Below are 44833 nucleotides of genomic sequence, written 5' to 3' on the forward strand. Positions count from 1 at the left end.
CAGTTTGGATTTTCATAGATCAAATGCTGGAATTCATCTACAGCCACACCATATGGCAGGAATTGTAGTGTATCAGCTAAATGGGAATATCTATATTTATCCGCATCTTCTTTAAAGAAAAGCTCCATCCAGGGCCACGTGAAAAATTCCATGCTCATCGAATGGATTTCTGCGGCTTCACTTGTTGGAAAGCGATATTCAGGGACAGCTATATCTCGGCTGGAATAGAACTGGAATGCGTGACCTGCTTCATGTGTGAGCACATCGATGTCGCCTGAAGTCCCATTAAAATTAGAAAAGATAAAAGGTGATTGGTAATCTTCAATGAATGTACAATACCCACCAGATTCTTTCCCTTTTTTGGCTTCCAAATCCATTAGATTACGATCCAGCATGTAGTGGAAGAACGCATCCGTTTCGGCTGATAGTTCGCTGTACATTTTTGTGCCATTTTCAACAATCCATCCGGGTGGACCTTTTGGTGTCGCATTACCAGACTTAAATGTGAAACCTTCATCATAAAACTTTAAGGCATCAACACCAATTCGTTCCGCTTGTTTCTCATATAACTTTGTGACTAGCGGAACAACATAATCCCGTACTTGTTTACGGAAAACATGAACCATTTCTGCGTCATAATCAATCCGCTGCATCCGTTTATAGCCGAGTTCAACGAAGTTTTTATAGCCTAATGTTGTCGCTATTTCATGACGCGTTTTTACAAGCTGATCGTAGATATCATCGAACTTCGCTACGTGTCCCTCATAGAATCCAAAACTTGCCTCTACAGCTTTTTTTCGTGTGGAGCGATCCTTATTTTGGGAGAATGGTGTAAGCTGTGCAATAGTATAGGTTTCTCCTTGGAATTCCACTTCTGCTGAAGCCACTAGTTTAGCGTATTCTGATGATAGTCTGTTTTCTTTTTGCAGTAAATGAATCACTTCTGGCGAAAAAGACTGAATCTCGAGATCTGCAATAGAAAAAAATTGTGATCCCCATTGCGCCTCTAATTGTTCGCGATAGGAAGATTTCACTAACGCTTTATAAAATTCCGTACTGAGTGCTTGCAGTTCAGGTTCGAGTTCATCAAAGAAATCCCGTTCTTTTTGATAAAATGCATCATTTGTATTAATTGTAGCTCTGATATATACCAATTCAGAAAGGGTGGACAAACGATTGCGAAAGGTATTAATTTCCTCCATTGCCTTGGTAGCTTTATTGAATGAGTCAGCAGCTTTAAAGTCCTGTAGTAATCCGCTGAACTTGTCCTTCTCTTCCTGTAAATTCGGCCGTTCATACGTATAATCTTCAAAAGTTATCATGATATTTCCCCCTCATCTATACTAATTATTCAACATGACGTGAAAAAAATCCTCTTTTTTGTCTCTGATTTTACGGTTTTTTTGCACCTGTGATATACTAAATCTAATCGTTCAGCGCTAAAGGAGCATAAAATGAAACCAAAGTTTGAATTGACCAAGCAACAAAAAGATGAATTGACTGGATTAATTCAGGATTATTTTGCAAAAGAAAGGGAAGAGGATATTGGCAATTTGGCTGCCATGCTCATCTTGGATTTTTTTGTAGAGGAACTTGCGCCCGTGTTCTATAATAAAGGGGTAGAAGATAGTCATGTCTTTATGATCGAAAAAATTGACGATTTATATGGCATCCAGAAATAAGATCCGAAGAAAGGGGCATCATAGAAATGACAGTGGATGGTAGGTATCGTGATCAGGTTTATCCAGGTTTAGAAGTTGATATTGTGTTAAAGAAAGACCAACGAACAGGAAAGACAACAGCGGGGATTGTAAAGGATTTATTAACGAATTCCAAGTTTCATCCGCATGGTATTAAAGTTCGCTTGGAGGATGGGCAAGTAGGAAGAATTCATTCGAGATAAATTTGTCAAAATTCAGCTGGCCTCAGACAAGAGCTGATTGACTTTATAACTGTTCAACTGTAAACTATAGTCAGTGATATATTTATATTAACGAGGTGAAATCATGATTCAATCCGTCTTTACAATCGGTATTATTTTAGTTATCGTGGCAGTTGCGTTGAGTGTCATTTTATTAAAAGCAACACCAAATGAAAAGTTTACCGGCTATTATCCAAACTTTATTCTCATGGCAGCTGGACTAATTCTTCTATTAATCGCTACATATAATAAGATAGAAGTAATGGGTGCTGGTCTTGGTGGTTGGGGCATCGCCTGTTTATTTGCTGGTGCAATTGGCGCTGTCATTGCATCTATCGTGGATTCATACGCAAACGCAAATGCATAATGTACGAAAAGCCGCGGAATTATCTAGTTGATTCCGCGGCTTTTTAATTTACTATAATAAATACGTGTTTCCCTCACGTTGCTCTACTTTTCCTTGTTTCATCAATCTACCAAGCGCACGTTTGAATGCTGCCTTACTCATATTAAAGGTACCACGGATATCTTCCGGATCACTTTTATCGTTAAACGGAATCATTCCGTCATTGGCTTGTAAATGGTTCGTGATAGCATCTGCGTCTTCATCTAAACTATCTTGTTTAAGTGGACGTAGTGAAACATTTAGCGTGCCGTCTTCCTTTACCTCAATGACACGTCCTTGAACAAGCTCTCCAAGACGCGGTTCTTCTTTGCGTTCGGTATGATGGATAAATCCACGATAGTCGTCTGTCGTGATGATGGCAGTTCCTTCTCTACTTGTGAAATAAACCCAGCCGCTGATCGGCTTGTTCAGCAGATCCTCTGGTGCCAATTCAATCTCTCTTGCTATGACACCTTCTGTTGCTGGAATGGCAAGCAGCCGTCCATTCTGATCTTTACCTAATGTAACAAGAAGCTTGTCGCCGGCTTTCGGCCAAACATCTTCATATAAAGGCAGATCATCAACAGATACGAGCATTTCTTTCGCGATACCAATATGAACAAAGACACCTAATTTGGGAATGACTTCTACGACCTCTGCCCAGTCATATGCATCCATTTGAACGGATGGCAGTGCAGTTGTCGCTGTTACATTTCCTTTTTTGTCATTGTATAAAAATACATCGACAGTTTCGTTTTCTTCCAGTTCATTTTCTGCTTCATTAAGATGTAAGAGCGCTTCGTCCATCTCTTTTTGCAACACATATCCAGTATCAATTTTACGTAGTACGGTCATGGTTTGAATCGTTCCTAATGGTAATGTCATGATATAAAAACCTTCTCTCGTTTATTTTTGTTATGTATTGGAAAAGGGGCACCCTTCTATTAAGAGTACCCCTTTGATTCTAAAGTAACGCATAAGTTTCATTTTATTTTTATCCCGATTGTTTCGGGTGGGAAATTCTTCTCAGTGTGCTTTTTAATTACGGTGCTAATTGCCGCAAAAGCATTCGATTTTATTATTGACTTCTTTATTCGAACCTGGTGATACCCAGATTGTTTAAAAGAATTTCACTTTAACCGCGGTACATGTTCCACTGGGTGTTCTCTAACTTAAGCAACGTAAGCCCTACCTGCTCTTACGTCCTTGCGACCCCTTAGTCGCGCCAGTGTGAATAAGCTTCTTCAAAAACATTACGTAGAATGCCAGAATAACTTATTTGTTACTTCATATTTTTCAACTTTACTATAATCTCATATATACGGGAGTTTGTCAAGTTCTTACAAATCCCGCTTTGAAAATATTATCTCCACCAACTTCATTCATGGATATATAAAATAAAGCGAAAGCAACAATAATGGAATATTTTCAGCTAAGAGTACATGGATGCCTGTAGTAAACGGAAATGGTAAGACGTTAACGTTAATATCACACCAGTCGTAGGGGTAATTGTTGGAGAATGTGCCTTGCTATTTGGGAAGGATGTATTTTTGTGATACATTTATTGTTAGGAAATATAAATAATGGAGGAACGAAACAATGACTACAGAAATTACTTTACGTGTGTTGGAAAAAGAAGACTTGGCGTTTATTCATAAGTTGAATAACAATCCTGATATTATGTCGTTTTGGTTCGAGGAGGCCCATCAATCCATGGCTGGTTTACAGCGGGCTTATGATAAACAAATGGATAACGAACATCAAAGGGACTTTATAATGGAAGAGAATGGTAAAAGGCTTGGCCTCGTTCAATTGGCTTTCATTGATCTTATTCATCGGAAAGCTGAATTTACGATTATGATCGACCCATCACAGCAGGGGAATGGCTATGCAAGTAAGGCAACGCGGCTTGCAATGGATTATGCCTTTCAGATGTTAAATTTACATAAACTCTACTTATTTGTAGATGAAGCGAATGAAAAAGCGATTCATATTTATAAAAAAGTTGGTTTTAGCGTGGATGCAACATTAAAAGATGAATTTTTCATCAATGGAACCTATCGTAATGCGGTAATTATGAGTATATTTCAGAAAGACTATCAGGCGCTTTATCAATAAGATATGTATACGCACAACAAAAGGCTATGTTTACCCTGTGTGAAAGGATGGATGATATGTTACGGATCATATTAATGATCTTAGGAGCTATCGTTTTAATTGGTTGGATTATTACGATACTTTAAATTTAATAGGGGGGAGTGAATACAAATGGATCTTCAGTTAAAAGGAAAGTCGGTTATCGTTACTGCCGCAAGTAAAGGACTTGGAAAAGCTGTTGCCATGGCCTTCGCGCATGAAGGCGCACATGTGTTAATCGGTAGCCGGAATGAAGCAACACTGCAATCCGCTGTTACAGACATCAAACAGGAAACCGGCAATGAACAGGTGGACTATGTGGTATGTGATATGAAAAACCCAAAGGACATTAGTGGACTTGTAGAAAAGGCGGTATCCTGGAACGGCACGGTTGATGTACTAATCAACAATGCGGGAGGACCGCCAGCAGGGAAATTCATGGACATGGGTGATGATGATTGGTATCATGCTTTTGAATTAAATTTACTCAGTTTTATTCGAGCAACTCGGGCAGTTGTTCCGCATATGAAAAAACAGCAAAAAGGACACATTGTTAATTTAGCTTCCTCATCAATTAAACAAACTCTGAATAATTTGGTTCTTTCCAATACAATGCGACCAGGTATTGTTGGTTTAGCTAAATCCTTATCGCAGGAATTAGGCGGAGACAATATTCTTATTAATACAGTTGGACCAGGAACCATTGAAACCGATCGGATCGCAGAACTTAATCAAGTGCAAGCCGAACAGCAGGGAACTACAGTTGAGGCAATTAAATGGGATGCCCAGCAGCTTGTACCGATGAAGCGATATGGAAAGCCGGAAGAATTCGCCAAGGCCATTTTATTTTTAGCAAGCGGTGCGAATACGTATATAACAGGTCAGTCTCTTATTGTTGATGGTGGACTTGTAAAATCATTATAAAGTGAAACTTCATTCAGTAGGTGTTTTACTGCCCGTCAAACTGCGATAAATGTAAACTTCCACATATAAAAATAGGATGAGGCTTATGTTAAAACCAATCCTCATCCTATTTTCACATGAAATTAGATATACCAAGTCCGATCAATAACAACGGAGGCAAAAATGTTAAGCGCTGAAGCAGTTTATTCTTGGATAACAGCACCCCGATTTTTATCCCGCAAAGTAGAAATAGACCACTCATACATGCTACTAAACCGGCTGTGAGTAATGGCGAATAACCAAGCATGGAGGCGCCAAACCCAGCTCCAAATGCATCTAGAGCAAGTGCGATTCCAAGTAGTAATGCTTCACTGCTGGATATCGCACCAGACTGGTCTAAGTCCGCGTTATGAGGCGTTACCAATACTTCCTTAAGGTCATCAAGCCGATGCTTTACCGCCCCATCATTTCGATTAGTCTTTTCAGGGCGGAGGATATTATATAAGGAGAAGAGACCTAATAGGATTAAGATCACGCCTCCAAACATGCCTGCAATATCAGGTGAAATGAATGACCGAAGTACCGTACCAAGGGTCATGGACGCCAACACGACGATACCGGAACAGAACATTATAATAATCAAAGCATGTATAGGAACCCGCACTTGACGCATCCCATATGTCATGCCAACACCAAATCCATCTAAGCTAACTGCAATTACTAAAAAAAGTAACCCCATATAAAACAGCAATATGATCAATCCTTCTTTATCTTCGTGGCGTTACTAAATCTCCCGCCTCTTAAAGGCAGGTGATAAGTGCCACTAAGCTCCGAAATAAGTGTGACTTAGGCATCCGCTATTAGAGACCAGATGAATGCCAAGTTTTCTAATGAATCTAGACTATTGTATGGAATGCGTTAGATATATGATTGGGCTTATTGCATAAGGAAGTGTTGACAATTCTTCCATGTAGGTTCTTATTTATGGTAAAATAAGATAAGAAGTATACATATAGAGAGGATTTTATTATTGAGTAAAACAGTTGTATTAGCAGAAAAACCCTCTGTTGGCCGTGATATTGCCCGTGTCTTGAACTGCACGAAAAAAGGCAACGGCTATTTAGAAGGCTCTAAATATATTGTGACATGGGCGCTTGGGCATCTGGTTACATTAGCAGATCCTGAAGCGTATGATGAAAAATATAAAACATGGAAGTTGGATGAATTGCCAATGCTTCCAGACCATTTAAAGCTTGTCGTTATCAAGAAAACCGGTAAACAATTCAGTGCTGTGAAAACCCAATTGAATCGAAAAGATGTCAGTGAAATTGTGATCGCAACAGATGCAGGAAGAGAAGGAGAGCTTGTAGCACGTTGGATTTTAGAAAAAGCGCGGGTGAACAAACCTGTGAAACGACTCTGGATATCATCTGTGACAGATAAAGCAATTCGTGATGGCTTTAAGCAGCTAAAACCCGGGGCGAAATACGTGAATCTGTATGACTCGGCAGTCGCCCGTTCAGAAGCGGATTGGTATGTTGGTTTAAATGCAACACGTGCACTAACGACGAAGTTTAATGCACAGTTATCAAGTGGCCGTGTTCAAACACCGACACTTGCGATGATCGCTGCTCGCGAAGCAGAGATTAATCATTTTAAACCACGGAAATTTTATGGCATCGAAGCAAAGGCAAAGACCGGATTTACGCTTACCTGGCAGGACGCGAAAAACAATAGCCGTATGTTTTCCAAAGAAAAAGCGGATGCGTTATTTGCTGATCTGAAAAATAAACCAGCAAAAGTGGTTGATATTGATAAATCTTATAAAAAGAAAATGGCGCCACAGCTTTATGATTTAACCGAACTGCAGCGGGATGCCAACCGGATTTTTAATTTCTCTGGAAAGCAGACACTCTCGATCATGCAGAAGCTTTATGAACAGCATAAAGTATTAACATATCCACGTACAGATTCCCGGGTTATCTCCACGGACATTGTTCCGACTTTAAAAGATCGGGTGAAAGCGTGTGGTGTGGATCAATACGCAAAAGCCGCTGGAAAAATATCGCGAAAAGAGCTGAAGTTGCCTAAATCAGTGGTTGATAATACAAAGGTTTCCGATCACCATGCGATTATTCCAACGGAGGAGCCAGTGGTTTTATTTGATTTAGACGAAAAAGAGCGTAAAATATATGACCTCGTTGTGAAACGATTCCTGGCGGTGTTGTCTGATCCTTATGAGTATGAGCAGACAACAGTAATAGCTAAAATTGCAGATCAACAATTTACTGCCAAAGGAAGAATTGTAAAGAAACAGGGTTGGAAGGAAATATATGACAACCGGTTTGACGAGGATGATAATGGTAAACAACAGCAATTACCGGCTGTAGAGGTTGGAAATGAATTTCCTGATGTTCGTATTACCTTGACACAGGGAGAAACAAAACCGCCGGAACGATTTACAGAAGGTGCTTTGCTGCAGGCGATGGAAAATCCGGCACGCTTTATGGCCACAGATGAGAAGCATCTGGCTGGTACAATTCATCAGGTAGGCGGGCTTGGCACTGTTGCTACAAGGGCAGATATTATTGAGAAGCTGTTCCACATCGCTTATATGGAGATGAAAGGAAAGCATATTTACTTAACCTCTAAAGGTCGTCAGTTACTGGATTTAGTTCCAGCAGATTTAAGGTCACCGGCATTGACTGCAGAATGGGAGCAGAAGCTAGGGCTTATTGCGGATGGAAAGCTGAAAAAGCAACAGTTTATCACGGAAATGAAAAGTTATTCCCGTGAGATTGTCCAAGAAATAAAAGCAAGTGATGCCAACTTTAAACATGATAATATGACAGGGACAAAATGTCCTGATTGTGGCAAACTTATGTTGGAAATTAAGAATCGAAACGGACGTATGCTTGTTTGTCAGGACCGCTCTTGTGGACATCGGAAAAACATTGCGAAAAATACGAATGCCCGCTGTCCAAATTGCCATAAACGTCTTGAACTACGTGGTGAAGGGGAAGGGCAAATGTTTATCTGTAAATGTGGACATCGGGAAAAATTGTCTACTTTCAATGAGCGAAAACAACGAGAGAAGAAACATAAGGTTTCTAAACAAGATGTAAATAAATATTTAAAAAAACAAGATGACGAATTTAAAAATAATGCACTAGCAGAACAACTGGCTAAATTAAAGAAATAAACAACAAGCTGAAGCGGGAGAGCCTGTTTCAGCTTTAGATTTTCTCTTGAACTGAATGGGATTTAAATTATAAAATACGTCATATATATTCCTGTGAAATAAATGATGAATAAATATGTAAAGGCATGCTATAATTTATGTCATAAAGATACACTATGAAGGTAGGTGACTCCATTGAAGAAAAAGATCTCATCCCTGGATTTTCCATTATTTGCGATTATATCAGGGCTCATATTAATTGGACTGATGATGGTATACAGCTCAAGTTATACATTTTCGATCCTGGAATATGGGGATGAAAGATACTTTTTTAATCGGCAATTGATATGGATTATAATGGGGCTCATCGTGTTCTTTATCGTAAGCTTTATCCCGTATCAATGGTACGGTAAAATAATCGGACCGCTTGTGGTTACAATGCTCGTATTATTGCTGTTGGTATTGATTCCTCATGTAGGGATAACACGGAATTATTCAACACGCTGGTTGGGAGCAGGACCATTGTTATTTCAGCCATCTGAAATAGCAAAAATAATCATGGTCTTATATTTTGCGAAGGTATACGCGAATAAACGGAAATATATTGAAAACTTCAGCCGTGGTGTGCTCCCGCCTATCATTCTACTTATTGTTGTCTTTACGATGATTTTAAAGCAACCGGATTTAGGGACGGGTATGATCCTTGTTGTTGCCTGTGGGAGCATTCTTCTTATTTCGGGTGCAAGATGGAGACATTTAGTAGCTTTAGGAAGCATTGCAGCTGTAACGCTTGTTGTACTAGCCACTTCAGCAAGTTATCGAATGGAACGTTTGACGTCATTTGTTGATCCATTTGCGGATCCACAGGGGCAGGGATTTCAAATTATTAACTCCTTCTTAGCAATAGGTACGGGTGGCCTAACAGGTAATGGACTTGGGAATAGCGTTCAAAAGCTAGGGTATCTCCCTGAGGCACACACCGATTTTATCATGGCTATTATTGTAGAAGAATTGGGGATTGTCGGGTTAGCAGTGATCATTGCTTTATATGTACTGTTGTTATTTAAAGGATTTTCTATCTTTAAGCACGCACCGAACTTTTTCGGGAAATTTATTGCAATGGGGATTACAGTTCAAATTTGTATACAGGCTGTGTTTAACTTAGGTGCAGTGTCAGGGCTTATGCCCGTTACAGGGATTCCATTGCCGTTGGTTAGTTATGGTGGATCGTCGATGTTAATCACGTTAGGCGGGTTAGGGATTTTGATGAATATATCAAGGCAATCGAACAAAGAAAGACCGGATCATAACCCATCTCGTCAAGAAAGTAATAACCAAAAACCATGGGTAGTTTCCAGATAAATACTTTTCCACAATAAAACGACATGATTGTGATGAAATGTGTTAAATTAGAGAGAGTCCAATGAATAGTTGAGGGGTTCAAGCGAGGTATAATGATGGGAAATTTAAACAACCGAATGAAAAGTGTTTTTGATAAATTAGATTATATATTGATCATGTGTGTGGTTTTACTGTTTGTAATAAGTCTGTTTGCGATCTATAGTGCTTCCGGGCAATATAGTGCCGATCCGATGTATTTTTTGCTTCGACAATCTGTCTGGTTCTGTGTTGGATTGGTAGCAGTGTTTGTCATGCTTTTCATCGAATATGAGCATTACAGGACGTTGGCTATTCCGTTTTATATTGCGGGTTTATTATCGTTGGTATTTGTTCACTTCTTTGGGGTGGAAAGTAAAGGTTCACAGCGCTGGGTTAGTTTTGCAGGAGTGGATATTCAGCCATCAGAGTTTGTAAAACTTTTTCTTATCTTAGCGATAGCAACAGCCATATATAAAATCACGGGAAAATATAAAGTGAAGAAGAAGCGGAATCTCTATATTTTGGGGAGTATTTTTATCCTTTCTATCGTTCCGTTTTACTTTATCTTCGAACAGCCTGATTTAGGGACCGCGTTAGTGACGGTTGCAATTGCAGCAACAACGTTATTGGTTTCCGGTATCTCATTTATATACATTGCTATAATCGCAGCAGTAGTAGTGGCTTTCCTTGGAATGCTGGTTTGGCTATTTATGTATAAACCGGAAATATTTGATTTGTTTTTTAAAGATCATCAGCTTGCACGGATATATGGCTGGTTGCAGCCGGAATTTTATTCGAATACATTTGGCTATCAATTAAGTGGAGCTAGAATGGGAATTGGTTCCGGAGAATTGTTTGGAAGTGGTTTTCAAAATGGATCCATGGCACAAAGTGGCCGGGTACCGGAAATACACACCGATTTTATTTTTACAGTAATTGGTGAGGAATTTGGCTTCTTAGGTGCAGCAATTTTACTCGTGATCTATTTTATTATGATCTACCGAATGATTATTATTGCATTGAATTGTAAAGATCGTTTCGGTATGTACATGATCGCCGGTGTCGTTGGTTTATTTACGTTTCAAATCTTTCAGAACATCGGAATGACAATTGGACTCATGCCAATTACAGGCTTAACATTGCCTTTTGTCAGTTATGGTGGTAGTTCCTTGCTGACCAGTATGATCGGCATCGGCTTGGTATTAAATGTTCATGTCCATACGAAGGAATATATGTTTGAATAAAACAGCCATGCTAGTTGCAGGCCAATTTAATTGATCAACTGATTGAAAAAAAGATCCCCGTGACATCTATAATGGATGATATACGGGGATTTTTTTATATGACAAGCACCTTGGATATTGTTGTTAATCTTCTTCTGCTTTTACGGCAATTTTACTTGCAATCCAGCGCTTGGCCGTTGCTTCGTCAATTTCGTATTCTTTACCTGCACGCAGCAGGTCACCATGGTATGCGGTCTGTACATTCATTTTTAACTTCATCATTGGACAAGCTCCTTATTGGTTAATAATACTATTATACATGCATTCATATACCTTCAGCAAAAATTCAATATGAAAAAACGTATATATTAAGGGAGTTTTTTCAGAGGGAGACTTCCTTTTAGTTTTTAATAAACATCCATCTCTATTTATGCTAAACTGGGAAAATGAGGTGAAGTGATGATTTATGAGCTTAAAATTACACTAAAAGACGTTGGTGCACCTGTCTGGCGGCTTATTCAGATTGATAGTAGTGCTACATTCTATGATTTACACAGGGTGTTACAAGTTGTTTTTGATTGGGACAATTATCACTTACATGGATTTTTAGTTAAAAGGTCCAAAGGTGAACAAATTGAAGATATTGAAATTAAGCCAGGTCGTGAAGATGATCCGGACGAATATCCAAATAAGATGGAAACATACAATGAAAAGGAACAAACTTTGTCAGATTGGTTTAAATTGTCTAAGGATAAAATATCATACGTATATGACTTTGGGGATAACTGGGATCATGAAATCCTATTTATGAAAAAACTCAAGGCCGAAGAAGAGGTCAAATATCCAAGATGTATGGATGCTGACAATAGGGCTCCCGAAGAAGATAGCAGGGGTGAAGTTCTGATGGGTGGTGTCGATCTTAAATTTAATTATTCCAATGAATCAATAGAAGAAATAAATGAGGAACTGCGCTTCCAATTACCTAATCTTATTTCCGTAGTTGTAGAGGATAGCGCAGATGACTGGGAAAAGGTCCTTGCAAAGGCAAAATGGTTTCATAAACTGAAGCCATGGGAAAGGCTGGACGATGCAAATATTCTTGCTGTTGAAGATCCAGTAACAGGAGAAAAACTGTTCTGTTCTGTACTCGGTGCGGCAGGTGAAGCTTTTGGATTGGCTGTTTATATTGGTGAAATGGGTTATCTGAACTTATGCGACATATTAGATAATCGGGAATCATCGTTGGAAGCAATGATGAATCAACGCTGTTTACTGCTTAGCTTTGAAGATAAAACTGATTTGGACAAGGCGGATTATAATCATATTCGAACGTATAGCATACCATTCCGTGGACGTAAAAGCTGGCCGCAATTTCGTAGCTATAAGCCGGGTTTTTATCCATGGATGATGACTAATGAAGAAGCGCGATTAATGAAGCTTGCTTTAAATCAGATTATCGCTATATATGAGGAAGCGGAAATAGAATTAGAAATGCCTGATATGGTTTTAGAAAAGAAGGTTCTGGCGCGAATTCCCAAGAAGGACAAGGATGAAATAGTTTATCAAACTCAAATACTTGATTTAGCAGGCTATCCAGAGGAAAAAGAAGTATCGCTTGCACTATCAGAACTTGATCTAAAGCGGATAAGAAAGTTAAAAGCAATAAAAGGACTGACGATCGAATTTTCAATGGACCATGTGATCATGCCTACAAAAGAGAACCCGAACAAACGGGCAGTTCTACCGTTACTAGTAATTGCTGCGGATCATGATGAGGGGCTTGTCATGTATCAAAATTTGCAACAGGAGCACTACGATACTTATTTTCCGCAAATGCAGCTGATTAAAGCTTTTCAAACGTTAGAAGGCATTCCTGAGAAAGTGATAATGAATGAAAGGAGTGCCCAGCTTCTTAAGCCAATTATTGATAAATTAGCACTGCATGTTGAAATAAATGAACATTTGCCAGTTGTTCAAGAAGTATTAGAAAAATTGTATGAACAGATGGAAATAAATTAAATATAGAAAAGCTGAACCCACATGGTTCAGCTTTTTCATTTATATGACACAATGCTGTCATCATCCATTTTGAATGCTAGCTTGAAACATTGGAAGTGATTATCGTTATCCATTAAAATGAAAAGAGAGACATCGCTTTTAGGCAGATAGGAAAGCATAGCACACTCCTACTGCAGAAGTGCAAGCTCAGGCACCCGTCATTAAAAACTGACGAATGCCAAGTTTTCTATTGGAGGGGTTATCAATGAGTGAAATATTAATGCTTTATGCAAGTGGAACAGGCAATACAGAATTAATGGCCGAAGTAATGGTTGCTTTTCTTGAAGATAAAAACAATCAAATTGTAACCAAAACGTTCGACTTTGATCCAATAGATGTAGAAGAACTTTTAAATTATGATGCAATATTAATTGGCACACATACATGGGATGATGGCGGACTTCCATATGAAGTAGAAGATTTTTATGAGGAATTGGCAGACGTGGATTTAACTGGGAAAATTATAGGTGTATTTGGCTCGGCAGATTCTTTCTACGATACGTACGGTGGAGCAGTGGATTTGCTTAGTGACCACTTGCAGAATTTAGGTGCTACGCTGGTGCCACAGCGATTGAAAGTCGACCTGGAACCGGATCGTAAGGACGTGAAGCGTTGTGAAGTGTTTGTTGGGGTACTTTGTGAGATGATCGAAGAGAAAGTTTAGGCAGTTATGACAAAATTAATCAAGCGAAAGGATGTTTACATGGAAAATAGTCATCGATTTTCAAGACTTGTTTCATTTCTAGACCAATCCGTACAAGAGAAACGTATTCCTGGAGTAGCTTTAGCAATTACTTCTTCTGAAAAAAGTATATTTAAATATACTACGGGATTTGCACACGTTGATAGAGAAATCAAAATGAAGGAAGATACTATCTTTGATTTAGCATCTTTAACAAAAGTTGTTGCAACGCTACCTTCTGTACTTCAATTAATGGATACGGGGAAATTGGATATAGATGATCCGGTTTATTATTATATCCCGGAGTTCAAGAAAAATAATAACGACATAACCATTAAACATTTATTAACACATGCGAGCGGATACCAGCCAGGAATAAAGTTTCATTTGAATAACAATACACTTGAAGAAGCTATATCCATCATTGGTAAACTGACGGATAAGGGGAAGACTGGTAATCAAGTGATTTATAGTGATCTTAATTTTATTGTGTTAGGCTATCTTGTCGAGCAAATAGCTGGTGTCCCATTAGATAAATATACGGAAGAGCATATTTATAAACCCTTAAATATGAATGATACTTGCTTTAACCCACCGAAAGAATGGAAGGAAAAAATAGCAGCAACCGAGTATATGACTACAATAAAAGATTACAAGTGGGGAGCGGTACATGACGAAAATGCCAATCACTTTAACGGTGTGAGTGGTCATGCAGGACTTTTTTCTACAATAGAAGATCTTTCTAAATTTAGTCGAATGATTTTAAATGGAGGAAAGTATAGCAATGAAAAGGTGTTATCTGAACAATCAATTGCGCTAAGTACACACGTAATGACAAAGAATCTAAATTTAAATAGGGGCTTAGGATGGGAATTATTCAATACGCCATCCATGTCTGGACAATTTATACAACATGGATTCGGTCATACCGGGTTCACTGGTACATCTATTTGGTTTGACCCTGAAAAATCCGTTTCCATCATTTTATTAACGAATCGTGTCCACTTTGGCAGAGATACAAATATCGCCCGATTTAGAAGAATTGTTCATAATTTAGCAGCATTGGCTGCTGTTGAATAAAGTAAGGCATTGAAACTATTAAAAAACTATTTAATAATATAAACCATCCTAATAATCTTAGCAATAAAAATTAATTACGTATATATTTAAGAATAGTGAAATAATATGTTGACAAAGTAGTTAGTCCTAACTATAATATGGTTACCAATTAATATGTGTTTTGAAAACCTTAATTGTAAGCGCTATCCTAATTAATTAGGATAGAGTTATACTCAGCAAATGAACTGCGAGTAGTAGAAGTAAAAAAGTGTTCAGAGCGTTGATATAGAAGCATTATAAAGTAAATTGATTGAATAATATTAAAATTATATTTTTAAAGAAAAGATAGAATTTAGCATATTGATTGATACCACCACTAGTTCAATCGATCTGTATACAAAGATAAATATGATATTCAGATGTAAAACACGAACAATAATGGAAAAATTTATAGAATCCCTGATAAATCAATCATCAAGAGGGTTGTGTTATTACTTTAGAACAGTTGATTCTATTTTAGTCGAAAACTTATCGGTTGTGGTTAGAGTACTCTTCCATTCTATTCAAATATTTAGGGCATTGTTTCAAAACAACTGTTTTAAAGATTACAATGGGATGCCGCTGCTGATAGCTATCAATCTATTTGCTAATTGCAAAGAACCTTAGATGAAATCGGTCAAGAATAACTAATGCTAGTGGAGTACACGTAATAACGAAAGAGCTAGTGCCGGAATAAGTGGAGATTGGTTTATTTTATGATGATCACTATCTTTGACGTCGTTTTTAATAATATAGTAGGAATAGATAATAACTTGAAAAGCTAATCATTAAGGGAGTTAAAATATCATTGATTTATTATTGAAGGGTAAGTTTACATTACCAATATTTTAAATATTGGTAATTATATAACCTTTTTTATATAATTATTGCAATTACAAGATCCAAGTTCTTTAAGTTTTATCTTGGAAGAAAAGTCATTGAAAGGAGGCTAGGAACTTTCTATCTGTATCAGTGTAAACTTAATATAGAACTTATACAAAAAGTTAGGGGATGATTAAATGAGTTACAAAAAGTTGTATGTATTACTATTTTTAATACTGGTCAGTCTATTGTTTGCTGCGTGTGGAAATGGCGTTGACGATGCTGGTGATGAAGGTATTGATGCAGTAAAATTAGAAATGTATAGTTGGAGAAGTGAAGACAGGAAGGCCTATGAAGAAATTATTGATGCATTTGAAAAAGAAAACCCAAATATTAAGGTTGAATTCCAGCCATATGATTCTACAGAGTATAACACCATACTTACAAATTCATTAGTGTCAGAATCGGGGCCCGATATTGTTCAGCTACGACCGTATTCTGGGGCGCGAACAATTGCTGATAATGGTTACCTAGTTTCTTTAAATGATCTGCCAGGCGTTCAGGATATTGATAGTACTTATTTGGATGCCGCAAGGGGAAGTGACGAAAATGTCTATGGTATTCCATTGACATTAAATTCAGGTGTAATATTTTATAATCAAAATATATTTGAAGAATTAGGAATAGATCCACCTGAAACATGGGAGGAATTAATTGAAGTAAGTGAGCAAATAAAAAGTAAAGGAATTACTCCAATTGCCCAAGGAGGACGTGATTCATATTTACTCTCAATATTTCATGGTGTTGTTGCACCTACAGCGTATGATGGAAATGAATTTGTAAAAGATATTTTAAATGGAAATGCAGATTTAACTGATCAAAGAATGATGGAGTCTTTAGATCGATTGGAAGAATTAGAACAATATTTGCCTGAAGACTTTATTGCTTTAGATGATAATGACGCCCAAGCATTATTCTATTCAGAGGAAGCAGCTATGTATATTAACGGGGACTACAGATTAGAAACATTCGAAAAAAACATTCCCGATATTCCTATCGGAGTTATCCCTGGTCTAGCATCAGAGGTTGGCGATCAGCCGGTTGTTATGAATTGGGTAGATGGTTCTTTTGGAGTGGTAGAGGCATCTGAAAATAAAGAAGAAGCATTAAAATTTATGGAATTTATGGCAAGTAAAGAATTTGGACAAATATTTAGCGACGAGTTAAATAGGGTAAGCGCAGTAGAGGGCGTGAACGCGAAAAATGAGGTTGTTCAAAAAGTTACTGAAGCATCAGAAGCCAATTCTACTCCATATTTAATGCTTGTCCATTTTGGTGAAGGTTCACCTTCAACAAAATCTATTTTTGAGGATTCAATACAAGGGATGTATTTAGGAGAAATTTCAAAAGAGGAACTTTTAGAAGAAGCGCAAGAGAATGCTGAAAAAGTTGCTGAAGAAAAGCCTGAGGATCTGGAAAACAAAGAAGATGATGGAGATTGATTTTCTTAGTGTTTAATAAAAATGAATATACAATTGACACAGTTAATTGTATATTCTGATTTTTAAGGAGGGAATATAAATGTCTTCTTTTAAAACTACTGAAGGAATGGCTCATCGGAAAAAAAGTAAAAGAAAGCATCTCGTACATCTGTTTCTTTTACCCGCAGTTCTATTATATGGGGTCTTTCAATTATATCCCTTAATTAGTGCCGCGTTCAATAGTCTTTATTCCTTTAATGGATTTGATAAGAACCAATTCATAGGACTACAAAATTTCATTACCTTATTTAAAGAAAAACCTTATAATACGTTTTTTTTCAACGCTTTCCAACATAATTGGATTTATTTTTTCGTGACTGTTCTGACTCAACTAGCAATATCGTTGCTTTTGGCATTAATTATTCATAGTAAAATAAAGGGGAAGGAATTTTTTAAAAGTGTATTTTTTCTACCTAAATTATTATCAGTGATTGTGATAGGTTTTTTATTTAGTTTAATTTTAAATCCTACTAGAGGAGCTTTAAATAGTTTATTAGATGGAATGGGCTTAGAGTTTTTAACTAGACCTTGGTTAGGAAGTATGGATACAGCACTATTTAGCGTCATCTTTGTGGATAGTTGGGCATCTATTGGTTTTTCCATGTTGATTTTTTTAGCAGGCCTACAAGCTATAGAGCCAGAAATATTTGAAGCTGCTAGGATAGATGGAGCCAATCCGTTAACAATCTTAACTAGAATTACTGTTCCAATGCTTGGGCCATCTTTGATGATTATGACTGTACTTGTCTTTATCGGATCCTTTGAAACATTTGAATACGTTTTTGCAATGCAAGGATCCACGGGAGGTCCTTACTATTCTACTGATGTGCTGACTACCTTTTTCTATCGTTTAGCTTTCGGAACTGTTGATGGTGGTCAATCAATAGGAGTAGGCTCTGCTATCGCAGTTGTTTTATTCTTAATTATAGGGCTAGCAACATCTACTATTTTGTTTGTATTTAAAAGAAAAGATTTCGAAAGATAGGAGGAATTCAATTGCGAACTAGATGGTATTTTCAAACTATAAAGTATTTGCTTTTAGCTTTATTTACATTTATTTTTGTATACCCGATATTTTTAATGTTTTCTTCATCATTTAAAACAAATATTGAGATATTCACAACACCTTTAAGTTTACCTAAATCTTTTTCATTTGAAAATTTTATAGAAGTTTGGGATGTAGTTAATTTCTCTAATTATATATGGAATAGTATTATTGTGAGCTCGGCATCTGTATTTATAGTATTGTTTGTATCTTCCTTAGCAGGCTTTTATCTTGCGAGATATCCGTTCAAGTGGAATACAGCGATATTATTGTTTTTTATGATAGGTCTAATGTTACCAATGAAGTTGGCTGTTATACCTCTCTATATGATGATGATGAAATTAGGTCTACTAGATACATTATTTTCTTTGATTTTTATTTATGTGGCAGGTGGAATTCCTTTTGCAGTTTTTCTTTTCTATGGTTTCTTTCGTACAGTTCCAAAAGCATTAGAAGATTCTGCACGACTTGATGGATGCAATGAATTTCAAATATATTATAAAATAGTTCTTCCGTTAATGAAACCAGCGATTTCAATTGTTGGAATTGTTAATTTAATAAATGTTTGGAATGACTTCTTTTACCCATTAATTTTTATTCGCACAGATTCTCTGTCTACTATTCCTTTGGGGATGCTTACTTTATTTGGGGAATATGATACAGAATGGAATTTACTTTTTGCAGGTTTATCACTATCTGCTTTACCGATGATCGTTGCATTTCTATTTGCGTCAAGGCAATTTATGGAGGGTTTAACTGAAGGAGCTGTAAAATAATGGAAAAGTGGATTACATTTGACTTAGATGGTACATTAATGCAAAACCCCTTCTCAAAATGGGTTTTTCCGGAAATTGCAACTAACATTCAGGCAGGATCTAAAAGTGAAAAGGATATACAAAAATTAATAATCAATGAGCATGAATTGAGAATGAGTGAAAAAAAGGTTGTACAAGCTTATGATTGGGATGATATTGTTGAAAGTGTACTTTCCAATATGAATATACCCGAAAAAGTAGATGTTGAAAGTATAGTGAAAAAGCATTCCTTTAAACCAAAGATTTATTTACTAGAAGAAGAAATTATTGATAACTTAGAAGGACTAAAAAATATTGGATATAATTTGGCAGTTTTAACTAATGGTTATTCAAAATACCAATTGCCAGTAATGAAAGAGTTAGGGTTGGAATGTGTATTTGATGAAATAATAACACCTGATATATGTGGTTATGCAAAACCAAACGTAGGAATGGTACAATCACTTAATGGTGAAGGAGAAGTTGTTGCCCATGTAGGTGATAGAATTGATCACGATATTATTATGGCTAACCAGCTTGGAATCACTTCGTTTTTTATAAATAGGGAGCTTCCACAGTATATAGAAAAGGTTCCGGTTCATAAAAGAAATAGGTGTGAGAACATTTTGTCGATCTGTAAAGATAAGTGGGAGAGCGAAAATAGTCTAATTTCAATACCTTTTCAAAATGACTGTATTCCTGATATAGTAGTTTCTTCCTTAGAAGAATTATTAAATTATTTTATAAGTATTAATAGCTAAACGCTGTTTTTTGTAAAAATGTTAACACATAAAAGGGTGAACAAAAATGACCTATCTAATCGGAATAGACGGTGGCGGTACAAAAACAGTGGCAATATTGGCTGATAGTGATGGTACCATTATAGCCAGTGCGACAGCGGGTCCCACTAATCCAAATGTAGTACCAAAAAAGGATTTACAGCATACGTTTGAAACACTTCTAAAAAGATTAGAAACGCAGGAACCTGATCCATATAAAAAGGCTACACTTCTATTTGCTGGGATTTCAGGCGCAGGAATAAAGCAATCACGCACAGACCTGATCCATATTTTAACGGGGCTTGTATCGACGCGAATCACCGTACAAGTTGAGTCAGATACGATTAATGCCCTATATTCAGGCACGTTCGGTGAGCCTGGAATCGTACAGATTGCTGGCACGGGTTCGATAACATATGGGATCAATAATCAATCTGAACATGACCGGGTTGGTGGGTGGGGTTATTTATTTGGTGATGAGGGCAGTGGCTTTGATATTGGTAGACAAGGAATCATGTCCGTATTAAAATCTGACGATGGGCGTGGCGAGGAAACAATATTGACTACGATGCTATATACCTATTTTAATGTAATGGAGGCACGTGCATTAATTCAAAAAATCTATACAGCTTCAAGCCCTAAGAACGAGATATCGCCACTTTCCAGGATTGTATTTTCCGCTTACAAAAAAGGGGATTTGGTTGCATCTAAGATTATAGATAATGTGATTGGTGAATTAAGCGCTAGTATCCTAACTTTGTATCGAAAACTCTTTGATACACAAGAAGTAGTGAAAGTCGTGCTATGTGGCGGTGTTTTTAATGAAGAAGATATCCTACCAAAGCTAATTAAAGCAGAATTAAATGATTTTAAACAAATTTCAATTCATGTTCCTGAAATGCCACCTGTTGGAGGATCAATCATTGGTTCTTATTTAATGCAGGGATCACTGCCTAATATAAACGTAGTAAATAATATAATAACATCGTTTCATTCATATAATATTAAAAGTAGGTGATGTAAAGTGTCCCATGTTAAAGGTGGGTTAGTGATACTAAAAGAAATGGTAAATAGTTTAGCGCCCTCAGAGAAGAAAATTGCTGAATATATTCTTGCGTACCCTGAAGAATCGATATTGTTAACAGCATTAATGCTAGGTGAAAAAAGCAATACCAGTAGTGCTGCAGTAATCCGTCTTTGTAAATCATTAGGATTTAGCGGCTTCCAGGAATTAAAAATCCGAGTTGCTGGCGATTTACAGGATACATCGGTGGCCGGCTATCGTGATATCGAACCGAATGAATCTTATAAAAATATTATTGATAAAGTAACTTCGAATACGATACAAACATTGAAAGAAACGGTAGATATTATGCATGTCACTGATCTTGAAAAGGCTGTAAAGACGCTTATCCATGCCAAATCGATTATTTTTGTCGGATTTGGTGCATCTTACATTGCGGCGAGCGATGCGGCGCAGAAATTTATCCGGATCGGCAAACACACCGAATCATTTTCCGATGTACATATGGCCGCGACTTCTATTGCTAATAAAGGTCCGGAAGATGTAGTTGTTGGTATATCTTTTTCCGGAAAGACGTATGAGGTAGTTAAATTACTTGATTTGGCACAGCAGAAAAAGGCCAAGACAATTAGTATAACGAAGTATGGAAATTCCCTGGTTACGGATTATGCTGATATTCATTTATATACTTCGGCTGCAAGGGAAGCAACATTTAGAAGTGGGGCAACCTCTTCACGTATCGCTCAACTACATGTAATTGATGTATTATTTATGTGCCTTGCCTCAGAGGAATATGAGGAAACAGTTGAACATTTAGATGAAACAAGAGAGGCAATTTCATTTCTGGAAGGGGAATCTGCGAAGAGACGAAAGAATGGCAATTAGCTAAAAATCGAAGGCCTAAATTTTGTAGGTCCTCATTCCAGCAAGCCATAAAATAATATAACTATTTAAGTGATAGCTAATTGACAAAATAATTCAATGGTCCTATAATGATAGAAAATTGTTAATTTAAACATAATGATTCTGCTGAAGTAATTATTTGGCTTTTTTATATTAGTAGGAAAGCAAAGCACATCATTCAATGTTTAAATAATTATTTTTTGAAAGCGCTTAAATTCCAGTGGAGGAGATAAAACAAATGGAACTATCCAAACTAACAACAGAAAAACGCAATCAGCAAAGTATGAATTTAGATCAAATGTCTACGCTGGAAATTTTAAAAACAATTAATACCGAGGATAAGAAGATTGCTGGTGCAGTAGAATTGGTATTACCTCAAATTGATATTGCCGTGGAACAAGCCTATAAGGCGCTAGCGGGTGGTGGTAGATTATTTTACATTGGTGCAGGCACGAGTGGACGTTTAGGTGTTATTGATGCATCAGAATGCCCACCAACATTCATGACACCGCCAGAAATGGTACAAACGGTGATGGCAGGGGGAAGCGATGCATTCTTTAATGCTGTGGAAGGTTCTGAAGACAATGAGGTACAAGGAGCAGCCGATCTAAAGGAACATCATTTTACAGCAAAAGATGTGGCAATTGGCATCACTGCCAGTGGAAGAACGCCATATCCAATTGGAGCCCTTAAATATGCGCAGGAAATGGGCGCTTATACAATTTCCTTGTCATGTAATGAAAACGCCTTAATTAGTGCGTATGCGGCGTGCGCGATTGAGGTACTTGTTGGACCAGAAGTTTTAACCGGATCAACAAGAATGAAAGCAGCTACCTCACATAAAATGATTTTAAATATGATCAGCACAACCGCAATGATCAAACTAGGTAAGGTGTATGAAAATCTAATGGTTGACGTACATGCAAGTAATTATAAATTAAAAGAGCGCGCCAAGCATACATTAATGGAAGTAACAAAAGTTTCTTATGAAGAAGCTGAGAGGATACTGCATTTGACGAATTATGAAGTAAAACCAGCGATTGTTATGCTTGAAGCAAGTGTAAATCTTCATCAGGCACAGGTTGCGATTGGACTGAATAAGGGGTATGTAAGAAATGCCATTCGTTATCTATCATAAAGATACGTTAATTGTCGGAAATTCCATTAATGGTTTACTAACTGTTAATGCATTTCAATTATAGCAAGATTGCATGTGGGTGAGCATTTATTGCTTTGCAAACTGCAAAAAAAGAAAAAAGGGGGAAAGACAATTGAGCGAATTACTTAAACGTCGCGGGGTTTTACTGTTTACTGCAATGTTACTGCTTGTATTCGCTGCTGCATGTTCATCCGATGATAAAACTTCGGGTGAATCAGATGACGCTGGCGGTGAGGATGGGAAAATTTCCGGGGAGCTTGAAATACAATATTTTGTTGGGGGTTACGGTGATTCCTGGTGGAAGGAAGTTATTTCCGATTTCGAGGATGAATATCCGGATGTAGAGGTTGTTGAACAGGCTGGTCCAAATATTAACGATGAAATGCGCTCACGCTGGGTTGCAAACGACCCACCTGACGTCGTTTATATTGATGGCGCAGGGTCAAGTGAAACGCAAATGGTTGAGGATGGACAATTGATGGATTTAACGGACTGGGTTCAGGATATCGAACTTGAAGGTGGCGATAAACTGATAGATAGTTTCATCGTTGATCCAGGAAAGTTTGACGGTGATATTTATACGTTACCACTTGTATTTGATACATGGGGAACGTGGTATGACAAAGCATTGTTTGAAGAAAAAGACTACGAAGTGCCGACAGATTTCGATAGTTTCATGGATTCCATGGAAAAAATCAAAGATAAAGAAGGAATTGACCCATTCGTAACCAGTGGGGAACACCCTTATTACTTCTTGCGTGGTATGCTTTATCCTGCATTTGGAGCGGCTGGTGGCGATGAGCTGCTTGCAGATGTGATTACAGGTAAAGAAGGTGCTTGGACAAGTGATGTTGTTCTTGACACGATGAAAAAGGTAGAAAAAATGCAAAAAGAAGGCATGTTTGATTCTGGGCTTGGTGCATTGAACCATACACAATCGCAAATGAATTTCTTACTACATGATAATGCATATATACCAGTAGGTTTCTGGTTGCCGAATGAAATGGAAAATGATATTCCGGATGGATTTGACTTTGGATTCATCCCATCACCAATGCAAGATAAAGGTGAACCGTATGCGATCGTTCCGGATTTAAGGCCTTTAGCGATTGCAGAAGAGGCAAAAAACCCCGAAGCTGCAAAGGCATTTATTGAATTTGCATTTACAAGAGATTATGCGATGTCATTCTCTGAACATACCGGAGCGATTATGAATCTAACGGAAGTAGATTTAACGGAAAATGATAAAGTTCCAGGTTATTTAACCGAAGCGAATGAGATGATTAATGATCCTGATCAAGTACAAATTTATGAAAAACCACATCCAATGAGTGCTGATTTAGAAACACCTGTTGGAGACGCATTAATGTCACTCATGTTAGGTAATATGACCGCAGAGGAATTTACTGAAGCGGCAGAAAAGGCGGCAGCCGATTATCGTGATTAAGTAAAAATGTGAGTATGGAATGGAGAGGTGGTACGTGTTGCCTTTCCATTCCATCCATTTATCACGTATTAACGGGCTGTAATACCCCCATCTTTAAGCGTAAGTAAACCGAGAACTCAGAAGGTGGGGCATAAAACGGCCAGTTCCTGATTCTGTTCAACTAACATTTAGCGGGGGAGAAAGACACCCCCTACTAAATGAAGTTTCACTTTATCTTCACACTGGGAAAGGGTGATGAAATGGTACAGTCAAAAAAACAAAAGTATACGTTTTTGGCATTTTGCTTACTTCCTACTTTTATTATGTTTGCTATATTTACACTTTATCCTTTGTTTAGTGGTTTGTACTATTCATTCTTTGATTGGTCAGGATCCTCCCATGTAAAGGAATTTATTGGTTTTGATAACTACATAAAATTAATCAACGATTCAATCATTCCGGGAACAATTATTCATGATTATTTCCTTGTCGTAACAAAGGTTATTGGGATTATGATTTTAGCGATGTTTTTTGCCGTTGCCTTAACACAATTAAAAATAAAAGAAGCACCGTTTTATCGGATCGTATTTTTCTTCCCGAACATTATGTCTGTTGTAGTTATTGGGATACTCTGGACATTTATTTATAACCCAAGCTTAGGATTAGTTAATTCTGGTCTTGAATATCTAGGGCTGGATAGCTGGACAAGGCCATGGCTCGGAAGCGAAAAGTGGGCATTGCCGAGTCTAGTATTACCCTCTATATGGGCAGGTATCGGGTTATTCATGCTGATGCTGATGGGTGGTATTGCCAACGTGTCGAAGAGTTATTATGAAGCAGCAGAAATTGATGGCGCCAATGAGTGGCAACAATTTTGGAAAGTTACTTTGCCGTTAGTCTGGCCGCAGATCAAAATATCAGTCCTTTATATTGTTATTACAACGCTAAATGGTTCCTTTATTATCGTTCAGGTAATGACTGGCGGTGGGCCTAATAATGCAACACATGTGATGGGTTCCTACCTTTATCAGCAGGCATTTGTACAATATAATTTTGGTTATGGCGCAACAATCGGTGTGATGATTTTAATCCTTTCATTAATTACAGTGCTCATTTTACAGCTCCTTATGCGTAAGGAAAAAGTAGAATACTAGGTTGATTGGATATTAATGGAAAAGGGAGGGGAGAACCATGAAGCGTAGTGTTGGTGAAATATTAGGTAGAGCTGGTATACGAATTCCACTTATTTTATGGAGTATTGCAGTATTATACCCTATTTTTTGGATGTTTCTCGGTTCATTTAAATCGAACGCGGAGATATATCGAAATCCCTGGGGATTCCCCGAATCATTCAGTTGGACAAATTTTACGGAAGCGTGGACAAATTTTAATATTGACACGAGTGTTTTTAACAGTTTGTTTGTAACAGTACTTGGTGCTTTCCTAACCTTAGCACTTGCCGTACCAACTGCTTATGCGATTGAACGGCTGAAATTTCGGGGAAGTAATTTTCTATTTATGTTATATGTATCAGCGATGATGATTCCGATGGTATTAGGTTGGATTCCGTTATTCTTCTTACTGATGGATTTTAATTTGCTTAATAATTTGGTTGGTCTATCCATTGTTTATGCGGTAAGTCAGCTACCATTTACGATATTCGTGCTAACAAGTTTTATGAGTACGATTCCGAAATCGCTGGAGGAATCTGCAGCGATTGACGGACTATCCCCATATGGTGTGTTGTTAAAAGTGATTACACCTTTGAGCATGTCGGGGATCATAACGGTAACAATTATGAATGCGATCCAGTTTTGGAATGAGTATTTTATGGCATTAATTTTTCTGCAAAGTAAGGATAAATATACATTAGCCCTCGCCATTGATTATATTAGTAGTGAAGCAGAATATACCAATGCCTGGGGAACATTGTTTGCAAGTCTTGTTATCGCCATTGTTCCAGTTATTATTCTTTATGCTATCTTCCAACAACGGATCTCAAAAGGCATGACAGAAGGAGCGATTAAAGGATAGTCATATAGTAATTTGTAATGACAATCAGTTGTTAGCTGGTTGTCTTTTTTTGGAAAAAATTCATTTATCATTCGACGAAAATCGACAAATAAAAAAATGCATCAAATAAAATATCTCTTCATAGAAAATACCGCTTGCAATGGATGGGTAAATAAGACTATGAATAAAATTGAACCTGAGCCTTTGCCATGACGTATAGACAGGAACCAGACGAAGTACCTAACACAACTAAAGCAAGCACTAGTACTTATTGTTCAATTTTGAATAATCAAACATATACGACGGAATTCGACAACATTTTCAAATCAATTCTATTAAAATAGTAGTAGAAACAATTGATATTGACAGTCAGAAGCGCATGAAAATTATTTATGGAGATGGAGGTTTGTCAATGGTTGTATAAAAATGTTGTAAACGCTTTCTGTGAGAGGTTAAGACAACTGAATAAAGGAGGAATCCATTTGAAGCTTCGACGCTGGATAACGCTGATGTCACTGGCTCTACTTATTCTGATGCTCCCGCTGTATGCTTTTGCGGAAAAGGATAAAACACGAGGATCTGATGGAAACGATGGTGAAGTAAATAATGATGAGATTCATAAAAAGATGGAAGAAATGACAGTAGAAGAAAAAATCGGTCAGCTTTTTATTGTCCATGTTTATGGAAAAACGCCAACAGATGAAAATTATGAAGATATAAATCTAGACAATAACCGGGGTGGTAAAAACTTTCAAGAAGTGATTGAAAACTATCATGTTGGTGGTGTGATTTATTTTAATTGGACAGACAACATTGGTATGCCACTTGATAAGAAGCAAGTGAATGGATTATCAAATGGTTTACAAGAAATAGCGATGGAACAGGATACAGAAATCCCACTATTTATTTCGACAGATCAGGAAGGCGGAATTGTGCAAAGGGTTACAAGTCCAGGAACTGTTTTTCCAGGGAATATGGCGCTTGGTGCTATTGGATCAGAAGCATATGCAACGCAGAGCGCAAGTATATTGGGCAAAGAATTAAATAGTCTCGGCATTAACATGAACTTTGCGCCTTCCGTTGATGTCAATATGAATCCAGAAAACCCGGTCATTGGTATTCGTTCTTTTGGTGAAGATCCTGATCTGGTGTCACGTCTGGGTGTTGCTCAAATGAATGCCTATAAGGATGAAAATGTGATGGCTTCCGCAAAGCATTTTCCAGGCCATGGGGATACGGATACAGACTCGCATTTTGGTCTGCCAATTATTGACCATGATCTTGAAACATTACACGAAGTTGATTTGAAGCCCTTTAAAGCAGCTATTGATGCAGGAATTGACTCGATTATGACTGCACACATCGTCGTACCTGCGTTGGATGATTCAGGATTGCCGGCCACATTATCTAAGCCGATTCTTACTGATTTACTGCGTGAAGAGATGGGATACGATGGTTTAATCATCACAGACAGCCTAGGTATGTCCGGTGCAAATGTATATCCGGCTGATCAGGTACCAGTTGAAGCACTAAAAGCCGGTGTGGATGTTTTATTAAATCCACCAGATGTAGCAGTTGCTTATAATGGTGTGTTGGATGCTGTTGAAAGTGGAGAGATCAGTGAAGAAAGGTTGAATGAATCTGTTTATCGTATATTGAAATCAAAAATGGATCATGGTTTGTTTGAGGATCCCTATACAGATTCAGATGCAATTGAAAATATTGGAACAGAAGCACATTTGCAAACAGCGGATGAAATTGCAAATAAAAGCATTACCCTAGTTAAAAACGATCATCAACAATTGCCATTGAAGCAATCCGAAAATGTATTAGTAACCGGTCCATCGGAAGCACAACCTGAGTTACTCTCCAATCAATTAAATGAAAAAGGGATTAAATCAGACAGTTTGGAAACGAGTATGAGTCCGACGAAGGAACAAATAGACGAGGCGGTAGAAGAGGCGAGAGAAGCAGATACAGTTATTATTACCACCTATTCTGCTAATACAAATGAAGCACAACAGCAAATGGTTAATGAAATTCAGAAAACGGACAAGTCAGTGATTGTAGCAGCACTTCGTAATCCATATGATTTAATGGTTTTTCCAGAAGTGGACACGTATATCAACACATACAGTTACCTGGATGTATCTGTTGAAGCACTCGCCAAAGTGATCATAGGCGACGTGAATCCATTTGGTCAACTACCTGTTACGTTACCAGGCTTGTATGAGATGGGACATGGATTAAATTATATTGATACACCACTAAGTGCAGCAGGAATGAAGACACTTGTTGAACAGTTGGATGTGGACGGGGAAATAAACAGCGAATCTAGCAGTCGTCTTTTAATGACACATCTTGCAGCAGTAAATCAATATGAAAAAAAGGAATTGACGGACAAGGTATTGAAGCATATGGATAGTTTTCAGCTGTTGTTAGAAAAACTGAAAGATGATGAAGTGATTACAGCTAAAGCATATAGCTATCTAGATACAGAAAGTGAAAGATTGATAGCGCATTGGAACAATAAATAAAATTTGGTTACTATTTTGCTGAGGTAATAGGGGTTACTAAAAAACAAGGAGGAATGGAATTGGGAATTAAAAAACAGTTAGGTATGGGTGTGCTGTCGGCGGCACTTGGAATAGCATTAATTGGTGGGGGAACCTATGCTTATTTCAGTTCGAGTGAGACAACCAATAATACATTCGCAACAGGAACGTTGGATTTAGCGGTTGAACCAACAACGGTAATTGAGGTAGGGGATCTTAAACCAGGAGACTGGGTCATTCGTGATTTTGAATTACAAAATAATGGTTCGTTGGATATAGAGAAGGTTTACCTGGATACGGATTATAATGTGGTTGATGCGCAAGGCGACAATACAGAAGACTTTGGGAAGTATATTGAAGTAGAGTTTCTTTATAACGCGGACAAGCTAGATGAAGTCATTTATGAGACAACTTTGGATAAGTTAAAAGAGATGAGTCCTGAAGCGGTGAACGAGCATATCTTTTATCCGACGCTTGGTGAGAAAGGTCTTCCATCCGGAGATATTGATGACCTAGTTGTAAAGTTTAACTTTGTAGATAATGGCGAAGATCAAAACGAGTTTCAGGGGGATTCACTAAACTTGGAATGGACATTTAATGCGGAGCAGACAGCCGGAGACGAACAATAACCCTGTAGATTGGGAGAGCTATTTCTAAAAAAATATTGCAACTATAACGTTCATTATTTAGCCGAAGCAAACATTGACCTAGGAGGGATTAATTGCAGAACAAGAAAGTAAAATTACTATCTATTTTGTTTACGATACTACTCGTATTTAGCATGAGTGTTCCAACGGGATATGCTGATAACACAGGATATGAACCCGAAAATCCTGGGGTGAAACCGGAACAAACAGCAGAAGGTGATTTGGGGATGGTTGTAACAGCACATCCCCTCGCTTCAAAAGTTGGTGCGGATGTGTTGAAGCAAGGTGGTAATGCAGTTGACGCAGCTGTTGCGATTCAATTTGCTTTAAACGTTAACGAACCAATGATGTCCGGTATTGGCGGTGGTAGCTTTCTAATGTACTATGACGCCGAGGAGGAAGATGTTTCCGTAATTAACAGCCGGGAACGTGCTCCAGATGGTGCAACACCTGATATGTTTATGGATAAAAGTAATATTGTAACAGGTGAAGGTAACTTCTTGTTAAGCGCAATTGAGCAAAATAACGATGGGGGTGGCGCATTTCATATCGGGGAAGTAACGGTGAATGATTTAGACAGTCCGGATTCTGATGAGCCTGCTTTTCATTATAATTTCGAAGGTGAGCAAGGAGCAGTCTGGGATTTTGATAAATTTGACCTAGACGAACGAGGAACAAACTTTACATTAGATCATGATGGGGGGCTGATTGCTTTTGGTGAGCCAGTAGGCAGTAATAAAACTTCCTTTGGTCGAACTACCCCAGTAATGGAACCGATAGAAAATAGTGAGTTGCAGGTCAGATTTCGGACAGATGATCCTGGGGATGACAGACGGTTAAGATTCTGGCTTCGTGCCGATGAATACAGAGCAGGCAGTACTTTTGCGAAAAATGGCTACGGGATTGAAATTGATACAAAAACGAACGAGTTGAAATTAATACAATCCAAAGACGCAACAAGTTCAACACTAGGTACTGTACAATTTGATAGAACCACAGATTGGCAATCGTTACGCTTTCAGGTTGATGGTGATGAGCTCAAACTAAGTATGTGGGAAGATGGTACCGATGAACCGGAAGAATGGGACCTGGAAACGGTTTCTGGTATGGTAATACCATTCTCTGAACGTGTTCAAAGCGGGCGTTCAGTTGGTGTTCCAGGTACGTTGAAGGGCTTAGAAACAGCAAACAACGAGTGGGGAACGATGTCATTGGAAGAACTCATTCAGCCTTCCGTCGAAATGGCAGAGGAAGGTGTTAAGGTGAATTGGGTGCTGGCGGATGCGATTGAAAGTAATCAAGATAAATTGTCGCATACTGCTGCTAAGGATGTATTTATGCCGGAAGGGCAGCCACTAGAGGAAGGGGATTTGCTTGTACAAAAAGATCTTGCCAAAACATTTAGGTTGATAGGTGAGCAAGGTGTAGATGCGCTTTACGGTGGGGAAATTGGTGAAGCACTTGTAGAAGAAGTGCGCGACTTCGACAGCAGCATGACCACAGAGGATCTTGAACATTATGATGTGACGCACGATACGGCTGTTTGGGGAAATTATCTTGGCTATGATATTGCCTCTATGCCTCCACCAAGTTCTGGGGGATTGACAGCACTGCAGCTACTTAAAATGTTTGAAGACATCGATTTGACGCAGTATGACGTAAGGTCAGCGGAAAAATACCATTATATGACGGAGGCAATGCATCTTGCCTATGCTGACAGAGGTGCTTATATGGGGGATCCGGAATATGTCGATGTACCAGGAGAAGGATTACTCCATTCTGACTATGTTAGTAAGCGTGTTAAAGAGATCGATTCGGATAAGGCAAACCCGAATGTACAACCTGGTGATCCATGGGAATATCAGGAAGGTGAACCTAATGCAATTGTAGAACAAGTCGATGATAAGGAAGATGGTGAAACGACCCATTTCACAGTGGCAGACCAATGGGGGAATCTTGTTTCGAATACGACAACCATTGAACAGTTATTTGGATCAGGAATTATGGTGCCCGGATACGGTGTGATGCTGAACAATGAACTAACAGATTTTGATGCAATACCTGGTGGTTCAAACGAAATCCAGCCGAATAAGCGTCCTTTAAGCAGTATGACACCCTCCATTATTTTTAAGGACGATAAGCCTTTCATGACAGTGGGTTCGCCGGGAGGGGCGACGATTATTACCTCTGTGATGCAAACGATTGTTAATGTAATCGGATATGATATGGATCTGAAAGATGCGATTGAAGAACCACGCATTTACAGTAATCAATATCCGAGCATCCGATGGGAGTATGGTATTCCAGATGATGTAAGACAAGAGCTACAGCAGAAGGGGCATTCATGGGAATCCGAGCCACAAGAAATTGGGAATGTGAATAGTATCTTACTGGATTCTGAAAGCGGACACTATATTGGTGCCGCCGATTCCACTAGAGAGGGAGTCGCGATTGGTGTGTCATCTGAAGAAGCCAGTGTGAACCACATGAAAGAGCTTGTAACCGAATTGGAAGAAGATGGCGAAATTGTAGATCAAAAAACTGCCCGTTTATTACAGACGCACTTAACATCTGTGGCACACTACGAGGCTAATGAATCGATGGATAAGGCTGTGAAACACATGAATAGTTTTAAACAATTGATAGCTCAGCAGGAAGAAGAGGCGTTACTATCGGAACAGGCATTGAACGTATTAACAAATGAGGCTAATGCCCTGCTTTCAATGTGGAAATAACAAGATTATTTTATCCACCTAGCATAAGTGTTTATGTTAGGTGGTGTAGCTATATGAAAGCGGAATTTGCAACTATTAATAATAGGTATTCATACTAGATTTTATCGTATGGTAATCGTTTTTAATATCTGCATTTAAAATATATTGAATATTTTAAATTAAAGTTCAAGGAGGAAACGATGAATAATCATATTTGGACAAAAACATTATCATTTGTAACGGTTTTATTATTGTTTATAACGCTAAGTCCGATGTCTGGAAAGGCAGCTACTTCTGATTCATCGGAAGATTTACCAACGACTGGATTCGAGGAACGCGATGGAGATGGTTGGACAACGCTTGATGAAGAATTCGAATTTATTAAGGAAGTAGCGGAAAAATCTGATAGAGTATCCTATTCTCAGGTGGGGACTTCTGTTGAGGGAAGACCATTTTATATGGTACGAGTTGGTTTCCCAGAGCCCCCATCAGACGAAGATATTGCAGATGGACGAAATATATTGATCATGGGGACCCCACATGGCAATGAACCAGCTGGTAGGGAAATGACGTTAAAAAAATTGCGTGATTTAGCATTTACAGATGACCAGAAAATGATTGACCAATTAAGTGAATCTACAGTGCTATTCATACCGACGCCGAACCCGGATGGTAGGGAAGCCAATACACGTGGAAATGCTTGGGGGTTGGATAATAACCGTGACCATCTACAATTGGAGACACCAGAAATACAGGCAATAGCTGAAGTGATGGATCAATTTAGTCCAGATATCACTGTAGATGCTCATGAAAGGCCAAGGGATACTGGTGATCCTGATGTTGAAATGCTTTGGCCACGTAACCTGAATGTAGATGAGCAATTACGTGAATTAAATATAGAGATGGTAGAGAATTACTTATTCCCTGATGTGGAGGAATCTGGTTTCTCAACTGGCCTTTATGGTACACCTCCAGGTTCTGGTAGTGGCTCTGAAAGAATTTTACGTAATATGGGAGGTCTACGTCATGGGCTGTCTTTATTGGTCGAAACTCCTGGGATGGCAGACCCAGTAGATCGTGTTGATATGCATATGCGAACGATAGAATCCGTGCTGAGATTTTATGAAGAACGTTTCGATGATGTTGGAAAAGTAGTAAGTGAAGCGCCGAAACGTAAAAAAGAAGCAGGCGGCAATCAAGATAAATTCTATTTAGATGGAACCCATGATTGGGATCAGTCGGAATGGATTGCAATGGATCTCGCTCCAACTGGCTATCTGATAAATAACGCACAAGCTACAGTAATTAGTAAACAAATTGAATTATTTTCATTGGAAACAGAATCTATTGATGAATATGGAGAGTACGTCACAATGAACCAGCCAATGATGACAATCATACCGCTTCTTCTTGATGCTGGAGCATCTTTCAATGAGGTTGATGGTGTGGCATTATATGATCGTACAAATCCAGGGAGTGCAGAAAACATGAAAGCACAAGTTGAACACTTTGAAAATGAGGGGGAATTCACAAATGAAGAAGCTTCCCATTCGTTAAAGGTACATTTAGCCGCAGTGGATCAATTTGAACAGCAAAATAAAGCAGAAAAAGTTGTAAAGCACATGAAAGGCTTCAATCAGTTGCTGGATCAACAGATGGAAGATGATCAGGTTTCTGAAGCGGCATATAACAACCTGGTAGCATATGCTGAGTACTTGATTGAAAAGTGGGATATCAACTGATAAAAAATCTTTACAATACGGACAAGTTGAAGGAAGTATCTTTGAGGTGTCATTCAATCAGTTAAAAGAAGATTGAGTATGAAGGGGGTAAGTTAAGTCTTACCCCCCTTCGTTTTAAATGCTTATATCAAGCAGGATAAAATTGTTATATGGGAGGTAAATCATATGAAAAGATGGTATATTGCTGTGTTTGCGATTTTTCTTGTCACATCATTTACAATGCTAACAGGCAGCACAGATGTGATGGGAAAAGCGGACGATGATGGCGAAGAAGATTTTCAATTAGGTGTGGAGGTATTACTGAACGACGAATTGGATGAGATTAAAGGTAAAAATGTTGGACTGATTACGAATCCAACAGGGGTCGATCAGAATTTAAATAGTATTGTTGATTTGTTGTATAACCATGAGGATGTAAATCTTGTAGCACTGTATGGTCCTGAACACGGTGTACGTGGCGATGCACAAGCGGGTGAAGGAGTTGAATATTATATTGATGAAAAGACAGGTCTACCTGTGTACAGCTTGTATGGGGACACGAAGAAACCAACACCGGAAATGTTGGAAGGTGTTGATGTGCTGGTATTTGATATTCAAGATGTTGGCGCCCGGTTTTACACGTATATTTATACAATGGCATATGCCATGGAAGCTGCAGCAGAAAACGATATTGAAATCATTGTCCTGGATCGTCCAAACCCAATCTCAGGTGATGAAGTAGAAGGGCCAATCCTTGATCCGGAATATGCTTCATTCGTTGGCATGTATCCGATTCCACAGCGACATGGGATGACGGTCGGTGAGCTTGCGAAGTTATTCAATGAAGAATTTGATATTGAAGCAAATCTTAAGGTTGTCCAAATGCGGGGCTGGAAGCGGTCGATGTATTACGATGATACGCCGCTTGCATGGGTGTTACCGTCACCAAACATGCCGACACTCGATACGGCACTTGTCTATCCAGGGACAGCACTAATAGAAGGAACAAATCTATCTGAAGGAAGGGGAACAACTAAACCATTTGAATTAATTGGTGCACCCTTTATTGATGGAGACGCCCTTGCAAAGCAATTAAATGATGCAGATCTACCTGGCGTTCGATTCAGAGCAGCATATTTCACACCACAGTCATCTAAACATGCTGGTGAACTTTCTGGTGGGATTGAACTATATGTAACAGATCGAGAAGCCTATCAAACGATAAAAACTGGTTTGACGATCGTGAAAACAATTCATGATATGTACCCGAATGATTTTGCCTTTGGTGCTGAAAGCAATGACGGTGTATCATTTTTTGATAATTTAATAGGTAATGGCTGGGTGCGTGAAAAAATAAAAGAAGGCGCTTCCGTGGAGGAAATTACAGATAAATGGGAGGGCGAACTGCAAGCATTTAGCGATGTGCGTAGAAACTATTTGATTTATACGTTGAATGTAGATGATATTAAAACGACGGTGGAAGACTTAGAGAAAAAAGGAGAAATGACCGACCAAGAAGCAGTACGTGCGTTACAAATGCATCTCACTGCAGTAGGACAATATGAAGATAAAGGGTTGAAAGAAAAGGTTGTCAAACACATGAAAAGCTTTATCCAACTACTAGATCACCAAAAGGAAAATGGGCTCATTTCTGAAGAGGCTTATGAAACACTTAGCTCGGATTCTAAATCATTGATGAAGCAGTGGTAATAAGGACAAGCCTTCCATTGCTAGAAGAGCAATGGAAGGCTTTGTACGTTCTTAAAGCATAGGAAAGTATAAACGAAGGGCGTTATCTAGTTGTCGCTCAGATTTATATTGACCTAATGAATGTCGGTGTTGCTACAAGAAAGCAAACTAAAAATATATCTAAAAATATATCATCTAGGATGGGAGCGGAGGGAAGTCGACTCCAGCGGGAAAAGCAACAACTGAGGATCCCTTGAAAGCGTTCTTTGCTTTCAAGGAAGCTGAAGTGTTGCCCGGGGAAAGCGACTACCTGTAGCGGACATCTTACTTGATGGGAGATCCATAAGGAACAAGTGGTTTGCTTGGTTTTTCTTAAAATAATAGAAAAGGGGAGAGGGAAATGAAAAGAGGATTTAATTTAGTAATAGTCTTTTTTATGTTGTTTCTTACAATGATCTCAGCGGAAACTGGTTACGCATCAACTGTAGAACTGCAGCCTGACACACCACAAAATGTTGACATGCTGGATCAACCGCTGCATGAAATAGATGCAGCCATTGATCAATCAATGGGCGAAAGGGAAATTCCTGGAGCAGTCGTGTTAGTAGCCAAGGACGGTAAAATTGTTAAACATGATGCGTACGGATATGCAGCACGTTATTTGGATGATGAATTTACAGAAATGGATCAACCCGTGCCGATGCAAAAAGATACGATTTTTGACGTGGCTTCCATGTCTAAATTGTTTACTGCAACTGCAGTGATGCAACTGTGGGATCAAGGGAAATTTGATCTGGACGATCCGGTCGTTAACTATATTCCGGAGTTTGCAGTAAACGCTAAGGATGATGTTACAATCCGGCAGTTACTTACCCACACGTCGGGATTCAGTCCTTCGCCACAGGAATCACTTTATAAAATTGATGGTAACCGTGATGACCGTTTAAATTATGTATTGGAACAACCTTTGGAAAATCAGCCTGGGACGGCGTATGTATACAGCGATGTTAATTATCTAACTTTAGGCGTGTTGATTGAACGTTTAAGCGGACAACGTGAAGATATCTTTGTCAATGAAAATATTATAAAACCTTTGGAAATGACAGATACGATGTATAATCCACCAAATACGATAAAAGATCGCGTTGCTGCTACAGAGTATCAGCCGTGGACAAACCGAGGGTTAGTTTGGGGAAGTGTTCATGACGAGAATGCCTGGGCGCTCGATGGTATTGCAGGGCAAGCAGGCATTTTCAGCTCGGCTGAAGACTTAGCCGTATTTGGGCAAATGATGTTAAATAGAGGAAGTTATCAAGGGGAAGAAATTATTTCTGAGCAAGCATTTGACCTGGTAAATACAAATTGGAATGAAGATTTCCCAGGACAAGATCAAGGACTTGGTTGGGAATTAAATCAGGATTGGTATATGGACGGTCTCGCTGAAAGCAATACAATGGGACATACTGGTTATACAGGAACGTCGATCGTTGTTAGTCCAAATAAAAATACGATTGTGATATTGCTTACAAATCGGGTTCACCCAACAAGAGATACGCCATCCACCAATCCAATCCGCAAAAAGGTATCGGAAAAAACAGCTTATGCAATAAATGCGTGGAGTGCAGCTAATATGAAAAAACTTGTAGAAAAACTTGAAGATGACAACGAATTTGAAAATGTTAATGTCGCCTATACTTTGAAATTACATTTAACTGCTGTCAACCAATATGAAAAAACAGAATCAGATGAAAAAGTCATCAAGCATATGGAAAGTTTTAAACGATTGCTTGATCATCAACTGGAAGATGATTTAATTTCGGAGGATGTCTATGAAACACTTAAAACAAGCGCTGATTATTTAATTGATAAGTGGCAATAAATTATTGCTAAATTAATAACTATGGAGGTGGAACCTACATGAACAAGCGATACATGATTATTTTTGCACTGTTTCTTTTGTTTTCGCCGCTATCAAAAGTGATGGCTAACGATGAAAATGATAATCCAATACCAGAACAGCATAGCAGTGAAATCAATGCTACAGTCACAACTTATAATTTACAGGCTGGAATGGGAACGGATGGAAAATATGATCTCGATCGAATTGCTAATACGATCCGGGAAACAGGTGCAGATATTATTGGCTTGGAAGAGGTGGATGTTCATTGGGGAGATCGTAGTGAATATGAAAACACAATTAAATTATTAGCTGAAAAATTGGACATGGAATATTTTTTTGCACCGATTTATGATTTAGACCCATCTGTGCCAGGGGAACCTAGACAACAATTTGGTGTCGCGGTTTTAAGTAAATATCCTATTTCACATGCGGAAAATCATGATATTACGAGATTGTCTACCCAAGATCCGGATCCTGAACCGGAGTTAGCACCAGGATTTCTTGAAGCGCAGATCGATGTTGATGGAGCGGAAGTTTGGTTTTATGTGACGCATCTGGACTATCGAGCAGATCCAATTGTAAGGGAAATGCAAGTCAGTGACATGCTAGCTATCATGTCTGATCATCATTACAATATATTGGTCGGGGACATGAATGCTTCTCCTGACGCAGAAGAACTGGCACCACTCTTTTATTGGTTTGATGATGCATGGGATAAAACGCAGGATCAGCAGCTTGGTTATACATTTCCTACAGAGGATCCAATTAAGCGGATTGATTATGTACTTACTTCACCAAGAATGAATGTGAACGATACCTTTATTACGCTATCACAGGCGTCCGATCATTTGCCTGTAACGGCAGACATCACATTAGTGCGTGGAAATCACTCACTAACAGTAGAAGGGGTGAAAGTGCTGGTAGAAGCGTTTAAGCAGCAAGGGGAAATTTACGATCAAGATACCGCCCATATATTAAACATGCATTTAACTGTAGTTCAATATTTTGAACAACAGCATATGACGGAGAAGGCTGTTAAACATCTGGATAATTTTAATTTGCTACTGGATGAACAGAGAGACAAAAACTTAATTTCTGAGGATACTTATCACACACTACACTCAGATACAGCATATTTGATTGATAGATGGGGCGCACATTGATAGGGAGTTATACCAATCAGTAATCGGGTGAGAGGAGCTGATTAATAATGAAAAATTACGCTAGTCTAGGCTGGCCATTGGTTGTTGGCATGCTTGTCGCAGTTCTTATTTTAACTATTGTGGAACAGCCAGCTACAGCTAAAAAAGATCATGGGAAGTCAAATGAAAAGGTAATTCCTGGTATTGAAGTCTTTTTGGAAAAACATGTTGATTGGGTGAAAGATAAGCGGGTTGGGTTGATCACAAATCCAACTGGTGTGGATAGGGAAATGCAAAGTGATATTAATCTGCTTTTTAATAACAGTAATGTTAATCTGACTGCATTGTTTGGTCCAGAACATGGCATCCGTGGTGATCGAGAAGCAGGTGAATATGTGGAATCATATGTGGATGAACAAACAGGATTACCTGTTTATAGTTTGTATGGCCCGACATGGCAACCAACCGAAGAAATGCTAGAAGACGTTGACGTTTTACTTTTTGATATTCAGGACATTGGCTCAAATGTGTATACGTATATTTATACGCTTGGTTTTGCGATGGAAGCTGCAGCACAATATGATAAAGAGTTGATCGTGCTTGATAGACCGAATGCGGCAGGTGGCGATAAAGTGGAAGGGCCTGTTCGGGATCCGGGAACGGTTAGTTTTATGGGGAGGTTCCTGCTTCCGGTACGCCATGGTATGACTGTCGGGGAGCTAGCAACGATGTGGAACCATGAATATAGCCTAGGTATTGGTTTAAAAGTGGCACAAATGTCAGGTTGGGAACGGACTATGCATTATGAAGATACGGGGCTTCCATGGGTTCAACCATCGCCAAATATTCCAACACCAACATCGGCTGATTTATATGCTGGTACAGAGCTAGTTGAAGATACAAATTTGACGACAGGTTTAGGGACAACCAAACCATTTGAATTACTCGGAGCGCCCTGGATCGATGCCGACGTACTAGCTGCTGAATTAAATAGCAGAGATATTGCTGGGTTGCGTTTTCGACCAGCACACTTTACACCAGAATTTAGTAAGTATAAAGGTGAATTAGTCTCGGGTGTTCAAGTTCATATTGATGATTCGCACGAAATTGATCTTGTTGCGTTGGGGTTGCATTTGATAGATGCGATGCGTGATCAGGATCCTGAAAATTTTTCAATAGATGCATCATATGGTCAATTAATTGGTGATCCAGACGTTCGGAAGATGATAGTTGACGGACGACCTGTAGATGAAATCATGGAGAGTTGGCAGGAGGAATTGGAAGCGTGGAAGAACAACGTCCGAAACAAATATTTATTGTATCCTCCATATCCAGATGATGGTGAGCCATATGAAAAACAATCGGTTCTTGGTATTTTACCACTAGATGTTGAAACATCTCCGGGAGAGGAAATCGACCTGACTGTTCATGGTGTCGATGAACAAGGTGTTAAGCTAGATGTTGATCAAAATGAGGTGAAGTGGCAAGTAGAGGGTGGTATTGGCATAGTTGAAAATGGCATGTTCATACCTGATAAACAGGGCGAAGGGAAATTAACTGCTTCCTATAACGGACTAAGTACAGAACGAAAAGTTACTGTTGATCAAAATATAATTAATAATATTCGTCATGCTGCTCACAGTAATTACACCCGAGTGGTATTTGACCTTAATAAAAATACAGATTATGAAATAGGAGAAACAAAGGGAAAACTGATTTTAAAGGTTCCACATACTTTAAAAGGTGATGAATTAGAAGAATCCGGGGTGGTCAACATACAAAACAGCCCGGTAGTTTCTAAAAACGATTATCGGTTTGAAGCGGAAGCATTTATTGCAGAAATTCAGTTGAAAGAGGAATCGGTTGCTTTTGAAACACCTTCCTTTTCCGATCGAATTGTTATAGATGTAATGCACTAATAAACAAACGACAATTAGATTATTATCTGGTTGTCGTTTGTTTATGGAGAATAAAAAGTAGAACAAAGCTTATGATTGGATTATTTTGATAAATCATAATTTCGTGTTTTAATAGTAATATGAAGGGAATTTGATAAGTTAGCGCGCATGAAATAATTGTACAGGAGTGGTAATCAATGAAAAAGGAAATGTTATATGGCAATACTCCCTGTTTTTTAGGTGGGAAAAAAGTTAAATTAAATAAGGATAATATAGATGATCGAGATGTTTTGATTTATGGTGTTCCTTGGGAAGGGTCTGTTACATGGGGGGACTATACGGGGTGTGAACTGGGTCCGAAAGTGATTCGCTTAAATTCAGCCCGTTATTCTGGTTATCTACCGGAATTGGATGATATGGATGTACTGAGTCACTATCAGATTGGTGATTTAGGTGATGTAGATGTAGTCCCAGCGGATACAATAGAAACCATGCGTCGCATTGAAAAATTTGCCAGCGATGTATGGAAAACAAATAAATTTCCAGTCGCTTTTGGCGGAGACCACGGCATTACTTATCCAATTGTGAAAGCATTAAGTGAAGAAATTGATGGAAAAGTTGGGATCATTCATTTGGATGCCCATTATGACAATTACAAAGAATATGAGGGAGATCTATATGCACGGAGCACCCCTTTCCATCGAATTTATGAGAGCGAAAGTGTTCGTAATGAAAGTATTGTTCATATGGGAATTCATGGTCCACGAAATGCACCTGAAACAGGTAAATATGCCAAAGAGGTTGGTGCAACTACCATTTCCGTTCGCGAAGTTCGCAAAGCGAAGGATTTAGCGGAACTTGCCGGTCAGGCCTATGCGATTGCCAGTAAAGGAACGGAGGCTGTTTACCTAAGTATTTGTAGCGATGTACTCGATTTCGCTTTTAATCCGGGTGGTCCGGTTGATGGAAATGGCTTAACGTCTTATGAACTTTTGGAATTGGTTCATGCGTTTGCTAAATTGGGTATTCGTGGCATGGATTATGTAGAGGTTTATCCGCAACAAGATACCAATGATAATTCATCCCATTTCGTAAGTTACGCTGTACTGTATGCCTTGGCGGGAAATATATTAAGAGAACAGAAGGGTTAATGTATGAAGCCACTTTCCAATCGGAGAGTGGTTTTTTTGTTGAAATAGCGACAATGACCTACAACATCTGAATATAAAACCGATATTATCAATAGGAAGTTTTATATGATGAGGAGAGACGCCCACATGAAATTACTTTTTAGTAGAAATAAACAAGTGAATGAACCATCTTTACTAGAAAAAAGTAAGCAACTGCATCCTGTCGTTGAGGTTGAAAAAGGCTCAGATCTGGAAAAACAATTGAACATGCTTGATCTTACGGAAGCAGATTTTGCTGTGGCCCAAGTTCTTAAACCATTTGTTGAAGAAAATAATACAGCTATCATTGATGGGTTTTATGAAAACCTGGAACATAATCCAGCCCTTATTAAAATGATCAACGAAAATAGTTCAATTGAGCGATTGAAACAATCATTAAACAAACATATTGTGGAAATGTTTGCTGGAGAAATTAATGAAGCATTTATCCAGAGGCGCAAAATGATTGCACACATTCACGTGAATATTGGATTGACACAGAAGTGGTACATAGGTTCATTCCAAAAAATATTTGACGGATTGATCATGCTGTTGAGGGATGAATTTTCAAATGAAGCAGACTTTTTACTAGTAGTAAGTGTGGTTAACAAGCTATTAAATTTAGAACAGCAAGTGGTATTGGAAGCATATGATGAGGAAGTTATGCGGCAAAAAGAAACAGAAGCGGAGCAAAGGGAAGAACTGATTGATTCATTGGAAGAAACGTCGATGGAACTTGCTTCTCTTGCGGAGGAAACGAATGCATCAATTGAAGAAATGACTGCACAGGTAAATATCATTACTGCAAATTCAAAAACGGCTACTGAGCTGGCGGAAGAAGCAAAGGAAGTGGCTGATCAGGGGAGAAATCATCTGGCAGTCATGAATACTTCTATAGAAAATATGGAACAGGGAACAACAAAAGTGAATGAAGAGATGACAGGCTTGGAGGAGACATCCACACAAATTAAAGAAATTATTGGAATTGTAAAGTCGATAGCAGACCAGACTAATTTGCTTGCGTTAAACGCGTCGATTGAGGCCGCCAGGGCGGGTGAACACGGGCGCGGTTTTGCAGTAGTAGCTGATGAAGTGCGTAAATTGGCGGAGCAAACAGCGAACTCCGTTACCAATGTGACAGAATTGATCAATCAAACAAATGATCAGGTATTAAACAGTGCCTCCTCTATCAAGGAAGTTCGGGGATTTTTAACGAATGTTCGGGAGCAGATGAAAACAACTGAAAACGCGTTTGGGAAAATAAACGGTAGTATGGAAAAGACAAAGGACAGTAACGCAAGGAATCAGGCTGATTTAGAAGTATTTAGTCAAGCGATTCGGGAAATTGAGGAATCAGCAGCAACGATCACCACATCAGCCGATAAATTAAATCATATGATGGACAAAGGATAAAGTTAGTATTGTGGGGGTCTTTAGACCTATTCATGTAAATTAAAATCATTCTAAATACTCTTGTTGTCGGTTAATGTTCATGATAACATAACTTTAATGAACAGAATTAGAGAGGAAAGAATGTATTGAGAAAAAAGATGATAGATGACCTTTTGCAATCCATCAGTAAATTATCTGAAGATGTGAAGGAATTACAATCCAACAGTCGTCATTTGTATGATCTGATAGCAAACACAGAAATGAATATGGAACGTGTTAATTTTAAGTTATTACGTTTGCGGCAGGACATCTTTATTTTGGATCAGAAGTTTGTTCGTGTTGTAAAACTTTGGGAAATTAGAGAAAATAAATTTATAGCGAAGAAAGCAATATAAAAGCGTGCATACTGCAGGCTTTATTTTTTTGCTGTAATTGTTTTGTTTGGTGCCGTTCCTTGATAACTGCTATGATTAAATTTCATCTAATTAATCAAAGGAGTAAAAATTATGAAAAAATCCTTCGCCGATTTTATTCCACAAAATAAGAGTTTCATATGGTTGATCATTTTAATTATAACGCTATTATGGGGCTATGCATGGGTACTTATGAAATCCGCTCTTCTATATATGGGGCCTTTTACTTTTTCAGCGTTTCGTTTTGGAACAGGGGCAATAACGTTACTATTTGTTGTTTTAATACTTAAAATCGGATTGCCACCAAAACAATATTGGAAACATTTAATCGTAGTTGGTATTTTACAAACCTCGATTGTTTTTCTATTTGTCATGTATGGCTTGGAGTTTGTTGGCGCTGGAAAAGCATCTGTTTTACTCTATTCCATGCCCATGTGGAGTAGCATGCTTGCAGCAAGGTTCTTGGGAGAAAAGTTGACACCTTCCAAATTCACTGGATTATTAATCGGGATGGTAGGACTATTGACCATTCTAGGCTGGGATATTTGGGCAGGGCAAAGTTTTGAAATGATTTTTGGCGAAATCCTTATCATCATTGCGGCGGTATCATGGGGGATAGCAAATGTTTACTATCGACTCCATGTGCAGGATTTGCCAAAAATACAAGCATCTGGATTTCAAATGTTATTTGGAACGATCGGAATTATCATTGCTACCCTGTTTATGGAGTGGGGCGAACCAGTCGTGTTAAATGCACATAGTATTTATTATATTTTATTTACTGGTGTGTTTGCTTCTGCATTGTGTTTTACAGTCTGGTTTGTGGTGATCAGTTTAATCGATATGGTGACGGCTACGATCGCTACCTTGCTGGTACCAATATTTGGACTCGTATTTAGCAGTCTCTTATTGGATGAGAAAATGACGATGAGTATTTTAATTGGATCCGGATTGATTATTATTGGAATTATTATAGCGCAAGTAAAAGTGAAAAGACCTCGCCCTGATTGAACTGCCCCCTGTCCAGTAGACAGTGGAAATAATAAAATAATTTAGGCGGCCATAGTCCTATATTCTATAGGGCTGTGGCCATTTAATTTGTCTTGATATCTTTCATGAT

36 protein-coding genes and 2 pseudogenes (1 of these 38 running past the window's edge) are annotated in these 44833 nt (G+C 38.4%); 34 read left to right on the plus strand and 4 right to left on the minus strand.

Translation table 11 applies throughout. The features are described 5' to 3' along the window. A protein-coding gene (locus JOC34_RS20900; RefSeq protein WP_205138739.1) for a M3 family oligoendopeptidase crosses the window boundary here: on the minus strand, positions 1-1322 show its 5' portion. It extends 376 nt beyond the left edge of the window; only the first 1322 of its 1698 coding nucleotides appear in the window; the start codon lies at positions 1320-1322; its stop codon lies beyond the left edge, outside the window. 132 nt (positions 1323-1454) lie between these two features. Here JOC34_RS20900 and JOC34_RS20905 point away from each other — a divergent pair, with 132 nt between their 5' ends. The 3 genes from JOC34_RS20905 (at position 1455) to JOC34_RS20915 (ending at position 2288) form a co-directional block, all read left to right on the plus strand. Beyond that, positions 1455-1682, plus strand: coding sequence for a DUF2164 domain-containing protein (locus JOC34_RS20905; protein ID WP_205138740.1), 228 nt, complete (start codon positions 1455-1457; stop codon positions 1680-1682). 26 nt (positions 1683-1708) lie between these two features. Beyond that, complete coding sequence (locus JOC34_RS20910; RefSeq protein ID WP_205138741.1) at positions 1709-1903, plus strand: YwbE family protein; 195 nt, start codon at positions 1709-1711, stop codon at positions 1901-1903. A 103-nt stretch (positions 1904-2006) separates the two neighbouring features. Continuing rightward, positions 2007-2288 (plus strand): hypothetical protein, encoded by a 282-nt coding sequence (locus JOC34_RS20915; protein WP_205138742.1) that lies wholly within the window; start codon positions 2007-2009, stop codon positions 2286-2288. Between the two features lie 51 nt (positions 2289-2339). On the opposite strand, the gene JOC34_RS20920 is transcribed toward JOC34_RS20915, so the two are convergent. After that, positions 2340-3191 (minus strand): CvfB family protein, encoded by an 852-nt coding sequence (locus JOC34_RS20920; protein ID WP_205138743.1) that lies wholly within the window; start codon positions 3189-3191, stop codon positions 2340-2342. 714 nt (positions 3192-3905) lie between these two features. Here JOC34_RS20920 and speG point away from each other — a divergent pair. Both speG and JOC34_RS20930 read left to right on the plus strand, forming a co-directional pair. Then, complete coding sequence (gene speG / locus JOC34_RS20925; RefSeq protein ID WP_205138744.1) at positions 3906-4424, plus strand: spermidine N1-acetyltransferase; 519 nt, start codon at positions 3906-3908, stop codon at positions 4422-4424. Between the two features lie 150 nt (positions 4425-4574). Next, a complete protein-coding gene (locus JOC34_RS20930) occupies positions 4575-5366 on the plus strand; it encodes an SDR family oxidoreductase (protein WP_205138745.1) in 792 nt (263 codons plus the stop codon). A 112-nt stretch (positions 5367-5478) separates the two neighbouring features. Here JOC34_RS20930 and ytaF read toward each other — a convergent pair whose 3' ends face one another. Beyond that, positions 5479-6096, minus strand: coding sequence for a sporulation membrane protein YtaF (ytaF, locus tag JOC34_RS20935; protein WP_205138746.1), 618 nt, complete (start codon positions 6094-6096; stop codon positions 5479-5481). A gap of 279 nt (positions 6097-6375) precedes the next feature. Here ytaF and JOC34_RS20940 point away from each other — a divergent pair, with 279 nt between their 5' ends. From JOC34_RS20940 to rodA, 3 genes are all read left to right on the plus strand, one after another. Beyond that, positions 6376-8547: a DNA topoisomerase III gene (locus JOC34_RS20940; protein ID WP_205138747.1), complete on the plus strand. Its 2172-nt coding sequence runs from the start codon at positions 6376-6378 to the stop codon at positions 8545-8547. A gap of 174 nt (positions 8548-8721) precedes the next feature. Next, entirely contained in the window at positions 8722-9888 is a 1167-nt protein-coding gene (ftsW, locus tag JOC34_RS20945) for a putative lipid II flippase FtsW (protein WP_205138748.1), read from the plus strand. 95 nt (positions 9889-9983) lie between these two features. Beyond that, entirely contained in the window at positions 9984-11150 is a 1167-nt protein-coding gene (gene rodA, locus JOC34_RS20950; RefSeq protein WP_239544645.1) for a rod shape-determining protein RodA, read from the plus strand. Positions 11151-11273: 123 nt separating this feature from the next. On the opposite strand, the gene JOC34_RS20955 is transcribed toward rodA, so the two are convergent. Beyond that, positions 11274-11411 (minus strand): hypothetical protein, encoded by a 138-nt coding sequence (locus JOC34_RS20955; RefSeq protein ID WP_205138749.1) that lies wholly within the window; start codon positions 11409-11411, stop codon positions 11274-11276. A gap of 177 nt (positions 11412-11588) precedes the next feature. On the opposite strand from JOC34_RS20955, the gene JOC34_RS20960 reads away from it, so the two are divergent. The 26 genes and pseudogenes from JOC34_RS20960 to JOC34_RS21080 all read left to right on the plus strand — a co-directional run bounded on the left by JOC34_RS20960 (position 11589) and on the right by JOC34_RS21080 (position 44724). Continuing rightward, positions 11589-13148 carry a plasmid pRiA4b ORF-3 family protein gene (locus JOC34_RS20960; protein ID WP_205138750.1) on the plus strand — a complete coding sequence of 520 codons (1560 nt, stop codon included), beginning with the start codon at positions 11589-11591 and terminating at the stop codon, positions 13146-13148. 244 nt (positions 13149-13392) lie between these two features. Beyond that, positions 13393-13851, plus strand: coding sequence for a flavodoxin domain-containing protein (locus JOC34_RS20965; RefSeq protein ID WP_205138751.1), 459 nt, complete (start codon positions 13393-13395; stop codon positions 13849-13851). Positions 13852-13890: 39 nt separating this feature from the next. After that, positions 13891-14949: a serine hydrolase domain-containing protein gene (locus tag JOC34_RS20970; protein WP_205138752.1), complete on the plus strand. Its 1059-nt coding sequence runs from the start codon at positions 13891-13893 to the stop codon at positions 14947-14949. 1037 nt (positions 14950-15986) lie between these two features. Continuing rightward, positions 15987-17291, plus strand: a complete 1305-nt coding sequence (locus JOC34_RS20975; RefSeq protein ID WP_205138753.1) for an ABC transporter substrate-binding protein — start codon at positions 15987-15989, stop codon at positions 17289-17291. 79 nt (positions 17292-17370) lie between these two features. After that, entirely contained in the window at positions 17371-18315 is a 945-nt protein-coding gene (locus JOC34_RS20980; RefSeq protein ID WP_239544646.1) for a carbohydrate ABC transporter permease, read from the plus strand. A gap of 11 nt (positions 18316-18326) precedes the next feature. Next, entirely contained in the window at positions 18327-19151 is an 825-nt protein-coding gene (locus JOC34_RS20985; RefSeq protein WP_239544647.1) for a carbohydrate ABC transporter permease, read from the plus strand. Continuing rightward, positions 19151-19930, plus strand: coding sequence for an HAD family hydrolase (locus tag JOC34_RS20990; protein ID WP_205138754.1), 780 nt, complete (start codon positions 19151-19153; stop codon positions 19928-19930). Before JOC34_RS20985 ends, JOC34_RS20990 begins: the two co-directional genes overlap by 1 nt. A 46-nt stretch (positions 19931-19976) precedes the next feature. Further along, positions 19977-20966, plus strand: coding sequence for an N-acetylglucosamine kinase (locus JOC34_RS20995; protein WP_205138755.1), 990 nt, complete (start codon positions 19977-19979; stop codon positions 20964-20966). A 6-nt stretch (positions 20967-20972) separates the two neighbouring features. Continuing rightward, the gene (locus JOC34_RS21000; protein WP_205138756.1) at positions 20973-21857 is read left to right on the plus strand and encodes an SIS domain-containing protein; all 885 of its coding nucleotides are present in this window, start codon (positions 20973-20975) and stop codon (positions 21855-21857) included. A gap of 256 nt (positions 21858-22113) precedes the next feature. Beyond that, entirely contained in the window at positions 22114-23013 is a 900-nt protein-coding gene (gene murQ / locus JOC34_RS21005; RefSeq protein ID WP_205138757.1) for an N-acetylmuramic acid 6-phosphate etherase, read from the plus strand. Positions 23014-23191: 178 nt separating this feature from the next. Next, the gene (locus tag JOC34_RS21010; protein WP_205138775.1) at positions 23192-24481 is read left to right on the plus strand and encodes an ABC transporter substrate-binding protein; all 1290 of its coding nucleotides are present in this window, start codon (positions 23192-23194) and stop codon (positions 24479-24481) included. Between the two features lie 239 nt (positions 24482-24720). Continuing rightward, entirely contained in the window at positions 24721-25614 is an 894-nt protein-coding gene (locus tag JOC34_RS21015; protein WP_205138758.1) for a carbohydrate ABC transporter permease, read from the plus strand. 37 nt (positions 25615-25651) lie between these two features. Continuing rightward, positions 25652-26494 (plus strand): carbohydrate ABC transporter permease, encoded by an 843-nt coding sequence (locus JOC34_RS21020; protein WP_205138759.1) that lies wholly within the window; start codon positions 25652-25654, stop codon positions 26492-26494. 461 nt (positions 26495-26955) lie between these two features. Then, positions 26956-29010, plus strand: a complete 2055-nt coding sequence (locus tag JOC34_RS21025; protein ID WP_239544650.1) for a glycoside hydrolase family 3 protein — start codon at positions 26956-26958, stop codon at positions 29008-29010. A gap of 59 nt (positions 29011-29069) precedes the next feature. Beyond that, entirely contained in the window at positions 29070-29657 is a 588-nt protein-coding gene (locus tag JOC34_RS21030; protein ID WP_205138760.1) for a CalY family protein, read from the plus strand. Between the two features lie 233 nt (positions 29658-29890). Beyond that, positions 29891-32410 (plus strand): annotated as a pseudogene (gene ggt, locus JOC34_RS22325) (gamma-glutamyltransferase); the annotation flags it as partial. A 179-nt stretch (positions 32411-32589) separates the two neighbouring features. After that, complete coding sequence (locus JOC34_RS21040) at positions 32590-34131, plus strand: M14 family metallopeptidase (protein WP_205138761.1); 1542 nt, start codon at positions 32590-32592, stop codon at positions 34129-34131. Between the two features lie 165 nt (positions 34132-34296). Next, positions 34297-35556 (plus strand): annotated as a pseudogene (locus JOC34_RS21045) (exo-beta-N-acetylmuramidase NamZ family protein); the annotation flags it as partial. Beyond that, positions 35533-35820, plus strand: coding sequence for an FIMAH domain-containing protein (locus tag JOC34_RS22290; protein ID WP_420856188.1), 288 nt, complete (start codon positions 35533-35535; stop codon positions 35818-35820). The pseudogene JOC34_RS21045 and the gene JOC34_RS22290, both read left to right, overlap by 24 nt. Before the next feature lie 379 nt (positions 35821-36199). Next, positions 36200-37678, plus strand: a complete 1479-nt coding sequence (locus JOC34_RS21050; protein WP_205138763.1) for a serine hydrolase domain-containing protein — start codon at positions 36200-36202, stop codon at positions 37676-37678. A gap of 38 nt (positions 37679-37716) precedes the next feature. Beyond that, entirely contained in the window at positions 37717-38862 is a 1146-nt protein-coding gene (locus JOC34_RS21055) for an endonuclease/exonuclease/phosphatase family protein (RefSeq protein WP_239544651.1), read from the plus strand. A 47-nt stretch (positions 38863-38909) separates the two neighbouring features. Continuing rightward, the gene (locus JOC34_RS21060) at positions 38910-40760 is read left to right on the plus strand and encodes an exo-beta-N-acetylmuramidase NamZ family protein (RefSeq protein WP_205138764.1); all 1851 of its coding nucleotides are present in this window, start codon (positions 38910-38912) and stop codon (positions 40758-40760) included. 176 nt (positions 40761-40936) lie between these two features. Continuing rightward, the gene (locus JOC34_RS21065; RefSeq protein ID WP_205138765.1) at positions 40937-41890 is read left to right on the plus strand and encodes an agmatinase family protein; all 954 of its coding nucleotides are present in this window, start codon (positions 40937-40939) and stop codon (positions 41888-41890) included. A gap of 126 nt (positions 41891-42016) precedes the next feature. Further along, the gene (locus JOC34_RS21070) at positions 42017-43321 is read left to right on the plus strand and encodes a globin-coupled sensor protein (protein ID WP_205138766.1); all 1305 of its coding nucleotides are present in this window, start codon (positions 42017-42019) and stop codon (positions 43319-43321) included. A 125-nt stretch (positions 43322-43446) separates the two neighbouring features. Next, the gene (locus JOC34_RS21075) at positions 43447-43695 is read left to right on the plus strand and encodes a hypothetical protein (protein WP_205138767.1); all 249 of its coding nucleotides are present in this window, start codon (positions 43447-43449) and stop codon (positions 43693-43695) included. Positions 43696-43806: 111 nt separating this feature from the next. Next, entirely contained in the window at positions 43807-44724 is a 918-nt protein-coding gene (locus tag JOC34_RS21080) for a DMT family transporter (protein ID WP_205138768.1), read from the plus strand. The last annotated feature ends 109 nt before the right edge of the window (positions 44725-44833 follow it).

It is taken from the genome of Virgibacillus halotolerans (genome assembly GCF_016908515.1).
In the GTDB taxonomy this organism is placed as follows: Bacteria; Bacillota; Bacilli; order Bacillales; family Amphibacillaceae; genus Virgibacillus_M; species Virgibacillus_M halotolerans.

Coding starts and splice junctions, on each gene's coding strand:
- JOC34_RS21070 (WP_205138766.1), top strand. CDS start 42,017: ATGAAATTACTTTTTAGTAGAAATAAACAAGTGAATGAACCATCTTTA.
- JOC34_RS20920 (WP_205138743.1), bottom strand. CDS start 3,191: ATGACATTACCATTAGGAACGATTCAAACCATGACCGTACTACGTAAA.
- JOC34_RS20960 (WP_205138750.1), top strand. CDS start 11,589: ATGATTTATGAGCTTAAAATTACACTAAAAGACGTTGGTGCACCTGTC.
- JOC34_RS20930 (WP_205138745.1), top strand. CDS start 4,575: ATGGATCTTCAGTTAAAAGGAAAGTCGGTTATCGTTACTGCCGCAAGT.
- JOC34_RS21040 (WP_205138761.1), top strand. CDS start 32,590: ATGAATAATCATATTTGGACAAAAACATTATCATTTGTAACGGTTTTA.
- JOC34_RS20995 (WP_205138755.1), top strand. CDS start 19,977: ATGACCTATCTAATCGGAATAGACGGTGGCGGTACAAAAACAGTGGCA.
- JOC34_RS20905 (WP_205138740.1), top strand. CDS start 1,455: ATGAAACCAAAGTTTGAATTGACCAAGCAACAAAAAGATGAATTGACT.
- JOC34_RS21010 (WP_205138775.1), top strand. CDS start 23,192: ATGTTACTGCTTGTATTCGCTGCTGCATGTTCATCCGATGATAAAACT.
- JOC34_RS21060 (WP_205138764.1), top strand. CDS start 38,910: ATGAAAAATTACGCTAGTCTAGGCTGGCCATTGGTTGTTGGCATGCTT.
- JOC34_RS21015 (WP_205138758.1), top strand. CDS start 24,721: ATGGTACAGTCAAAAAAACAAAAGTATACGTTTTTGGCATTTTGCTTA.
- JOC34_RS20980 (WP_239544646.1), top strand. CDS start 17,371: ATGTCTTCTTTTAAAACTACTGAAGGAATGGCTCATCGGAAAAAAAGT.
- JOC34_RS20990 (WP_205138754.1), top strand. CDS start 19,151: ATGGAAAAGTGGATTACATTTGACTTAGATGGTACATTAATGCAAAAC.
- JOC34_RS21055 (WP_239544651.1), top strand. CDS start 37,717: ATGAACAAGCGATACATGATTATTTTTGCACTGTTTCTTTTGTTTTCG.
- JOC34_RS21050 (WP_205138763.1), top strand. CDS start 36,200: ATGAAAAGAGGATTTAATTTAGTAATAGTCTTTTTTATGTTGTTTCTT.
- JOC34_RS20955 (WP_205138749.1), bottom strand. CDS start 11,411: ATGATGAAGTTAAAAATGAATGTACAGACCGCATACCATGGTGACCTG.
- JOC34_RS21065 (WP_205138765.1), top strand. CDS start 40,937: ATGAAAAAGGAAATGTTATATGGCAATACTCCCTGTTTTTTAGGTGGG.
- JOC34_RS21020 (WP_205138759.1), top strand. CDS start 25,652: ATGAAGCGTAGTGTTGGTGAAATATTAGGTAGAGCTGGTATACGAATT.
- JOC34_RS20910 (WP_205138741.1), top strand. CDS start 1,709: ATGACAGTGGATGGTAGGTATCGTGATCAGGTTTATCCAGGTTTAGAA.
- murQ (WP_205138757.1), top strand. CDS start 22,114: ATGGAACTATCCAAACTAACAACAGAAAAACGCAATCAGCAAAGTATG.
- JOC34_RS20970 (WP_205138752.1), top strand. CDS start 13,891: ATGGAAAATAGTCATCGATTTTCAAGACTTGTTTCATTTCTAGACCAA.
- JOC34_RS21080 (WP_205138768.1), top strand. CDS start 43,807: ATGAAAAAATCCTTCGCCGATTTTATTCCACAAAATAAGAGTTTCATA.
- speG (WP_205138744.1), top strand. CDS start 3,906: ATGACTACAGAAATTACTTTACGTGTGTTGGAAAAAGAAGACTTGGCG.
- JOC34_RS20975 (WP_205138753.1), top strand. CDS start 15,987: ATGAGTTACAAAAAGTTGTATGTATTACTATTTTTAATACTGGTCAGT.
- JOC34_RS20965 (WP_205138751.1), top strand. CDS start 13,393: ATGAGTGAAATATTAATGCTTTATGCAAGTGGAACAGGCAATACAGAA.
- rodA (WP_239544645.1), top strand. CDS start 9,984: ATGGGAAATTTAAACAACCGAATGAAAAGTGTTTTTGATAAATTAGAT.
- JOC34_RS20915 (WP_205138742.1), top strand. CDS start 2,007: ATGATTCAATCCGTCTTTACAATCGGTATTATTTTAGTTATCGTGGCA.